Genomic DNA, 57,671 nt, shown 5'->3' on the forward strand with positions numbered 1-57,671 from the left:
AGGTTTGTCTATGATGTGGCCTTTCGCTAAACGCCCCAGGAAACGCCCATGCCCGCCCTCACCTTGCGCAACGCCATCCCCGCCGACGCCGCGCGTTGCTTTGACATCGAGATCACTGCCTACGAAGGCGACGAAGCCGCAACGCTTGAGAAGATTGCCACGCGCATTGCACAGTACCCCCAAGGCTTCTTGATCCTGGAAGCCGAAGGCGAAGTGGTGGGTTTTATCAACTGCGGTTGCGCCCATGAGGTGGTGATGTCGGACGAGGCGTTCAAGGAGTTGGTGGGTCACTCGGCCGAGGCGCCGAATGTGGTGATCATGTCGGTGGTGGTCGACCCGCTGCATCAGGGCAAGGGCTACTCCACGTTGCTGATGAACGAATTCGTGCAGCGCATACGCGCGATGGGCAAGCACACGATTCACTTGATGTGCAAACAACGGCACGTGCCATTGTACGAACGCATGGGCTATGACTATGTGCGACCTTCGCCATCGGACCACGGTGGCATGGCGTGGCATGAGATGGTGATGGCACTCTGAAGATGAACACGCCACCCATTGAAATCAGCGACCAGCCCAACGCCGAGGCCGAGCGTATTCTTGGCAGCGGGTTGGCCGCGTTCAACGAAAGCATCACCGGCTACAACGATCGCCGGCCGCTGACAGTACTGATCAAAGACCCTGATACGCATCAGATTGTCGGCGGCATCACCGGTAAAACCACGCTGGGCATGGCTTTCCTCGACCTCTTCCACCTGCCCGAACACCTGCGTGGTTCTGGCTTGGGCAGTCGCCTGTTGCAAGCGTTCGAAGACGAGGCTCGCCGCCGAGGGTGCCGCAGCGCGGTGCTGTATACCCTCAGCTTCCAGGCGCCAGGATTCTATGAAAAGCACGGCTGGATAAAATTCGGGGAATTGCCCTGTGAGCCAGAAGGCAGCAGCCGGGTGTTTCTGTCTAAACCGCTGTGAACGCCAGCGCTGTGCCGAACAAGCGGTTCTCATGGGTGTCGCCCTGGAAGCTGTACCTCGGCGAACCGAGCAACGCGTACCCACGCCTGGGGTAACACCCCAGCGCTCGCTCATTGCCCACCCATGCCGTCGCCCACAGCAACCAAGCGCCACCGAGTACCGCAGGTTGTTCCGCCATTTGTAGCAGTTGATAGCCGATACCCTGGCCGGTGAAGCGCTCCTGGATCGACAGGCGCTGCAACTCGGCGCCCCTCCACACGGTGCCCTGCTCAGCTATCAGCCGAGATGATCTCTACGACCACCACAGCCCCGATAGCAAACCAATATCATTTGCGCGCAGCCCGACGCTTTGCTTTAATCGCGACCAATTCTTATTTACACGCTTTTTTTGGCTGGACGGGCAGTGTGTCGACCTCTTTTACTCACCTCTACGGCACTCATCACAGTTGGCTGCTCGGCCTGCTACGCCGGCGCTTGAGCGATCGTTGGGATGCCGCCGACCTGGCCCACGACACGTTTATCCGCATTCTCAGCCGCCCGCTGGCCGAGACTGACCCCGTCCGCCAGCGCTCCTACCTGGCCACCATCGCTCGCGGGCTGTGCATTGACCATTGGCGCCGGCGCCAGCTCGAACGCGCCTGGCTGCAAACCCTGGCCGAGCGGCCTCAAGCGCTGCAACCGTCGCCGGAGCAACGGGCGATCATCGTCGAGACGCTGGTGGAGGTGGATACCATGCTCGCGCGCCTGCCGAAAAAAGTCAGCGAAGCGTTCCTGCTCGCCCAGTTGCATGGCCTGCCCTACAAGCAGATCGCCGAGCAGCTTGGCGTGGGTGAGCGCATGGTCAAGAAGTACATGGCCCAGGCCCTGTTGCATTGCGCGATCCTGGAAGCCGAACTCGACGGGCTGCTGGTGCAATGAACACCCCCGGCAAGCTCAGTCACGCCAGCCTGGAGCAGGCCGCGCAATGGTATGTACGCCTGCAGGACCAGGCCAGCGCAGTGGAGCAACTGCGCTGGCAAGCCTGGGTCGCGCAAAACCCCGAACACCAGGCGGCCTGGCAGTATGTGCAGCGCGTGAGCCAGCGTTTTGCACCGCTGCAGGAACAGGCACAGTGTGCCAGCCGCGCCTTGCGCAGTTCGCGGCGCCAGACGCTCAAGACCCTGCTGGTGCTGTGCGGCGGCTCGGCGCTGGCCTGGGGCAGCTGGCGCAATACCGCCCTGCCCCGGCTGGTGGGCGGCTGGAGCGCAGACTATGCAACCACCCGCGGCGAAACCCGCGATGCGTTGCTGGCCGATGGCAGCCATGTATGGCTGAACACGTTGAGCGCGCTGGATGTCCGTTTTGATGCGACGCAACGGTTGCTGCTGCTGCGCTTTGGCGAGGTGTTGATCGACACGGCCAAGGACGCCAGCCGGCCGTTCCTGGTCGACACCGAACACGGACGCATGCAAGCGCTGGGCACCCGTTTCAGCGTGGTGCAAGACGACGATCAGACCCAGCTCAATGTCTTCGAAGGTCGGGTGCAAGTCACCCCCCAAGACCGGCAGGTGCGCATCATCGAAGCCGGCCAGCAAGTCTCCTTCACCCGCGACGGCTTCAAGCCCACTATGCCCGCCTCCCCGGCGCGCGAGGCCTGGAGCCGAGACGTGCTGCTGGCGGACAACTTGCCACTCGGTCAGTTGATCGCCGAACTCAACCGTTATCGCCTGGGCCACCTGGGGTGTGACCCGGCCGTGGCGCAGTTGCCGGTGATGGGTTCGTTCCCGCTCAAAGACAGCGATCATGCCCTGCACCTGCTGCAGGCGGCACTGCCGATTCGGGTCGACCGGCCGTTGCCGTGGTGGGTATCAGTCGGGCCGCAATAAAAACCTTCAACCGCCAGTTCCCTTTTTCAACCCTCGTTCGGTTAACCCAGCAGACGTTTTCAATTCGCCGATCGATTTGATCCAAAGGGAACCCTCCATGTCGCACCCTGCTTGCTTCGCGCTGCGCCCATTGGCGCTGGCCACTTCGCTATTCTGCCTCGGCGCGCCGATGGTGCAGGCCGCCGACTCGCCTTCGACCCAGGAAGCCGCACGCGCTTATCGCATCGCCGCCGGCTCGCTGGTCAGTGTGTTGAACAGCTTCGCCGAACAGTCGGGCATTTTCGTCGCCGGCCACAACAGCCTCGCCGCGGGCAAGACCAGCGCCGGCCTGAACGGCAGCTACACCCCAGCGGCCGGCTTGCAGCGCCTGTTGCAGGGCAGCGGCCTGCAAGCCCTGCCCCAAGGCAACAATGGCTACGTGCTGGAGCTGATCCCGGCCAACACCGGTGCGCTGGAGCTGGGCGCCACCACGATTTCCGGCCAGGACCTGGGCGCCATCACCGAAGACACCCACGCCTACACCACCGGCTCCATGGCCTCGGCCACCGGCCTGCCGCTGTCGATGCGTGAAACCCCGCAGTCGGTGACGGTGATCACCCGCCAGCAGATGGACGACCAGGGCACCAACAACATCGCCGACACCCTGCGCCGCGCCCCCGGCGTGAGCGTGCAGAACTACGACAGCGAGCGCTGGGAGTTCTCCAGCCGTGGCCTGCCGATCACCAACTTCCAGTACGACGGCGTCAATTCCACCTACGACGGTGTGTATGACTACGGCACCACCAGCACCGACATGGCCGTGTATGACCACCTGGAAATCATCAAGGGATCGGCCGGCCTGATGAGCGGCTCCGGCGACCCTTCGGCGACCGTCAACCTGATCCGCAAAAAGCCCACGGCGGCATTCAAAGCCTCGGTGACCCAGACCTTCGGTTCCTGGGACAACTACCGCACCGAAGGTGATATCTCCGGCCCGCTGACCGAGTCCGGCAATGTGCGCGGACGTTTTGTCGGCGTGTACCAGGACCGCCAGTCGTACCTGGACCACTACCAGAACACCAAGGACATTGCCTACGGCATCCTTGAAGCCGACCTCACACCCGATACCCTGCTGACCTTCGGCATCGACCAGCAGGACACCCGCTCCCGGGGCGCCAGCTGGACCGGTTTCCCGATGTACTTCAGCGATGGCTCGCGCACGAACTTCTCGCGCTCGTTCAACCCGGCCGCCGACTGGAGCCGTCGCGACTTCAACAACCAGACAATCTTCGCCTCGGTGCAGCAGACGCTGGCCAATGACTGGTCGCTCAAGGTCAGCCTCGACCGCAAGCGCAGCCAGCACGACACCCTGCTCGCCTCTGCCAGTGGCGGCAACCCGGACCCGGTCAGTGGCCAGAACATGTACATGTTCATGGGCAAGTACAAGGGCGATCAGGTGCAGAACACCCTGGACGTCAACCTCAGTGGGCCGTTCGGCCTGTTCGGCCGTGAGCACGAATTGATCATGGGCTTCATGGCCACTCGCTCGAAACAGGATGTGCCGGTGTACGGCTCGGTCTACCCGCCCGTGGGCGGCAGCATCTTCGACTGGCAAGGCGAATACGCCAAACCGGACATCCCGCGCAGTGGCCAGAACGATATCGTGCAGCGCCAGACGGGCGCCTACCTGGCCACGCGCCTGAAACCTACCGATGACCTGTCGGTGATCCTTGGCACCCGCGTGAGTAATTTCAGCGGCGCCGACACCACCAATTTCTACGACCCAGCCAAGCCCGACAACCGCACCCGCTACCACCAGGGCGGCGTCGTCACGCCGTATGCCGGGATCGTCTATGACCTCGACGACACCTGGTCGGTGTACACCAGCTACACCCAGATCTACCGCCCGCAAACCAGCAAGGATGCCGACCGCAAGCTGCTTGACCCCATCGAAGGCGACACCTACGAGGCCGGGATCAAGGCCGCGTTCTACGACGGCCGCCTGAACGCCAGCTTCGCGGCGTTCCGCATCGAGCAGGACAATGTCGCCGAGTACGTCTCGGGTTTCGAGACCGACTCGGTGTATCGCCCGATTGCCGGTGCGACCACCAAAGGGTTCGAGGCAGAACTGTCGGGTGAGGTGCTGGACGGTTGGAACATCTCCGCGGGCTACACCTACCAGCACACCCGCGATGCCAATAATGGCTACGTGTACAGCTCGGTGCTGCAAACCACTACGCCACAACAGGTGGTGCGCCTGTTCAGCACCTATCGCCTGCCCGGCGCACTGGAGAATGTCACCGTGGGCGGCGGCGTGAACTGGCAGAGCGAGTTCTTCGGCAACGTGTTCCAGCCCAACCCGGGCGACACGGTCAATTTCGGCCAGTACGCACGCATCACCCAAGACAGTTACTACCTGGTGGACCTGATGGCGCGCTACCGCTTCAACGAACACCTGAGCACCACGCTGAACGTGAAGAACCTGTTCGATAAAAAGTATTACACCGGCCTGGGCAACTTTGGCACCGGTTTCTACGGTGAACCCCGCAGCCTGCAACTGGCGACCAAATGGGACTTCTGAGCTGACGGCAGTGGCGGTCTGTGCAATGATCCCTTCACTCGCTCAAGGGAGGGACCCGCCGCCATGCCGCCGAACAGCCTTGCTCACCTCTCGCGCTTGCCGCGCTTCTGGCGCGACGAGCGCCTGCCTTTCATCGAAGCACGCACCATCGCCGATGGCCGCAAGGTGACCTATAGCCGTCATGCGCACGAGCATTTTTCCATCGGCGTGGTCACCACGGGACGCAGCTATTACCACTACGGCGCCGACACCTTTGAGATCAGCGCCGGCACGGTGGTGTTGATGAACCCCGGCGACGTACACGCCTGCAATCCCATCGCCAATGAGCCGTGGTCCTATCAGATGGTGTACGTCGACACGCCCTGGCTGACGGACTTGCAGCACCAACTGGGTTTCAGCACGGACATGGGTTACCGGCCATTCAACACGCCCTACACCCGGGACGCCGTGCTCTACGAGGGCTTGCTGGAGCTGTATCGGATACTGGTGGATGAACAGGCCGAACACTTGCAAAAGCAGAGTGCGCTGGTGAGCTACTTCACTGAGGTGCAACAGCGCCTCAACCCCTCCGACACGCCGGTCCGCGAGGTCAACCACAAGCTGGAGCGGGCCGCGGACTACATCCGCGAACACTGCACCGACGCGCTGAAACTGGAAGATATCTGCGTGGCAGCCGAGTTGTCGCCGTCTTACCTGATCCGTGCGTTCAAGCAGTATTACGGGCTGACGCCCCATGCGTTCCTGGTCAACCAGCGTATCCAGTTTGCCCGCGCGCAATTGCGCCAGGGTGAGTTGATCGCCGATGTTGCGCTGGCCGCGGGCTTTGCCGACCAGGCGCATTTCCAGCGCACGTTCAAACAGCATTTCGCCGCCACACCGGGGCAATACCGCGAGCAGCTCAAGCCATCAATAAATAACCCACACTGGCCACCAGCAACGCGGCCATTGAGCGGTTGAACACGCGAACGCCCTGAGGGTTGCCGAGGTAGCGACGCAGGAAGGTGCCGGCGTAGGCCCAGCACGCCACCGACAGGTAGCAGATCACCAGATAAAGCGCCGCAAACAGCCAGACTTGTGCGGCATCGCCATCCGCCACAAACAAGCCCATGCCGGCCACACACGCCAGCCAGGCTTTGGGGTTGAGCCATTGCATGATCGCGCCATACAACATCGACGGCGCCGTGGCGCAGCCCTCGGCGTCCAACCGGCCGTCATCCGCTGCCAGTTTCCAGGCCATGTAAAGCAAGAAGACCACCCCACCCCACTGGATCAACTGGGTCAAGATCGGCCAGCGCACCAGCACTTCGTGCAACCCCAGGCCAATCAGCACCAACAGCAACGTGAAGCCTACCGCAGCGCCGAATACGTGTTTTTGGCTGGCGACAAAGCCAAAGCGCGCCCCCGAACTCAGCGCAACCACATTGACCGGCCCCGGCGTGATGGAGGTGGCCAGGGCGAAGGCAGCCATGGAAATGATCAAGCTCATTGCAGTTCCCTTTTATTCGAACCCTTGACGGTAAGGCCACGGTAAAGGGCAAGTCGACCTGGGTATTGAACAAAATGACCCTGCCCGAACGATTGTGTATCCGACGGTAGGCTGATCCCATTTTCATCCCTCACGTCGACGCCACCTCATTCACAAGCGCTGGAGAAAAGGGCCTTGGGGAAAACGGTTCGGGTTACGATGAGGGTTGGGATGCCGCGATGGCCAGCCAGCGAGACGCTGATCGATTGTGCCAATGGCCTGGTTACCCAAAAAGTCGTTTAGACGCTTTTATTCCATTGATATAACTGCATTTTTTTCTTTCAATCAGCCGGTTTTGATAGGCAAAAATGCGTATTTCCGGTGCTGGAGCCGATGCTAGAGTTCAGCCCCTACTCATCGCAAACAAGGAACCGCTATGTCACGTCGCCTGTTGGCAGCTGCCTGCCTGATGCTGTCTTTTTCCGCCGTCCAAGCAACTGAACGCTGGGAAATCCTGCCGCCGACGCCAGCCCCCGTGGCGGGCGCAAAGACCGGCTACGCCGCCGTCAACGGCATCAAGGTCTACTACACCCGCACCGGCCATGGCTCACCAGTGGTGCTGCTGCATGGCGGCTTGTCCAACTCCGATTACTGGGGCAACCAGGTCAAGGCGCTGGCGGCCAAGCACACGGTGATCAGTATCGACAGCCGTGGCCACGGGCGCAGTTCGCGGGATGACAAACCCTACGGTTATGACCTGATGGCCGACGACGTGGTGGCGGTGCTCGACAGCCTGAACATTCCCCGCGCCGACATCGTCGGCTGGAGCGACGGCGCTATCATCGGTATCGACCTGGCGCTGCGTCACCCGGACCGTATCGGCAAAGTATTCGCCTTCGCCGCCAACACCCAGACCTCGGGTGTAAAAGACGCCGTGGAAAAGAACCCGACCTTCGCCGCCTTTATCGAACGCGCTGGCAAGGAGTACGCCAAGCTGTCGCCGACGCCTAAAGAGTACGACGCGTTCGTGGAGCAAATCAGCCATATGTGGGCCAGCCAGCCGAACTGGACCGACGCGCAACTGCAGAGCATCAAGACGCCGATCCTGATTGCCGACGGCGACCATGACGAAGCCATCAAGCGTGAGCACACCGAATACATGGCCGCGACCATTCCCGGGGCCGGCCTGTTGATTCTGCCAAACACCAGCCACTTTGCGTTCCTGCAGGACCCGGCGTTGTTCAATGCCGCAGTGCTGAGCTTCCTCGACAGCAAATAGACCCTGTACCCTGTCGGCGCGCATCACCTGCGCGCCCACAGATACCAGCCCTATCAGGACACCAATGCCCAACCCGATTCCACGACGGCGCGATGCCGCCGTCACCCGCGAAGCCATCCTGTTGTCCGCGCGCAAGGCGTTTGCCCAATCGGGCTATGACGGCGCGGGGGTGCTCGAGATCGCCGCTGGCGCGGGGGTGACCGCGATGCTGGTCAACCGCTACTTCGGATCCAAGGAAGCGCTGTTTGCCGAAGTGATCGCCGACACCATGGCCAGCCCGATCATCCTGACGCCAGATAACCTCAGCGCGCAAAACCTCGGCCGTACCATCGCCACCGCACTGGTCAGCATCACCGAAGCCGGCAACAAGCCATTGGAAGGTTTCCTGATCATGTTGCATTCGGCGACCAGCAAACGCGCAGCCATCATCGGTCGCGAGCAAGTGGAAAAAGGTCATCAGGCAACCATGGCCGCTGCACTCAAGGGCGCCCACCACGAAGAGCGCGCCGCATTGGTGATAGCCCTGGTGTCGGGTTTCCAGGTCATGCGCCAGATGCTGGAGTTGTCGGCGCTGGCCAAGGCCGATCCACAGGTGCTGATCGACCTGCTGACGCCGCTGTTCCAGCAGTTGGTGGACGGCTGAAGCGCGTCAAGCCCCGGTCGTTTGGATGGCGATATCGTCGATACCCAGCACTCGACCATCCTCTGCAACGATCTCGACCTTGCGCAGCGGCTTGAGCGAGCGTGCGTCCAGCAGTTGCCCCCCCACACCCTCAGGCTCGGTGAAGGTTTGGCCCCATTGCGCCAGGGTCACCAACACCGGCATCAGCGCGCGGCCCTTGTCCGTGAGCTGGTATTCGCTGCGCGCGCCGACTTCACTGGTTTGCAACAGGCCTTGCTCGACCATGTCCTTCAGTCGCGTGGCGAGGATGTTTTTTGCCACGCCCAGGTGCTTCTGAAAGTCACCAAAGCGCGTCACCCCGGCGAACGCATCGCGGATGATCAACAGCGTCCACCAGTCACCCACTACGTCCAGGGCACGGGCCACCGGGCAGCCATTGCCCTCCAGGCATTTGCGTTTCATCGTCGGCCCTCCAGGCAGTCGCAGAATTAGGTTGCATTATAGGACCAAAAGGCACAGGATAAAAACGGTTTCATTATTAAACCTAATGTGTCGCCTGGAGCTGATCATGGATATTCGTGGAAAAGTAGTATTGGTGACCGGTGCCAATCGCGGCCTCGGCAAAGCGTTCGTCACCGCCTTGCTGGACGGCGGTGCAGCCAAGGTCTATGCCGGCGCGCGGGACCCGGGCAGCGTGAGCATCCCCGGCAGCACGCCGGTGGCCCTGGACATCACCGACCAAGCCAGCGTGCAGCGCGCTGCCGAGCAGTGCACCGACGTCGACGTGGTGATCAACAACGCGGGGTTCCTGAAGTACGGCTCGTTGCTGGCTGAAGACAGCGTCGAGAACCTGCAGCACCACTTTGATGTGAACACCTTCGGCACCCTGCGCGTCAGCCGTGCCTTTGCGCCGATCCTGGCCAAACAAGGCGGCGGTGCGCTGATCAATGTGCTGTCGGTACTGAGCTGGCTGAGCCCTCCGGGTGCCGGTGGCTACAGCACGTCCAAGTCTGCCCAGTGGGGCCTCACCAATGGCTTGCGCGGCGAATTGCGCGAGCAGAACACCCTGGTGATCGGCGTGCACCCCGCCTACATCGACACCGACATGGTGGCTGAGGTACAAGCGCCCAAAAGTACGCCTCAGGACGTGGTCGCCCTCACGCTGCAAGCCCTGAGCGAAGACCGCGAAGAAGTGCTGATCACCGAGATGACACTGGCGGTAAAGGCCTCGCTGTCCAGCGACAGCCCGGTGTACCTCAACCGTTGATCAAGGAAAAATGCGCGCCCACACCGGCGCGCACACCCTCCGCCACGGCCAGCGCGACCGAACCAGCGGCGAGTGACGTATCGCCGCAGGCGAACACGCCAGGCCGGGACGTCTGGCGCATGTCATTGGTGTGCAGGTAGGGACCGGTGGGGCCGTCGGCCAGTTCACAGCCCAGTTGCGCGGCCAAAGGGCTGATTCGGGTGCGGGACATCGTGAAGATGCCATCGAGGCTGAACAGCCGGCCATCGTGCAGCTCCAGGTCGGCGCGCTCGCCACAGATGCGCCGTACCGCGCCACATTCCACGTTGACCCCGCGTCGATCCAATTGTGCCTGTTGCTCGGCATCCGGGCTGAACACGCCGTTGGTGAATAAGGTGGTAGTGCCCCAATCCGGCAACATCAGTGCGTGGTGCATGGCCAGGGGTGAGGTGGCCAAGACACCGATGTGGCCTTCGTCCAGCTCATAGCCGTGGCAGTAAGGGCAATGGAATACGTGCTTGCCCCACCGTGATTCAAGGCCGTCGATGGCGGGCAACTCGTCCACTACCCCAGTGGCGAGGATCAGGCGCTTGGCCTGAAACGTGCCGTTGCATTCGGTGCGAACGGCGAAGCCTTGTGATTCTCCACTCGCCTGAATCACGCGGTCCTCGGCCCAAGTGACCGTCGAATACGCCATCAATTGGCTGCGCCCCTGCGAAGCGATGGCCGCCGGGGCCTGACCGTCCTGGCCGAGAAAACCGTGGGAGGTTGCCGCAAAACGGTTGCGCCGTTGCCCCGCATCGATCACCAGTACCTGGCGCCGCGCCCTGGCCAATTGCAGGCCCGCTGAAAGGCCGGCATAACTGCCGCCCACGATTATGACGTCGTACAGCATGAAGGTGACCCCCAGTCCTGTGCATCCAGTTATCCGAATGCTTTCACGACACACCATAAGTTACGTAAAAATACCGCGTCAATAGTCTCGCAACTTTTTAGGTTACGAACGATACTTTCGTGCGAATCGACCTGAGGCCTATTGATGAGAAACGACACCCGACTTTCGCGCATGCTCCACGTGCTGATCCATATGGGCCGGCATGAGGAGCGCGCCACCTCAGAGACCATCGCGCAGATGCTCGGCACCAACCCGGTAGTGGTGCGGCGCACGCTTGGGTTGCTCAAGGAAAAAGGCTATGTACGCTCGGAAAAGGGTCACCAGGGTGGCTGGAGCCTGGGTAGACCCTTGAATGAAATCACCTTGCTGGACGTCCATAACGCCCTGGGCACGCCGTCGATATTCGCCATCGGCCTGTCCACCGACCACCCGGAGTGCCTGGTGGAACAAGCGGTGAACGCAGCGCTGACGGATGCCTTCGATGAGGCACAGGCGCTGTTGCTGGCACGGCTGGGCGACGTGACGCTGGCGCAGTTGGCAGACGATTTTGACCAACGTTACCGCATTGCCATGGCGCCTTGATCGGCTACAACCCGCGATTGCGCAACCATTGCAGGAACCCCTTCTTGACCGGCACCACCGGCGCCTCCTGGGTCAAGGCCTGCGCGGCATGCAGGCGGAAATCCAGCAACGCCTTCATGGATTCACTGATGTCGTGGCGCGCATCCAGGCAGGGTTTCAAGTATTCCTTCTCGATGCGATACAAGGTGCAGGACGTCTTGGCCGAGAAGTCCGCCAGCGCCGCCTGGTCCGACAGGATCCCCGCCTCGCCAATCACCTCCCCAGGTCCCATGCGCCCGGCCTCGAACGAGTGCCCGCCCTTGGTCAGCATCACCGACACGACCCCGGACTCAACGATAAAAAGGTGATCGCTCACCTCCCCCGCAGGCAGGATCATCTCGCCTGCACGGTAGGTATGCAACGTCATGTTCTGGCTGAAGGTGTCTTTCTCTTCCTGGCGCAGGGTAGAGAAAATCGACGACCGCTCGAGCAAGGCGCGCGCAGCCGACATGCTCGGTGGCGCCGTGCTTTCGCTGGCCGACAGCAGCCCTACCCCGGCCGCTTGCAGGTGCCTGAACGCCAAGTCGTAAAGCTGGTTGCGCACCTCGCGCTTGAGGGTCATGGCCGGCACGAATCCGCTGATTTCGTATTCGACGCCGCCACTGGCCGAGGCCTTGAACGCTACACTTGGCGCCGGCTTGGCCAGTAACGGCCGGCAGCCCTGCATTGCCCGCTCCAGCGCTTCGATCACCGTTTGCGGGCGCGCATGGGGGCTGACCTGCAGGCTGACCGCCAGGCCAAACATATCCGCCGGGCGCGAGAAGTTGATGATCTTGGCCTTGGCCGCAAGGGAATTGGGGATCACCGCCATGCTGCCCTGGGAGGTTTGCAGGCGCGTGGCACGCCAGTCGATGTCCGTGACCCGGCCTTCGGTGCCGTCGATGGAGATCCAGTCATCCAGCTGATACGGCTTAGTGGTATTGAGGACAATCCCGGAAAACACGTCGCTCAAAGTGCTCTGCAATGCCAGGCCGACAATGATCGCCACCGCACCGGAAGTGGCGAGCACGCCTTTGACCGGCAAGTCGAGCACGTACGCCATGGCGGCAATGATCGCAATCAGGAAGATCACCGCCCCCATCAAATCCTGCAGCAAGCGCCCGGTATGCCCGACACGCTGCATCATCACCGCCCCGAGCAACACCGTGAGCGTACGCGCCGCGAACAGCCACCAGCCGATCTGCAACGCCGTCGCGGCCAGGTGCAAGGCGGTGTTGTCCGCATAAGGCGCGAGTTGCATGGGGTTCATGCCGTCGTTGAACAGCACGGCACTGAACACCGCAAAGATCACCAACCGCGCCGCCAACTTCCAGTTAGCGAGGTTGACGGAAATCAAGCGCCACACGGCGATGTCGATAAGGATCAGCGCCAGGGCGCACAGCATCGGGTGATCAGCGATAAGTGAGGGCATCTAGGCGACTCCAGGGCGAATGCGGAGAAGATCGCATGAAATCTTGCTTCGGGGTATAGCGGGTGTGCTTACGTCTGCCTGAATCACCCTAATACCCCTTCGCTCGCAAGAACGTAGGCCGTACTTCAGAACTGTAGGAGTTCTCCTTCAGGTAGCACTTAAGAAATTCTCACAGGCCTGAAGCTCAGCGGCCTCTCACAAATCAATATCTATATACACAAAAATATCATCAGAAACGGACTACATGTTTTTGAGACGTTATTAGTTTGAAATTATTCAGGTTCGCTACGAATCTAAAGTACCTACAGAGCCATCAATCCCTGAACCGCCTCCGATCAATCAGGAGTGATTCGCCATGGCAGAGTTAAAAAATATCGCAATTGTTGGCGCAGGTCATATGGGGATCGCAATCGCCTTGGGCTTAAGGCGTTCAAACCCCAACATCTCTATAGCTATTATCGACTCGGACCCCGAAAAATACAAAAACATAAGCGGAGCCAACATTAGCTTACTGGCCGGCTTGCCCGACGCACCCACATTTGAAGCTTTGATACTCGCAATACCCCCTCAGGCGTTCAAAGGCTTTTCACACAACAACCCACAACTCAAAAGCCTCTCTACGCTAATGATATCCGTCATGGCAGGGATAACAATATCTGAATTAGAGAAGTACTTAAAGACCTCACAAGTGTGCAGGGCAATTCCAAATCTTCCATGCGCCATCAACAAAGGCGTAACCGTATTAATGCCCCATCCAACTATCACGCAAAAAAACAAATTATTAGCCATCCAAATTCTTTCACAGCTTGGCACGTTAATCATGACGCAAGACGAGAGAGCTATTGACGACGCCACTGCTCTGGTAGGAGGGGGACCCGCGTACATTTCTTATTTTGCAGAAGCGCTGATTGCATATGCAGTGTCAGCAGGCTTTGATAAAGCAACCGCATTCAGCATCGTGACCCAGATAATACATGGAACCTCAGCACTTCTTAAAACAAATACAGACACGCCAGAAACCCTCTGCAAAAAAGTCATGACGCCGAACGGGACGACAGAACGCGCTATAGACGTCCTCAATAACAAGCAGGTGAAAAATATCATTATTGACGCCTTGAAAAGTTCAAGCATGAGATCAACAGAATTGGGAAGGAGCGTACAATCATGCAAGGATTAATCGACCACGGCATCGCTTACTATCAACACCGAACAAGCAATCCGGCAACACGCCCAGATGAGACTTATCAACTCTACTTTGGACTAGGACAACGCCTAAAATTAGCTCACGCACCCGACGTATTCAACGTCAGTCTGGCAGGCATCAGGCTCGGCCACTACCTTGTGCATTCAATGGCGCTCAATACCCCAGACAGCAGTATCTTAGACATCGGAACTGGAAGTGGCGTTCATGCTTTATTGATGCGCAAGCTGGGTAACCGGAACATCACCGCTGTCGACGTCTGCAAACAGTCAATAGCGCAAGCCAAAATCAACGAGACCTTAAACTTCAAGCAGAACGAAATATCATTTTATATCAGCGATTTGTTTAGCAGCCTGCCCAAACAGAAGTTTCAAACGGTCATCTTCAATCCCCCAGGTTGGCGGACACCTTCCCCGTCACTTATGCAACTGTTGGAGAAGGCCGATCAGGTAAGTCAATTGCCGGTTCGCAGCATGTTTTACGGTGACGACGTCATTAGCCGTTTCCTGGAGGAGCTTCCTGCCTACCTGGCACCTATGGGCACGGCCGTCGTGGGGCTAAATTCGTTAGTTGGAATACGTGACGTGCTGGAAAGATACAGTCAACGCTACGGGGGTCATCCACCTCTACATTACAAGCTTGCGGAACGTCACACGTTTCCGCTAATTCACTATTCGTCTCAGTGGCAGTCACTCAGCGAGCATCTCAAATACGAATTCGCCGACTGGGCCAAGCATGACCTGGCTGCCTACTCAATTGATGAAGACGGTCATATTTATTGGTCCTATGAAATCGTTGAATTTTTTCATCGGCGCGCTTGACCGACTATGAAACCTCAAGACGACCTTCACTCGCCTCATGCTCCGTCGATCTTATTGGCGGGAGCAGCCAACGTACTGCTGGGGCTATCATCCCTGTACTGGAGAGAGCTTGATGGCATTCAAACATTCACTATAGTCGCTTATAGAATTTTACTGTCTGCTGCGATTCTTACTCTCCTAATCCCCCTTTTAAAACTCCATCACCGACTGAGCACGGTGACGTTGAAAATTATCGGCCTGCACTGCGCCGCATCATTGCTCATTGCGCTGAACTGGGGGACCTTCATCTGGTCATCTGTGAATGGTTCTATTCTCGAAAGCGGAATCGGCTACCTATTAGCACCTTTTATCGCCATCATCCTTGGAGCATTGATTTACCGCGAAGGCATCAACACAAGAAAAATCATTTCAATCAACATTGCATTGGGACTCGTGGCACTTCTGATACTCTCTACACACCACCTCAATCACTGGACTTATTTACTGATCTCCGCTAGCTGGGGTCTTTACACACTGATTAAAAAAATCACCCCCTTGGACGTTGTCAGCGGACTATTTATAGAAATGTTTTTTTTGGCAACGCTTTTTTCATTGCTGTTTTTACTGTATGACACACCTGTCATCCCCGTTGAAGAAGCTGCCCCTCACTCTAACGCTCTTATTTGGTTAGCCGGCGGCGTATCTACAGCGCCCTTGCTCATGTTTTCTTACGCCACAAAAAAGCTTTCACTTTCTCAGACCGGTTTCTTGCAATTCATCTTGCCTCTCACACTCACAACTATCGCCCTCCTTCGGCAACACGGTGGTTCACCTCAAGCCTCTTTCAGCCTTCCCCTGATAACCATAGGAATTCTAATCACACTGACCGCTTACGACATTATCTTTCCGCTGCCGTCTAAAAAGGGAAAAAACAGATGAACACTACTTATGACCTTATCGTAGTCGGCCTTGGAATAATGGGGGCGGCCACCTTATGGAGAGCAGCATCGAGATATTCTCGAGTATTAGGAATTGACGCATACGGCCCCACCCACAGCCACGGATCATCACAAGGAAGCTCAAGAATATTTCGTCGTGCTTACTGGGAGGGAGATAACTATCTACCCCTGCTTAATCACGCGGACCTGCTTTGGAACGAGCTTGAAAAAACCAGCCAGAAGCAACTGCTGTTCCGCACAGGGGGTATCTTTATCGGCCCTCCATCGAGTCGTGTCGTGGCAGGGAGCGTCCGAACCGCGGGTCAGGGAGCCATTGAGCATGAGCTGTGGGATTGGTCGAAAATCACTACTCGATCACCGGCTTTCAACATCACGCGCGAAACGCAGGCTCTGTATGAGCCTGGCGCCTATGCTATTGCTGCTTGCGATGCCAGGTTGGAAATGCTGAACGAAGCAGTGAAACATGGAGCGAGCACCGATTTTGGACATCGCGTCGTACACCTCGAAAATGAGGGGTCGGATGTGCGCGTGACAACCAATGGCGGACGCTCATATTTAGCGAGGTCCGTGATTGTAACAACCGGACCTTGGATCGCTGACAATCTCCTACCTGAACTCAAACAGTTAATTGAACCACGCAGAGTGCCTATATATTGGTTCACACCTAAAAGTGGCTTTGAAAAATTATTCGCCCCTGAGCACTTCCCCATTTTTCTCTACGAACGAGAAGATGGTGCTCTGCTTTACGGCGTTCCTTCAATTGCCGGAAATGAAACAGGGGTAAAAATCGGCTTTCACAACCGGCAACACACCCCTGCCGCTCCTGACTGTAAGGCTATCCCAGTTCAACAACAGTATGTGACGGAGATAACGTCGATCGTTGAATCTCTGTTCCCAACACTTGAGCGCTCGCCTACAAAAGCATCGAACTGCTTCTATACAATGAGTCCGGACGAATCCTTCCTGATCGGACAATCCAAGGTATTGAAATCAACTTATTTCGCGTCAGCTTGTTCTGGACATGGTTTTAAATTTGCCCCAGCTATTGGTGACGCCCTGGCTGATTTGGCTACAGGCCAACCCGCCAGAGTGTCCCTCTCGGAATTTTCAGCCAATCGCTTCGAATGATTTCCTAAACGCTTCAGGGTTTGGCTGAGGGCGCCCACCCGCTATCGGTACGCGGCCTATCAGCCCTGCATTTGCCCAAACTTGCCCGATTGAAAATCAGCAAACGCTTGATGAATCTCCTGCTCGGTATTCATCACAAACGGTCCATGCCCGACGATGGGTTCGTCGATGGGCTCGCCGCTTAGCAGCAACACCTTGGCGTCGTCATTGAACTCCAGTGTGAGTTGACTGCCATCGCGCTCGAACAACGCCAATTGCCCTTGGCGAGCAACTTCCTCGCCATTGACCAGCACCGTTCCGCGCAGGATGACCAGGGCGGTGTTGCGCCCTGTGTGCAGGTCCAGCGTAACCGCTTTGCCGGCGTTGAGGCGCAGGTCCCACACGTCGATGGGCGTAAACGTGCGGGCGGGGCCCTGGGTGCCAGCAAACTCACCGGCAATCAGGCGTAGTTGTCCGGCGTCGTTGGCCAGCGGCAGTACCGGAATGTCGCCGTCGACAAGGGTCTGGTAACCCGCGTCGGCCATTTTGTGCTTGGCCGGCAGGTTGACCCACAGCTGCACCATCTCTAGCGCCCCGCCGCTGCGGGCGAAGGCGGCGGAGTGGAACTCCTCGTGGAGGATGCCCTTGGCGGCGGTCATCCATTGCACGTCGCCAGGGCCGATTTTGCCGCCAGCACCGGTGGAATCACGGTGTTCGACCTCACCGTCGTAGACGATGGTCACGGTTTCAAAGCCGCGATGAGGGTGCTGGCCGACGCCGCGTCGTTGCTCGGTGGGAGTAAAGTCGGCCGGGCCGGCGTGGTCCAGCAGCAGGAATGGGCTGATGTGCTTGCCCATGGTGTCGTAGGAAAATAGTGTGCGCACCGGGAATCCGTCGCCCACCCAGTGGGCGCGGGGACTGGTGTAGATGCCGATGAGTTTTTTCATGGTGACCCTCCAAAGTGAGTCCACCATAAGACCTCGGGCCGATGAGCACTAGCCGGCAAATACGGCTGTAACTGTCCTATGTATAGGACAATCCGTTGACCTGACGCTGACGCAACAGGTGAAACGCCACAAAGGCCGTCGCCGCAAAGCACGCCTGGATGACGATCATCGGCGTGGCACTGCCATCGCGTAGCAGGCTCAACAGCAAACCGCTGCAGGTGGCGCCGAACATTTGCGCAAACCCCATCAGCCCGGCTGCCAGGCCTGCGCGGTGGGCGTTGGGCATTACCCCGCCCGTCACCGAACCCGGCAAGACCAGGCCGCCGCCGAGGGTCACCAGCGCAATCGGAATGTCCAGACCCAGCACTGACAGGCCGAACAGCGCATAAATGACCACGGCCGAGACCCCGCCAGCGGCTACCATCGCCACGCCCATTGTCACAATCCGCTGGGGGCCCAGGCGCATGATGTTGCGCCGGGTGTAGGTGGAACCGACGATCAACATCGACACGATCAGGCCGAAATTGATGCCGTACTCAAGGCTGCTGAAGCCCAGCAGGTTGATAAACACCGCCGACGAGCCCGCGATCACCGCAAACATGGCGCCATAGGTACACGCCAACGCCACGGCGAACGCACGGTACTGGCGCCCCCTGAGCAGATCCAGGTATTGCCCGCCCAGTGAGCGCCAGTGGCCGGCCTTGGGGTCCAGGTAGTGATTGGTCTCGCGAAAGAACAGCAGGACCACTAGCAGCACCACGCTACCAATCGCCAGTGCCAGCACGATCGGCGCACGCCAGCCGAGCCATTTGATCAGCAGGCCGCCGACCATCGGCGCCACCACGATGGCATAGAGCATGCCGATCATGGTCAATGCCAGCGCCGGCCCTGCTTCTGCCTTCCATACATCACGCACCACCGTGCGCGCCAGTACCAACGCGGCGCAGGCGCCCAGGCCTTGCAGTACGCGGGCGGCGATGAAGTGCTCGATGTCGTCGACCAACAACATCGATAAGGTCGCCAGCGCATACAGCACCAGACCGCCGATCAGTACCGGCCGACGGCCGATGCGGTCCGACAGCGGGCCGAACAGCAATTGCCCGAGGCCGAATGCGGCGACAAACGCCGACAGCGCCATCAATGACGAGCCCGCTGGAGCGGCCAGTGCCTGCTCGATGGCGCCAAGGCCGGGAATGATCAATTGGGTCGACACTTCACCCAGCGCCGTCAGGGCCACCAATAGAAACAGCAAGCTTCGCGATGGCGCCGGGGCGTTTGTCATGAGGAGCATCCGGGGGCTGGATTAATTTATATTTCGACCATAATATGCATAAAAAATTATGTCCATAATTTTTTGCCCAAAGGTAACCCCGGAGCCCGCCATGCACCCTCTTCCCTTGCGTCTTCTCATGCCCCTGGCCCTGTTGATCATGCTCAATGGCTGCAACGGCAAGGCCGATACGGCCGCAGAAACCCCGCTGCCGCGCCCAGTCCTTGCGGCCAAGGTCGAAGCTGCCGGCACCCAACAAAGCGCCTATACCGGCGTGGTTGCCGCGCGGACCGAAAGCGACCTGGGCTTCCGGGTCAGCGGCAAAGTCATCGAGCGTAAGGTCGATCCCGGCCAGCACGTGTCCCGGGGGGATACCCTGCTGATGCTGGACATCGGCGACTTCGAACTGGCCCTGCGCTCGGCCAGGAACCGCGTCAGCGCCGCCCAGGCGCAACTGCGCCAGCGCCGTGACGACGAAAACCGCTACCAACGCCTGGCCAACACCGGCGCCGTATCGCGGCAGATCTTCGACCAGTCGGCAACCAACCTGCGCGTCGCCGAAGCCGAGCTGGCTTCGGCACAATCCGACGCCAGCCAGATTGAAAACCGCCGCACCTACTCCGTGCTCAAGGCTGATGGCGACGGCATCATTACCGATGTGCGAGTGGACCGCGGCCAGGTGGTCGCCGAGGGGCAAATCGTCGCGCGCCTGGCCCATGACGGCGCGCGCGAAGCCATCGTCAACCTGCCGGAAAACCAGCGCGACCAGGCCTCGCAGAAAGCCCTGGCCTTCCCCTTCGGGGCCCCGGACCAGGCGGTGACCGCCACCCTGCGCGAACTGTCCGCCAGCGCCGACCCGACCACCCGCACCTACCGCGCCCGCTACGTCCTGCACGGGGCAGTCGACCGCTTTGCCCTCGGTTCCACCATCACCGTACGCCTGCAAGGCAACGGCCAGGCGCAGCAAACCCGGGTGCCCATCGGCGCCCTGCTGGATTCAGGCCAAGGTACCGGCGTCTGGCTGATCGGCGCAGATGACAAGGTCAGTTTCGCGCCAGTGAAAGTCGCCAGTCTTGGCCAGGAAGACGCCTTGCTCGACAGCGGCGTAAGCCCCGGCCAAGTCATCGTTGCCCTCGGCGCACACCTGCTGCACAGCGGTGATGGCGTGCGCCTGCTGCCCTCCCAGGTGCTGGCCCTCAACCGCAAACAGGACAACTGAGCATGCGCGGTATCAACCTTTCCGAACTGGCGGTCAAGCATCGCGCGGTCACGTTGTTCCTGATCATTGCGATCCTCGCCGCCGGGATTTTCTCGTTCGGCAAACTGGGGCGCGCCGAAGACCCGTCGTTCACCGTCAAGGTGATGACCATCACCGCCGCCTGGCCCGGCGCAACAGCCCAGGAAATGCAGGAACAGGTGGCCGATCGCCTGGAAAAGCGCCTGCAGGAACTGGACTACTACGACCGTGTCGAGACCATCGCCCAACCGGGCTTCGTATCGATGCGCATGACCTACAAGGAGTCCACGCGCCCCAGTGAAATCCAGGACCTGTTCTACCAGACCCGCAAAAAACTCAGCGATGAGGCCGCGAAACTGCCCAAGGGCGTGATCGGTCCCTTCTTCAACGATGAGTATTCCGATGTGTATTTCGCGCTGTACGCCCTGGAAGCCGAACACTTGCCCCATCGGCAACAGGTACAGATGGCCGAAGAACTGCGCCAGGGTCTCCTCAACCTGCCGGGCGTGAAGAAGGTCAACATCCTCGGCGAACAGGCACAACGCGTGTTTGTCGAGTTCTCCTATGAGCGCCTGGCGACCCTGGGCATCAAGCCGGACCAGATCTTTGCCGCCCTCGCCGCACAGAATGCCGTGGCGCCCTCGGGCTTCGTCGAGACGGCCGGGGCTCGCGCCTATATCCGCATCGACGGCGCGTTCGACAGCCTGTCACTGATTGAAAACGTACCGCTGGAAGTCAACGGCCGCGTGCTGCGCATCGCCGATGTGGCGACCGTCAGCCGTGGCTATGAAGACCCGCCCAGCTACCGCATCCGCCACCAGGGCGACCCGGCGTTGATGCTTGGCGTGATCATGGAGAAACACTGGAACGGCCTGGAACTGGACAAGAGCCTCAAGGCCCAGGAAGCGAAGATTCAGGCCGACCTGCCCCTGGGCGTGAACTTCGCCAAGGTCTCCGACCAGGCGAAAAACATCAGCCTGGCGGTGAACGAATTCATGCTGAAATTCTTCGTCGCCCTGGCTGTGGTCATGGTGATCAGCCTGTTGGCCCTGGGCTTTCGCGTCGGTTTGGTGGTGGCGGCGGCTGTGCCGCTGACCTTGTCAGTGGTGTTTGTGATCATGCTGCTCACCGGGCGCGAATTCGACCGCATTACCCTGGGCGCGCTGATCATTTCCCTGGGCTTGCTGGTGGATGACGCCATCATCGCCATCGAGATGATGGTGGTGAAGCTTGAGGAAGGCTTCGACCGGATCCACGCCGCCACCTTTGCCTGGAGCTCCACGGCGGCGCCGATGCTGACCGGTACGCTGGTGACCATCATAGGTTTCCTGCCGGTAGGGTTTGCGCGTTCCGGGGCCGGGGAATATGCCGGCAATATTTTCTGGATCGTCGGCTTTGCGCTGATTTCGTCGTGGTTGGTGGCGGTGGTCTTCACGCCGTACCTGGGTGTAAAGCTGTTGCCGCAGATCAAACCGGTGCCCGGCGGCCACGATGCGATTTACGCCGGGCGTTACTACCAGAAACTGCGCAGCCTGGTGCAAGCCTGCGTGCGGCGGCGCTGGCTGGTGACCGGGCTGGTCGTCGGCGCGTTCGTGCTGTGTGTGGCGGGCATGGGCGTGGTGAAGCAGCAGTTCTTCCCCAACTCCGACCGCTCCGAGCTGATTCTGGAGGTGTATATGCCGCCCGGCAGCGCCTTCAAAAGCACCGAGGCTGTGGCCGCGCAGCTGGAAAAAGCCCTGCTGCAAGAGCCGCAAACCACCCTGGTCGACACCTATGTGGGGGGCGGCGCACCCCGCTTTTTCCTGTCGTTGAACCCGGAACTGCCGGACCCGGCATTTGCCAAGCTGATCGTGCAGACCCCGGACTCTCATGCCCGCGACGCCTTGAAACTGCGCATGCGGGAACGGATTGCCGCGGGTGAGTTTGCCTCGGCGCGGGTGCGCGTAACCCAACTGCTGTTTGGCCCGCCCGTACCGTTCCCGGTGGTGTTCCGGGTCTCTGGACCGAACCTGGATGTGCTGCGTGGTGTGTCCGAAGACGTGCGCAAAGTCGTCGCCGCCAACAAACTGACCAAGGACGCCTTCCTCGATTGGGGCGAGCGCTCCAGCGGTTATCGGCTGGTGCTCGACCAAGACCGCCTGCGCCTGCTGGGCTTCACCCCCAACGAGGTGAAATCCCAGCTCAATGCCCTGCTCAGCGGCAACCCGATCACCGAAGTGCGTGAAGGCAACCGCACCGTCTCCGTAGTCGCCCGCGCCCAGGGGAGCCAGCGCGAGGACCTCGGCAACCTCGACAACATGACCCTCACCAACAGCGCCGGCACCTCTGTGCCGCTGGCCCAGGTCGGGCATTTCCAGGCGGTAATGGAAGAACCGATCCTCAAGCGCCGCAATCGCGCGACCACCGTGGAAGTGCGCGCCGATATCGTCGACGGCGTGCAACCGCCCGACGTGGAAATGGCCGTGTACAAAGACCTGCAGCCGCTGATCGCCAAACTGCCCGCCGGCTACCAGATCGATATTGGCGGCCCGGTCGAGGAAAGCGCCAAGGCTAACGTTGCCCTGGCCGCGCTGTTCCCGATCATGATCCTGCTGACCCTCACGGTGATCATGTTCCAAGTGCGCTCGTTCGGGGTGATGTTCATGGTCTTCGCCACTGCGCCATTGGGCTTGATCGGTGCCGTGCCGACCTTGCTGCTGTTCAACCAGCCATTTGGCTTCAACGCCATCCTGGGCCTGATCGGGATTGGTGGGATCCTGATGCGCAACACGCTGATCTTTACCGACCAGATCCGCCAGAACCAGAACCACGGCATGCCGATTCACGAGGCAATCATCGAGGCCACCGTACGGCGTGCGCGGCCGGTGATCCTGACCGCGCTGGCGGCGGCGCTGGCGTTTATTCCGCTGACGTTGTCGGTGTTCTGGTCATCCCTGGCCTACGTGCTGATCGGCGGGGTGCTGGTGGGCACGGTGCTGACGCTGTTGTTCCTGCCGGCACTGTGCAGCCTGGTGCTGGGTCGGGAGAAGACGAAAGTTGTCGAAACGTCCCACATAACGACCGGATAAGCTCTACTCCCCACCCCTGAAAAGATCTGCAAAGTCCCTCGCCTGATTACACAGTGCGAGGGATTGCAGATGGATTTTCTTGTTGTTGGAGCTGTTTCTTGAACCCGGCCATTGGCAGGCTGGCCCTGACCCCAATGGATGTGAAGACGGTCGATGTCGAGAGCGTCTTTCGCGATTTCCGGGAATGCCTGAACACGTTCGATGACTGGGCGGAAAGCTTCTGGAGCTTTTCAGCGCTGGACGTCGAGCAGGTCTTCAAGGTGGGGGACGAAGTGGCGCTGGTAGCGCCGATCAACCGCTCCCTTTTTCCGAGCAGCACCGTTGCTTCTTGCCAGGCCAATGGCACGTTGACCCTGGTGCACATGTTTCAAAGCACGCGCTTCGTACCCATCGGCAACACGCCGTTGGTGCTGCAGCGCGTCGACCCCAACGGCGGCCCACTGGGCGAGCCGATTTACAAGACCATCGGCCCGAGCGGCATTCTCGAAATCAACGAGTGTGAGCGCGACCAGCAGTACCGCGTCAGCTTCTATCCCAACGTTTCAACCGATCACGTCAAGGCGCTGTATGCGTCTTATCAAACGGTGATTGACGCGCTGGAGTTTCGCCTGCGCGAAGCGTGGGAAAGCACCTTCCAAGCGCAGTGGAAGGACTACACAGACGCCAACCCGCTTGATCAACGCAGGATGCTGGAGAAGGCGTTTCTTCTAGGGATGGGTAAGGCGCTTTACAGCCTTTGGGACAATTTCACGCAACTGTACGGCCTGCTGGCGGATATACAGACGAACAGTGAGAAGTGGCTGCAATACGTTACCCAGACCGAACTTGATGAACTGCTGACACTGGGCAAGGACGCCATTGCTCGCGGCCTGCTGGTGCTCAGCGATGAGCCGCTGGTGTTCATCTATGTGTCGGCGATATCCAGTTGGATACGGATGTTGCCGCCGCAAGAAATGAACGAGGTGATGGGGGAAATCACCGGCGATGTATTGATCGGTCTGCTGCTATTGAGGGTTGCAGGCGCCATGGGTGTGACCCTGCGCCTGGGCACTCAGGTGGTGGGGCATATCAAATCCAGCCGCGTGCGTGGATGGCTGGAGATGCTGGCCAATCAGCTCGTCGGGCCCCGGTTGGAAGCGCATGTCGAAGCGGCCAAGCCGGTGTTGCTGGGTAGCGCGGCGACGCCGATCCGGGTGATTCCAGAGGTGCCATTGAAGGTTGGGGATCAGGTGGTTTCCAACCCGGTGCCGCTGGTTCGGGACAAGGCCACGCAACGGACGGTGTTGGTGCGCCAGGAGCCTGTGGATGACGTGCCGTCTACTGCTCGCAATCCCAATGGGGATGCCGCTGCGTCGTCGGACAAAACCGCCACGAACGGTTGCCCGGTGTCGATGGTCACGGGCGAGGAACTGCTGACCCTGACCGATGGGACGCTGGACGGGATTTTGCCGTTTGAGTGGACACGCTTGTACCGCACCAGTGCAGTGGAAGTGGACTGCGGGTTGGGGTTTGGCTGGAGTCACTCGCTGGCGCATCGGCTTATGGTTGAGGGGGATTCGGTTGTATGGACCGATCATGAAAACCGCTCGACCACCCTGCCCTTGCCCACCGTTTCTCGGCCTGCAATCACCAATAGCCTGGCCGAAGCGGCGGTCTACCTGGGGACTGTGCCTGATGAACTGGTGCTGGCTCAGTCGTCACGTTTCTACCACTTTCGCGACGGTGTGCTGACAGCGATCAGCGATGCGTATGACAACCGGTTGCGCATTTGCCGGGATGTTCTGGGGCGCATTGAGCGCCTGGATAACGGTATCGGGCGCTCACTGTTTTTGCGCTATGCCTCGGGCCGGATCGTGGCGGTGGACTACCAGGTTCAACGCGTCGTGGATGAGGGTCCGTATGTGTGGGTGACGGAGCAGACCGTCGTTTCCTACGCCTATGACGACGCTGGACGACTGATTTCGGCGACCAATGCGGTCGGTGAAAGTGAGGTTTATCGGTACGACGCTCAGCACGTGATTCTTGAGCGTGGATTGGCCGGTGGGGCGAGTTTCTATTGGGAGTGGGAACGGGCTGGCAAGGCCGCGCGGTGTGTCCGGCATTGGGCGAGTTTCTCGCAGATGGACACGCGGTATGCCTGGGATGACAACGGGCAGGTCACGGTGTTTAACGCCGACGGTAGCCAGGAAGTCTACGTGCATGACCAGCGGGCGCGGCTGGTGCAGCGGGTGGATCCGGAGGGGGCCGAGCACTTCAAGTCCTACGATGACAAAGGCCGGCTGACGGTTGAGCAGGATCCTCTCGGTGCGATCACGGCGTATCAATACGACGAAGCGGGACGCCTGGTGGCGTTGTTTCCGGGAGATGACGAGCCGACGACCTACGAGCATGACAACGGATTCGTACGGGTTGTGCGGCGTGGTGAAGCAGTCTGGAAATACGAGCGGAATGACCAGGGCGATGTTACGCGTAGGACCGATCCTGACGGCAACGCTACTGACTACAGCTACAACCAATATGGGCAGCTGGTTGGCGTTTGGTACCCGGATCACAGTTGTCAGCGCCTGGTGTGGAATGAACGCGGGCAGTTGCTTGAGGAGCAGTTGCCCAATGGTGGAATCAAGCGCTATCGCTATGACGATCTCGGCCGACAAGTTGCGCGTGAGGATGAGCATGGTGCGCTGACCCAACATCAGTGGGACAGCGTGGGTCGGTTGATCCGCGTGGTGCTACCGGGCGGTGCGTGCAGGGAATACAGCTACAACGCTTACGGAAAAATCACTTCCGAACGCGATGAACTGGGGAACGTCACCCGCTACGAATACGCCGACGGCCTGCACCTGATCAGCCGCCGCATCGACGCCGATGGCAGCCAGGTCAAGTACCGCTACGACAACGTTCGGCTGCTACTGACCGAGATCGAGAATGAAGTCGGCGAGACCTACAAACTCGCTTACCACCCTAATGGCCTGATCCAGCAGGAAACCGGGTTTGACGGCCAGCGCACCGCTTACGTCTACGACCTCAACGGCAATCTGCAGGAAAAGACTGAACACGGTGATGACGGCAGTCGGCTGGTTACTCGCTATGAGCGCGACCCTGCCGGTCGACTCGTAAGAAAAACCCTGCCCGATGGTGGTGCCGTCGACTATGCCTACGATCGCCAGGGCAACCTCCTAAGCGTCGACGACGGCCACTGGGCTTTGGTCTATGAATACGACGTCCAAAATCGCCTCACCGCCGAACACCAAGGCTGGGGCACCCTGCGCTACGGCTACGACGCCTGCGGCCACCTTCATAACCTGCGCCTGCCGGACAACAACCGCCTCACCTTCAACCACGCCAAAGGCGGTCACCTCGCCACCGTCGAACTGAACGGCGAAACCCTGACCTCTCATCTCTACAAAGCCGGCCAGGAGCACCAACGCCAACAAGGCCAATTGATCAGCCACTACCACTATGACGACCAGCAGCGCCTGCACGCTCACGCCGTCACCCAGCAGGCATACACCCTTTATCAACGCCAGTACGACTACGACAAATCCAGCAACCTCACCCGCCTGCTCGACACCCGCAAAGGTGAACACCGCTACCACTACGACCCACTAAGCCGCCTCACCCGCGCCGACCACACCCAAGACGAGCAAGAACGCTTCGGCCATGACCCGGCCGGCAACCTGCTCATGCAAGACCGCCCCGGCCCCGATATCGTCGCCGGCAATCGCCTGATGATCCAGGGTGACCACCATTACGACTACGACGCCTACGGCAACCTGATCCGTGAGCGACGCGGCAAAGGCCACACCCTCGTCACCGAATACCGCTACGACTGCCAGCATCGCCTGATTGGTATTAAGACGCCCAATGGCCAAACCGCCAGCTACCGCTACGACCCCTTTGGCCGCCGCATCAGCAAAACCGTCGATGGGATTACGACCGAGTTCTTCTGGCAAGGCGACACACTCATCGCCGAACACCACGCGAACCGCCACCGCAGCTACCTCTACGAACCCAACACCTTCCGCCCGCTGGCGCTGCTGGAAGGCTTCGGCCCAAAGGAAACCAAGGCCTACCACTACCAACTCGACCACCTTGGCACCCCGCAGGAACTCACCGCTCCGGATGGCGAGATCGTCTGGTCCGCGCATTACCGTGCTTACGGCGAAATCACCCGACTCGACATAGGAAAAGTCGACAACCCCCTGCGCTTCCAGGGCCAATATTTCGATCAAGAAAGCGGGCTGCACTACAACCGCCATCGCTACTACAATCCGGATGTTGGTCGCTACCTGACGCCGGACCCGGTGAAGTTGGCGGGTGGGATCAATGCGTACCTGTACGTGCCTAATCCGACAGGATGGATAGATCCGTTAGGACTGAGCTGCAAGATTGGAAATTGCCCTGGCAGCGTATTAGACACACATGAAAAAGCAGGTGGACACCTAATTAAAAAGCATGTTGCCCAGACGCGACCACAACTGACTGCAAGGCTCAATTTGGAACCACATATTCCTGCAGCGTCCACATTCAAAAATCAAGAGGAAGCGGAAGCCCTAGTATCTAAGAGCCTAAACACTCACCGGCATGAAATTTTAAAATTCTTAGAGGGCAAAAAGGACAAATACACAATCTACGATAGCTCTAGCCAAGCCGTTGGCGTGAGTATTATTAGAGGTACTGAAACCCCCATACCCGTCTACAATTTCATTCTTGTTCTGAAAAGAAAACCTAAGATGCCGGATGGCTATCTATTACTCACGGGATACCCAGAAAAATGAACATTCCATTGACAGAGCTGCAACAATTTCTCGGCGCTTACTTTAACCAGGACTGGTCAGCGGAATACTCATCCGCTGACGAGGCGATTGATTCGTTCCTACTTGACTCACCAAGAGACATAATAATTACTGTAAGAAAAGAAATTTTAGATTTAATTAAAACCTACACAGATGAGCCTACCTTTCAAAGTAATTTACTTCACGAGCAGCATTGTTATTACTACTACCCAAATCAATGGGATTCAGGACAATCATGGCTGAATCACATTATTGTGAAATTCGATGAGTACTTGGTCAAACCAGAAAACCCTGTTTAAGAACAACCCTGTGGCGAGCAGGTTTGCCCTGCACTGGAGCGCGCAGCGACCCCACTGCAGGCAGTGAGTTTTTTCAGGTAAAGCCGCATTTATCTGTTTTGGGGCTGCTGTGCAGCCCAAAGCAGGGCAACCCTGCTCACCACAAAAGGGTGTCCATCAGCGAAAAATCACCACTTCGAAAGCTCCATAATCATCCGGCTAAGCAGATAAACCCGCGGCGCCACACTTCACGCGAAGCGCTTGGACTAGCTCCATTCAACGGGATGGACCATAGTAAAAATCCGATATTCAAACTGGAATTACCCGGAGCAGGACGAAGCTACAGACCAAACAAAAACGACCCAAACAATCCAACTTTCAACCCTTCAATGAATGGTGCAGAAATGAAGTTTCGTGAAGACGGCACGCCTTTTACTCTATTCCCCATTAAGGAGTGAAAAAATGCTATTTCACCCTTCTTCCGAGCACATACCTTTCGACGCCAGCTTGAGTTATTTCGTGGGCATTTTTGACATTTATGATAGGGAGGAAACCAAGGGAAAAGCGCTTGCCCGTTTCAACCCTAACGAAAATAGAGACAGAGAAGCTCTCATACTTGAATACTGCCTAGACCCCTTCAACAAGCTTTCCTATCGCCACAGATATAAACTAATAGAGAATTTACTTAACGCGCTAAACACTGAGGCGTTTAACTTCCACTCTTACCTTGAAGACGATCCAGAGTCGTATTCAAAAATGGCCTGGGACGAAACAGAAATAACCGACCCCCGAGGCTTCTTCGCCGAGATCTATCGGCTAGCCAACGAGGTCTGGAAAGAAGACCTCCAAAAAGCCAGCCTCGAAGACCAGTCAACTTGGTAACACAAACGCTGCCCTCCCAAGCAACCCGCCCCTGTGGATAGCGAGCTTGCTCGCGTTGGGCGGCGCAGCGGCCCCATTCGGGGCAGTGGGTATTTTCAGGTAAATCAGGACTGTCTGTTTTAGGGCTGCTGCGCAGCCCAACGCAGGGCAAGCCTAGTCGCCATAAAAACCTGCCCACCACGACAAAACGCTCACTCGACAGAATGAGGGGCTCCCCCAAACGCACTGGATGAGCCCCCCACGCCCATCACCGCTTCGAAAGCTCCATAATCATCCGGCTAAGCAGATAAACCCGCGGCGCCACACTCTCCACCTCCGCATACTCCTCCGGGGTGTGAATATTCCCGCCGACAATCCCAAAACCATCCAACGTCGGCGTCCCTACCCCAGCCGACAAACTTGCGTCCGCCGCGCCACCGCTGCCCTCGATCGTCAGCGTCTTGCCCAACTCCCCATAGATGCCCTGGGCGATCGCAACCAACTTGTCCGACTCTGGCGTCTGCGGCATCGGTGGCAACCCACGCTGCAAGCTGGTCTTCACTTCGGTTTCAGGGATCAGCTTGTTCGCTGACACGCGGGCCAGGTCTTTCTCGATGCGATCAAACTCCTCTGGCAACGCCGCGCGCACGTCCGCCTTGGCCGTGGCCTGGTCGGGGATGACGTTGGTGCGGTCGCCGGCCTTGATGACGGTGAAGTTGATGGTGGTTTTCTTTTCCTCGTCGCCCAGTTTGCCCAATTGCAGGATCTGGTGCGCCGCTTCCATGGCGGCGTTGCGGCCGAGCTCCGGGGCGACGCCGGCGTGGGCCGCCTTGCCTTTGACTTCAACCACGGCGGTGGCGCTGCCTTTGCGCCAGACCACCAGGCCATCGGCTGGGCGGCCGGGTTCGAGGTTGAGGGTGACGTCGTGGGCCTTGGCGGTTTGGCGGATCAGCTCGGAGGCAGCGTCGGAGCCGGTTTCTTCGCTCGCGTCGAGCAGGAAGGTGATCTGCGCGTAGTCCTTGAAACCCTGGTCCTTGAGGACTTTGAGCGCGTAGATGCCGGCGACGATGCCACCCTTGTCATCCATCACGCCAGGACCATAGGCGCGGCCGTCCTTGATATGGAACGGACGCTCGGCGGCCGAGCCTTCCTTGAAGACGGTGTCCATGTGGGCCATCAGCAGGATCTTGGCCTTGCCGGTGCCTTTGAGGGTGGCAACCACGTGACTGTTGTTGGCCGCTTTATCCGGCACCAGCTCAATAGAGAAACCCAGCTGTTTCAGCTCATCCACAGCAATGTCGCGCACTTGCGTCAGGCCCGGCTCATAGCCTGAACCCGAGTCGATGTTCACCAGGCGCTCCAGCAATTTCAGGGCGTCGGCCTTGTACTGCTCGGCGTGTGCCTGGATCTGTTTATGGGGTTCGGCGCTGTAGGCCGGCACGCTGACGGACAAGGCCAGGGTGGCAGCCAGGAGGGTACGGGAGAAGTTGAAGAGCATGAACCGATCCTTGATTGTTGTTGGAGGGTGCCGCCACACCCTACCCCACTAGACCGATCGCAACCAACTCCCCTGTACGGAACTGACGCGGTTTCGCCCGCTGCTCTTGGCTTCGTACAACGCTTGGTCAGCGTCATTCAACCAGCTAGTCGAATCTGCATGGTTCGGCTGATACGGCGCCAGGCCGATACTCAAGCTGACGCGCAGGGTCGGGTCCTGGGCGTAGGCCAGGGCGTTGAAGCGGTTGCGCAACGCATCCATGACTTCGGTGGCACGGTTAAGGTCCATGTCCGGCAGGATCACGCAGAACTCGTCGCCACCGTAACGCCCGGCCAGGTCGGTGGCGCGCAGGTTCTGGCGAAGTACTTTGCCCAGTTGGCGCAGGACAATATCGCCGGTGACATGCCCGTAGGTGTCGTTGATGACCTTGAAGTGATCGATGTCGATCAGCGCGATGGCGGCGCCTGCCGAACCGCGGCGGCAGCGTTGGAATTCGAGCTCCAGGTGGTCTTTCCAGGCACCGTGGTTGAGCAGCCCGGACAGGCTGTCGGTGCGGCTCAGGGCCAATAGCTCGCGTTTGTGGCGTGCCAGGGTTACCGCCTGGCGGTAGCAGATCCAGCCCAAGGCCAACGGATACAGCATCAGGATAGGCAGGCAGGCGTAGAGCTGCACCTGGGTAGTCACCGCAATAAAGGCCGGGGCAAACATCCACAACGACGTGCCGATACCCAGTGCCTGCGCCACCCATCCCGCCAGCATGAAACGGGGACCGCCAATGGCGACGTTGTTCATGGTCATCATCGACAAGGTGGTCACGCTGGGCAGCGGGTTGAGGTGCATGGCGCCAACCCAGAACCCACCGCAGAACGAGTCGAACAACAGGTTGCGCCGTTCGCTGCGCAGGGCGTTGGCGCTGCGCAAGGACAGTTGAAACGCCACGTGCGGCCACACAAACGCGTTGATCAGCATCCACGCCCACACCCACCAGGCGGGGTCCAGAGGGTACATCCCGAACACCACGCAAACAAATCCGAGCGTCAACCCGAGCGTACGGGATTTGTACAGCCGTGAAGCGAGCGGAAGTCCGTTTCCTTCTGCAGCTGACATGGTGGGGTGAGATCCTGAGTGAATGCCTGGAGTCTATCAGGGGACCGGCAATTCGCCACTACCACTCATAAGCTTGAGGCCCTCAGTGAGCAAAGCCTCGCGCCAGCATCAGCGCCACGCCCAGTAGCATCACGGCGGTGATGCGCTGCAGCAATACGCGGCGCTGAGGGTTTTGCAACACCTGCTTGATACGCTGGCCAAAGTAGCAATACAGGCAGCCGCTGACGAATTGCAGCAACAAAAACGTCAGCCCGAGGATCGCAATATCCACTGTCGAACGGTGCTCCCCGGTCCCGGCAAACTGAGGGAATACCGCGCTGAACATGATGATGGTCTTGGGGTTGGAAAACCCGGTCAGCAGCCCCTTGCGAAACAGGCTGCGCGCGGCTTCCACATGACCAATCCGCTCGATCACCACACCGTTGCTGGTCCACTGCTTATAGGCGAGGTGAAGGATGTAGGCCACGCCGATCACCTGGATTGCCTGGGTGATGGACGGGTTGCCCTTGATCAATTCAGAAAAGCCCACCGCAAAAACCAGGATCGAAATCAGGTACGACACACTGGCCCCGATCTGCGCCGGGATCGAACTGCGCAAGCCGTCGCGCAGGCCCAGGCTCAAGAGCAGCAGGGTCATGGGGCCGGGACTGAAGGTCATGGTGGCGCAAAACAGCAGGAAGTAGAAAAACGAAGAGAGGGTTAACGCGCTTGTCATAGCCGGGGACCTGGAAAAGAGAGCGGGCAGTCTAGGCAGCTGGCATTGCACTGGGCAGGTGAAGTGAGGCTTAATCCGCCCAAACTTCACCGGTAAAATCACCGGCAAAGACAAGGAAGCCGCATGTTCGTCAAGGCCATAGTCTTCGTGGTAGGCACCTCCAAGGTGCAGCAGATCGTCGAGGCTTTCAGCCAGGCGATCGAAAGCGGTGAATGGGCACCCGGCAGCAAGCTACCCTCGGTGCGCGAACTGACCCAGGTGCTGGGCGTAAGCAAGTTCACGCTAAACGAAGCCCTTGACCGCTTGCGCGGGCGCAATCTGCTCACCTCCAGCCAAGGTCGTGGCTATTTCGTGGCCGCGACCAACACCCATGCGGCCTCGACGAACTGGGTTGAGTTGCTGCCTCAAGACCTGCTCAGCGTATTACGGCGCCCCCTCGCGACGGTCTACGGTGACCTGCGCCCCGGCAGCGGCCACTTGCCCGAGGCGTGGCTGGACAGCGACGCCATTCGCCAAACCCTGCGCAGCGTGGTGCGGGCGCCGTCGCTGCGCATCGCCGAGCTGGGCACACCGGCCGGGCTATTGCCGTTGCGCCAGGCCCTGCAACAGAAACTCCACGGCGAAGGCATGTCGGTGTCGGTCGAACAGATCATTACCACGCCCAACACTGTACAAGGCCTGGACATGCTGATGCGCCTGCTGGCGCGTCCCGGCGACACCGTGCTGCTCGACGCACCGTGCTACTTCAACTTCCACGCCAACCTCGCGCTGCACGGGGTCAAGGTGGTGACGATCCAGCGCCGGCCCGACGGTTTCGACTTCAGCGCCCTCGAACAACTATTGGCTGAACACCGCCCCAGCCTGTACCTCACCACCAGCGTGCTGCAGAACCCGACCGGACACTCCTTCAGCCCCAGCCAGGCGTTTCGCCTGCTACAACTGACGCAGCAATACGCTTGCCATATCGTCGAGGATGACCTCTACGGCGACCTGCACCCCAGCCCACCACCGCGCCTGGCCGCCCTCGCCGGCCTGGACAAGGTCACCTACCTGTCGGGTTTCTCCAAGACGCTCAGTGCCAACACCCGCGTCAGCTTCGTGGTTGCGGCGCCGCAACTGGCGGCCAACCTAACCAATATGAAGCTGATGAGCGGCGGCGTGACCTCCGAGCTGTTCGAGCAGATCGTTTACCGCATGCTCAGCGAAGGCAACTACGCCAAGCACCGCAAGCGCATGGTGCAGCGCTTGATGGAGGCCGGTGGACGGGTCGAGCAATGGCTCAAGCGTTGCGGCTGCGAATTGCCGATGGGCTACGAAGGCGGGATGTTCATCTGGGCGCACCTGCCACCCGGCATCAACGGCGAGCTGCTGGCCCAGGAAGCGTTGAAAAAGGGCATGGTGCTGGCGCCGGGAGTGCTGTTTGGCTATGACCCGGCACACCGCGACTCGATGCGTTTCAATGTGGCCCACAGTGATGAGCCACAGGTACAACAGCTATTCGAGGCGCTGTTGCCCAAGGCGTCACACGCCCCGTGAGCAGGCGGTGATTGATCAGCGACGTACGCATCGCGTTGCGGGTGATCCCCCGGCATTTTTGCGTCGTCGTGTATCTCCCTATCGCCAGATACACTGCAATACAAAGGGCACAAGGCAAGGCCCTCGCCAATGGCTAGACTGCGCCCCTATGAGTATTTACGAGGAAGGCAGCATGGATCATGTCGATCACATCCTGATCGTCGATGACGACCGGGAGATCCGCGAACTGGTAGGTAACTACCTGAAGAAAAACGGTATGCGCACCACCGTGGTTGCCGATGGCCGCCAGATGCGCAGCTTCCTCGACACCACTCCGGTGGACCTGATCGTGCTGGATATCATGATGCCCGGCGACGACGGCTTGCAGCTGTGCCGCGAACTGCGGGTAGGCAAGCACAAGGCCACGCCACTGCTGATGCTCACCGCGCGCAATGATGAGACCGACCGAATCATCGGCCTGGAAATGGGCGCCGACGATTACCTGGTGAAACCCTTCGTCGCCCGTGAATTGCTCGCACGTATCAACGCGGTGCTGCGCCGCACGCGGATGTTGCCGCCAAACCTGGTGGTCAGCGAGACCGGACGCCTGATCCGTTTCGGCCGCTGGCGCCTGGACACCACTGCCCGCCACCTGCTCGACGAGGACGATACCCTGGTGGCCCTGAGCGGCGCCGAATACCGCCTGTTGCGGGTATTCCTCGATCACCCCCAGCGCGTGCTCAACCGCGACCAGTTGCTCAACCTGACCCAAGGCCGCGATGCCGACCTGTTCGACCGCTCCATCGACCTGCTGGTGAGCCGCCTGCGCCAACGCCTGCTGGATGACGCCCGCGAGCCGGCCTATATCAAGACCGTGCGCAGTGAGGGCTATGTGTTTTCCTTGCCGGTGGAAATCCTCGGGGCCGATCAATGAAGCTACGGTTTGGCTGGCCACGGACCCTGGCGTCGCAGTTGTCGCTGATCTTCCTGATCAGCCTGGTGTGCGCCCATGGCCTGTCCTTCAGCGCGCAGTTCTACGAGCGCTATATCAGCGCGCGTACCGCCATGCTGGGCAATCTGGAAAACGATGTGTCCACCTCGGTCGCCATTCTCGACCGCTTGCCCGCTAACGAGCGCCCCCTCTGGCTGCCACGCCTCGACCGGCAGAATTACCGTTACCTGCTCAATGCCGGCGAAACCGGCGAGCCGATGAGCAGAGACGATATGCCCATGGCCGCGACCTCTATTGCGGACGCGCTGGGCGAACACTACACGCTGACCTTCCGTGACATCCCCGGTATGCAGAAGCACTTCCAGGCGCACCTGACCCTGGCCGATGGCAGCCCGATCACCATCGACGTACGCCCCGCCGCCCTGCCCGTCGCCTACTGGCTACCGGTGGTGCTGGTGCTGCAACTGGCGTTGCTGCTCGGTTGCACCTGGTTCGCCGTACGCCTGGCCATCCGCCCGTTGACCCGCCTGGCGCGCGCTGTAGAAACCCTCGACCCCAATGCCCACCCTACCCCACTGGACGAAAAGGGCCCGACCGAAGTCGCGCATGCCGCCGCCGCGTTCAATGAAATGCAAAAACGCATCGCCGAATACCTCAAGGAACGCATGCAAATACTCGCGGCGATTTCCCATGACCTGCAAACCCCGATCACCCGCATGAAACTGCGCGCCGAATTCATGGAGGACTGCACCGACCGCGACAAACTCTGGAGCGACCTCGGCGAGATGGAACACCTGGTGCGCGAAGGCGTCGCCTATGCGCGCAGCGTTCATGGCGCCACCGAAGCCAGCCACCGGATCAACCTGGATGCCTTCCTCGACAGCCTGGTGTTCGACTATCAGGACATGCACAAGCAGGTCAGCCTCAGTGGCAAAAGCGCGGTGGTACTCGACACCCGCCCGCACGCCCTGCGCCGGGTGCTGGTTAACCTGGTGGACAACGCATTGAAGTTCGCAGGCAGCGCCGAGCTGGAAGTGGGCTCGACGGCGAACGGGGAACTGTCGATCAAGGTACTGGATCGTGGGCCCGGGATCGCCGAAGACGAACTGGTGCAGGTGATGCAACCGTTCTACCGCGTGGAGAGCTCGCGCAATCGCGGCACCGGTGGCACCGGGCTTGGATTGGCCATTGCGCAGCAACTGGCGGTGGCAATAGGCGGCTCATTGACCTTGAGCAATCGGCCGGAAGGTGGCTTGTGTGCCGAGATTCGCCTCGGGCTCTAATTTGAAACTGGGTTAACAGGCGCCCCGCAGGCTCCCTTCTTACTGATAACATCTAACCGCTGACAGCGCCGCTAACCCATAGACCTAAGATAGTTATCGCACACTAAAAAATTGCACTAGCATATGTGCAACATCGTTCAAACATCTCCAAAACACTCCCTCCCCCCTCGCTTCGCCCCCTGGAAATAAAGTGGCAAATGTTAAAATTTGTCACGTTTTGGCGGAATCAATTCGATTAGTATCTAAACGCTAGCAGCGATTGATCTGACCGCCTTGCATGCCGGAAAAGGGAGTAGGTGATGCATTTTTCCAACGTCCTCGCTATTGCACGGACTCCATCTAAATCGGAGGATTTCAGGGAGCTTATAGTTCGCACTGTAGCGAATGATTTAATAGTCGATACACGTTATTACGAACAACTAATTGACGCCCAGGAAAGCCACGAAAATTACCGCGCGATCATCATAGAAATTGACACCCCTTCGGCCAGCAATCAAACGTTGGACATTATAAGAAAAACTCGGGACAAACATCCCGGCTGCCCCATATTCGTGGTGGTCACCTTTGCCTCCACGCTGAGCAAAACAAAATACTACCTGGCGGGTGCGGACTACTGCATCAAGGTCGTAGAAACCTCCCCTGAAAAAGAGTTGAGCCTGTTTGACGCCTTCCTCAGCGACAGTGCACACCTGGATCGTTGTGGCCTGATACTCGATCAGGACCGCATGTGTATTTATGGCGAAGGCAAAAAACTGGAAATTTCTTTCGTCGAAATGAAAGTACTGGACGCCCTTATCCAACGTCGACTACTCAGTCATAATGAGATCGCTGCCGTGATGGGGCTTAATACCAAGCATTACGACTCCAGAGCCTTGGAAAAGTCTATAAGCCGACTGCGCAGTAAAATAAAGGCGCACTACGGCGACAACATCATTCAGAATATTCGCGGTTATGGGTACAAACTAAGCCGGGGTCTTATTTGCGCCAGCCATTTCCAACCCTCCAAGGAGAGGTCGAGTCGTGAATAGCGAAAAGATATCCTCTACCGACACTGTAAACTTCAACACTGTCAGGCAGGCCATCGTTGATCGCCGCCATATACTTTGGGGCAGTGAAATCAGTCTAGAGTGCCAGCACCCTGAAGAAGTACCAGTAAGTGCCTATGAACAGGCGCTGCAGCGCATCAACACACGACCTACAGCCGCTGCTCCGGTGTTGAGCCACAGGTTTCTGCGTATCAGTCAAGCCGCGTTGATGAACGAGGACCTTCATCATCGGTTCATTCAGACTGCCCGGTCACTGGAACAAAACCGGCACCCCTTGACCCTCAGTATCGATAATCCTTTGGATGCCCTGCCCGGTCCGGTTGAACGCCGGTTAATGGTGCGCCAGTTATATAAGTTGAAGGACCAATGTGACATCACGCTGGCCTACAACAATTACAGGCTCGATACAAAACAGGCCGACCTGTTGATCGATCTCGCGCTCTACGACTATATAAAAATGCCCTTCCCGGATTCTGCCCTGCGGCTGAGTCTGAATACCCGCTCGGGTCTGTTCGATCGGCTCTACGACCGCATGCTCGCGCTGATCAGTGCGAACCGGGTGTGTTTCATCGCCGACACTGTCGAGTTCGCTGACAGTGCATTACTGGCGCAGAACCTGCCGTTCGAATATTTTCAGGGTGGTTACTATTCCCCTGCTGATTACCTATAACAACTCCGCGTTCCCGACCTTGGTGGATACTATGAGCTCACTCAAGAAATACGCCTTCACCCCCACACTTCCCGCTATCGCATTGCAGGACTTCTCGCCCAATGCAGAGTTATTCTATTACGATTTAAACGCCGCCCGAGCCACAGACACAGGCGATAACACCCTGCTGTTCAATCACCGAACAACCTCTCCTCACGACCACTTGGGTCTAACTACCTATGTCATTACCCATACAATCACCTTTCCGTCATACCCTTTTGGCGCTGTGCGACAAGAATCCAGAATGCCCATGCCAGAGGATTATGACCGCACGCCGAACAACCCTACTCTCCCTCCGGATGTCTGGCTACTTACCCAACATGACCGCACGTTGGTAAAAGGTGGCCTGCGTATTGCTTTGACCACTATTGAGTCGGCGCTGATTAAAAAGATGTTGCACCATGAAGAACGTGTGGTCAGCAAAGAGGAGTTGATTCGTAATATTGGACGCGAACCTGATTTATATCGCGGGCTGGAAATGTGCCTGAGCCGGCTACAGCAAAAGTTTAAGCAGGCCAATGACGGTGAGCGCCTTTTTCGCGCGGTCAGAAACCGGGGCTATTGCCTGACGCAAAAGATCAAAAAGCCACTCGAGCAGAGCCAGACGCGTCGTTAAAATAAAAACAATACTTACCTTATCATTCACCCAGACTATTACCACACGTTTATACCTGCCCTTTTATAACACTCTCTTCTCATGACAGTACGCCGACCTTGTTATAAGACGTCAGCCAATGCCCCGTGCCGTTCATTACTATCCATGGGTACGCGACTGCGCGTGCCTGTCGTTTTAGTGCGGTATTGCGCCGCGTGATCAATTCCTGCCAGCACGTGTGTGGTCACCACCGGGAGCAGAACTATGCTGAATAACACTAGGATACATCGCAACCTGACCCCCAAGGGCTTAACGTTCTGGGGACAGTGGATGCTGGCATCAAGCTTGGTCGTTACTGTGTTGTTTATGTTGGTCTTGTTGAAGACCGGCCAACTTGAGTCGCCCTACCGAATACTCGCGGCCTTTACAATATTGGCCTCGCTTCCAGCCTATAGCGTGTGCGACGTTTATAGTAAAAAAGATGACTACGGCGTTGGTCTCGGACGGCTGTTCATGGGGTGGCTACTGACCGTGGGCATCCTGTTTGCGGTGGGCGTAGCCTGCAATGCCAGTTCATTGTTTCCCCTGGAGATCTTACTGTTGTGGGCCGCTGTCAGCTACCCACTGTTAGCACTGTGCTATATCCCCTTGCACAGCCTGTCCCGGCATTACCACCGGCAACTTCATGAACGCCAAAAGTCATTGATTGTGGGCACTGGCAAACTCGCCGTCGACCTGGCCAAGCACCTGTCACGCCAGAAGCGATCGCCTCTGGTCGGGCTGGTCGGCAGCCACGCGGGTGCCGCCGAGGATGCGCAGCCGCAGATACTCGGCGAGTTGCCACAATTGCCGCAGTTGATACGACAGCATGGCATTCGCCGACTGTACATCACCCACTCACTGCAGGATGCCACCCACATCGAGGCGTTGTACCTCAACCTGCTGGAGATCAGCGTGGATGTGATCTGGGTACCCGATCTCAACAACATGCTGCTGCTCAATCATTGTGTGGCCGAAGTGGATGGGCTGCCGGCGATCTTCCTTAATGAAAGCCCGCTGACCAGCCGCCCCACCGCAGCCCTGAGCAAGTCATTGCTGGACAAGAGCCTGGCCTTGCTGGCGATCCTGGTGTTGAGCCCGCTATTGTTGCTGTTCGCCCTGCTGATCAAACTCACCTCCCCCGGCCCGGTGATTTTCAAGCAGGATCGCCACGGCTGGAACGGCCAGGTGATCAAGGTGTGGAAATTCCGCTCGATGCGCGTGCATGACGATCGTGAGGTGCGCCAGGCCAGCCGTAACGACTCACGTATCACCCCAGTGGGTCGGTTTATCCGCCGTACCTCCATCGATGAATTGCCGCAGCTGTTCAATGTGCTGCAGGGGCATATGGCCCTGGTTGGCCCGCGTCCCCATGCGGTTGCGCACAACGATTTTTACTCGGGGAAGATTCACGCATACATGGCGCGCCATCGCATCAAGCCGGGCATCACCGGCCTGGCGCAGATCAATGGTTGCCGGGGCGAGACCGAGACGCTGGAAAAGATGCAAAAACGCGTGGATATCGACCTGCGCTATATCAACACCTGGTCGCTGTGGCTCGATATCAAGATCCTGTTCAAGACACCCTTCACGCTGCTCTCGAAGGACATCTACTGACCCTGCAGGAGCGACGGGGACTACCAGTCCTCGCTCGCCCTTACTCAGTCATCTTGTCGATATTCTTGTAGAACAGCGCACTGTCCCGCCCATCCGTCATCGAATGCAGTGAGTACGCGCGGTTCAAGCGCGCCCCGCCATCGCGGGTCAGCGGTGCCCACACCAGGTTGGCGCGACGCATGGTCGACAGGCTCATCAACTCATCGAAGGGAATGGACAGGTAGAGGCCTTTGTCGAAGCTGCCTTCACCATAGGCCTCTTTGGACACGTTGGTCCGCGTGACCCACGCGCCGATACGCACGCCATTCTTGAATTCGCGTGACAGGTCGAGCGTTGCGCCCCAGTCCCTGGCCAGGTAGCGGCCGACGCTCAAGGCGCCCTGCAGGTTGAATGGCAACTCGGTGTAGCCGGTGATATGCCCGGTCACGGTGCGGTAATCACGCAGGCTGAAATCCTGCTCGAAGCCGCGCTGGCGTACGTAGTTCAGATCTGCGCCCAGCGACCAACCCTTGCCCATCGGCCGGTACAGCACTTCGCTGCCGACACCGGCGTACATCGACTCCAGCAAACCGCCGTAGACCATGCCATACAGGTCCTGGTCCAGGCGCTGTGCATGGTTGAACTGGAAGGTCGGCAGGGTCACGTCGGCGCGGGTCATGTACTTGCGCAGGTCGGTGCGTACCCGTGGCAAACCACTGGGGGCGTCGTAGGTAAAACCGTCGTAGTTGTTCAGCAGGTTGACGCTCAGCAAGCCACTCCACCAAATGTTGCGGGTGAAGCGATATTCGGCGTCAAGGTCGGCGGAGATCTGGTAGAGCAAGCCATCCGGCCCACCGACGTTCTGCTTGTAGCCAAGGCCTGCGCCATAGCTGAAAGGCTTGGGACGCTGGGTATAGAGCACCGTCTGCGTGCGCTCGCTGGCGCGATTGACTTCGACTTGGCGGTGCAGGTCTCGCAGGTCATCGCGATTGTTGGCTACCTCGCGAAAGGTCTCGCGCGGTACGCTGGTTTCCTCGATGGGCATGGCGTAACGCTCGCTGACCAGCGTGAACCAGTCGATCTGGTCGCTCACGCTGTTGTCCAGGATGCGACTGGCGCGCCCAACGGCCTTGGCACTGTAGAAATAGCGCTGCTGTTCGCCATACACCAACAGTTCCGGACCACGCTGGGTGATGCGTTGCACGTTGTAGCCGGCATTATCATGCAGCCGCTGGGAAACGGCGGCCCAGTCCACTTGGTCCATCGGTGTAGTGGGTGCCTGCGACGGCAGCTTGGGCGCCGGTGGGTCGTAGGTTTTCGCAGGCGCCCTGCGGCTGACGAAATTGGTGTGCAGAGTGATGCCGAACATCGCGGTGTTGCCGCGCTCCCAGGCGGCACTCACGTCGATGGAGTCGGCGACTTTGTAGACCAGACCGAAGTTGACCGGGGAGTCCTGCCGAAAGCGGTTGTCCCGTGGCTCGTTCTTGTAGTCGTTGCCTTCCAGTTCCAGCTTGAGGCTCAGCGGTGCCCAGGGCGTCTGATAGGCGACACCGCCAAACAGCGCGGGTCGCCCGCGAAAGTAGCCGTTGGAGAAACTGCCGGAGCCTTCGGCGGTGGGACGCTCATTGAAGCGGTCATCCAGCGCGCCGAGCGGATTGCCGATATCGCCGCGACTGCCCAGGTAACCCCAGGCAATGCCGGCGCTGAAATCCAGGTCACCATAGCGTTTGTTGGCCACCAGGTACTCGCTGGAGAACAACCCGGTGCCGCCCAGGTCCATCAGCCCCAGCGCCACTTCCGGCAGCCAGTGGCTTTCCTGAAACAGACGCACTTTGGCATCGACGGCCTTGTCCTTGTAACTCTGGCCGCCGCTGAACGACTCAGGGCCATAGGCGCGGTTGGTGATCGCGGTGTAGCGAAAGGTGCCTTCCAGCCAGTCCAGGGGTTGTGCCGAGAAGCTGTAGCGGCTGTACGGTTCGGTGCGGTTGGCGTTCACGCTGAGTTCGCCGGCGGGCGCCATGCGGGCGGTGGGAGTTTGCAGCAAACCCACGCCGCCGAAATCGCTCTGGGTGTAACGGGGATCGCCATGCACGACGCCACAAGGCACCAGCAGCACGGCCGCAATACATAATTTCAAGGCGTGACCTCGGCCAGGGGTTGGGTGGCGAGAAACTCGGCCAATTGCTGATTCAGTTCAGGCGTGGGCGGGTCCAGATCGTCGCTGCGGATCGGCACCAGTAGCGTGCTGCCAGGCGCCGGCGGCAGGCCGTCTTCGCGATTCCAGGGGGCTATGCCCAAGCGCGTGACGCGGCCATCGGGCTGGATCAGCCATAGATAATCGGTGTCCGCGTCCACCAGTGGCGGGCACGCGGAAAGATAATCCCGTGCGCGCCGCAGCGACTCAAACTTCAAGCTGCACGCCGCAGCAACAGCCCCCACCACCTGCACGCGTTCCAATCGCGGTGGGTACATCAGGCGGTCGCCATCGCTCACAGGCAGGTTGGGTGCAAAGCCGACTTCCACCGCCACCGGGTCGAGCACGGCCAGCTGGCGGCCGGTCACCGGCAAGGCCAGCACCTGTTGGTGGAGCTGCGCCGCAACATGGGCGCGGTTCTCGCGCCCGGCCGCCAAAGCCGCCTGGCGCAAGGTGTCCAGGTCGAACAGCACGCCAGCCTTGAGCCGCGCCTGGCGTTCGAGCAAAGGCCGGTGCAGCCAGGCCGCCCCCAGCCAATAGCCTTGGGCATCCGGCTGTGACGCGGTGATCACGTCCAACAAGCGGGCGTCAGGTTGCAGTGGGATTGCCCCCGGATTGCGTACTTCGCCACTGACCGTGAGGGTCGCGGCCAGGCACAGATGGCCGCAGCTGCTTAACAGGAGCAACGCCCCGAGTCGTCGAACAGTCATCGGGCGTCCTTGCGTGTCGGTTGCAGCTGGGTGATGGTCAGGGTCAGGCTGGGCGCCAGGTGCTGTTCGCTGTGCACGATAAATCCGTCGCCGGGGTCGACCCAGTAGCGATTGCGCGCATGAAACCCAGGGGCCTCTATGTCTTCGTCAATGCGCAGCAAGGCGTAGGGTTTGTCGAGGATTTCAAGGGTTTCAACACCTTTGCGGGTGATGCGGCTGGAAACCGTGATGCCCATGCGATAACCGTCCACCACGTCGACCTGCCGCGTACTGCGATAGCCGTCCGGAACACGGTGCAGGCCCTGCTGAAACGGCGACTGCCCCAACCAGCGCGTGCCATCCAGGTCGGCGCCCAGGCCAACCGTGCGCACCACCAGCCCATCGCGCACCAGCAACACTTGCTTGCCGGAAGCGACCCAGAATTGCAGGTCGCCACGCTGGCGAATCAGCGCCATCACGCCTTCGCTGGACACCGTGGTGACCTTGATCTGGGGAAATGGCACGGCATCCACCTGGGCCTGGGTCAGCACCAGCGGCGCAGGCCGGGCCACGGCAGCCTTGAAAGTATCGAGGGAAGCCGTCATCAGCGGGTTGCAGCCACACAACAGCCACGCCCACCCCGCGTAAGTCGCGAATCTCAGACTGTTCACGCAGACACCACCCTATCGGCTATTGGCTTCGCTCAGGTTGTTCTGGGTCGACGCGCCGATACCGATGATCGAGGCGGAAGGCACCAACTGGCTGATAAAGCGGTTCCACCGGGTGATATTGGCGGGGCCGACAAACACCACATCCTGGGGCTGGACATCAAAGTGCGTGGCCAGGGCCATGGCCGAGGGGGAAGTGGCTTCCAACTGGAACACTTTGGCCGGTTCCACATCGATGTTCTGCGCCCCGCGGATCACGTAGATGGCGTCGGCGTTGGACGTGTTCTGGTTGAGTCCGCCCACCGAACCGAGCACGTCGGAGAGGCTCATGCTGCGGGTCTTGAAGCTCAGCGCGCGGGGCTGCATGACCTCGCCCATTACATAGATGCGCTTGCGATCGTTGTAGGCCAGGTACAGTTGGTCGCCGTCCTTGAGGTAGATATCGTCCAAGCGCGACGGCTCAAGGGTGAGCGTGTCGAGGTCCAGGCTGTAACGCTTGCCGCCACGGCTGAGGATCAGGTTCGACAGATCGGCATTGATCGGGTCGACACCGGCAGCGCCGAGGGCTTCCGTCACGTTCATCGCCACCGTGCTGATCGGCACCGGCCCGGCCTTGATCACTGCACCGGTGATCACGACCTTCTGGCTGGCAAAGCGCAGCACACTTACATCCACCTGGGGACTGTCGATGTACTGGCGCAGTTTGTCGGTGATTTCATTGCGCAGCGCTTCAAGGGTGCGGCCCTTGGCAATCACCTCGCCCACATAAGGGTAGAACAGCTTGCCTTCAGGGCTGACCAACCGGCCATTGGCGTCGATCTGTTGTTGCGGACCCGAGGGGGCGGTCAGTTCCGGGTGATCCCATACGGTGATATACAGCACATCATTTGCGCCGATCAGATACGGGCCCGGTTTATAACTCAGCAGTTCTGCCGGGATGGTATACGGCACGTGGGTTGCCGCGTCCATGGCAAGTAACTTTGGTGTGATTGGAATTAAATCCACTCGGCGACTTTCAGCGCCACCTTCCTGGGTCATCGCCGCCGTGTCCATGTATTGACCCGGGGCCCACATGCAGCCCTGCAACAATGCAGCGGCCACGGCCGCAACAGCAAAAATACGCATCATAGTGCTAGGACACTCGCGATAATCGACAAGAGAAAAAGACCACTTGGGCGGGGATTCCAAGCGGTCTGAAAAGCGGAAGGTTTACAACTTAGTTGCTGGTGCCTGTGGTACCTGTAGTGCCGGTCGTGCCCGTGGTCGTGCCGCCATTGGAACTGCCGCCGCTGTTGGATGCGGCAGCGATGCCGGCAACGATGGCGCTGCCGACCAGCAGGGTTTCCCCGACCGTCACGGACCCCGCGACGGTGGTGTCGAGCCCCAACGGGGGCTCAGCCGCCAGCGCGGACATACTCAAGGTACTGAGCACAATAATAGCCAGTGGTTTTCTCATAACAGACTCCTTATCGTCAGTGAGTAGTCAGGTCGATAGTGCCACCCAACTAAACAGCACACCAGACAGAGCACCCTCATGTTAATAAGTTGAAAATAACGTTTTACCGGCAAAGCGCCCGGCCCTGCGTGCATTGCTCACTGTCGAAGTTATCTAAAACGTTATTAATTGTCGGAAACTTCAGGCGCGGCCGTACTTGTCTTCAAAGCGCACAATGTCGTCTTCCCCCAAATAAGAACCGGACTGCACTTCAATCAACTCCAATGGAATCACCCCAGGGTTCTCCAGCGCATGTACCTGGCCGATGGGGATATACGTCGATTGGTTTTCCGAGACCAGGTAAGTCTGCTCGCCATTGGTGACCCGGGCGGTGCCGCTGACCACGATCCAGTGCTCGGCGCGGTGGTGATGCATTTGCACCGACAACTTGGCCCCCGGATTCACGGTGATGCGTTTGACCTGGTAACGCTGGCCGTTATCCACCGAGTCATACATGCCCCAGGGCCGATACACCTCACGGTGGCTGAGGTGCTCATGTCGTCCCGCCTGCTTGAGTTGGTCGACGATGCCCTTGACCTGCTGCACCTGGTCCTTGTGGGCCACCAGCACCGCGTCCTTGGTCTCGACAATGATCAGGTCCTGCACCCCGACAGTCGCGACCAATCGGCTATCGGCGTGCACATAAGTATCGCGGGTATCCAGCAACAACCCATCGCCACGCAAAACGTTACCGTTGGCGTCTTTTGCGCTGGCCTCCCACAGCGCCGACCACGAGCCGATATCGCTCCAGCCGGCGTGCAGCGGCACCATCACCGCGTCGTCGGTCTTTTCCATCACGGCGTAGTCGATGGAGTCGTCCGGGCATGCGGCAAAGGTCGCCACATGCACGCGAGTGAACGGCAGATCCTGGCTGCCACCTTCCAGCGCCACGCGACAGGCTTCGAGAATGGCCGGCTGGAAGCGCTCCAGTTCTTCCAGGTAGCGACTGGCACGGAACATGAACATGCCACTGTTCCAGTAATAGTCGCCGCTGGCGACGTATTGCGCCGCCGTGGCAGCGTCCGGCTTCTCGACGAAGCGCTTGACCCGGTAACCGCCCTCGCCCTCCGTCGCGCCCTGCTCGATGTAGCCGTAGCCGGTGTGCGCGCAGGCAGGGGTGATACCGAAGGTCACCAGCTTGCCGGCCCTAGCCAGGGGCAACGCCACTTCCAGGCTGGCATGAAACGCCGAAATGTCTTCGATCAGGTGGTCCGCCGCCAGCACCAGCAGGATCGGGTCCTCGGACTCGGCAAGCGCCTTGCACGCCGCCAGCGCGATGGCCGGTGCCGTGTTGCGCCCCACCGGCTCCAGCAGGATGCTCGCCTGTTCCATGCCCAGCTGGCGCAATTGCTCAGCCACCAGGAAGCGGTGCTGTTCGTTGCAGATCAACTGCGGCACGGCCACGTTGGCGCCGGTAAGTCGCGTGATGGTTTGCTGCAGCATCGACAGGTGCGCGTCGGTCAGGCACAGGAACTGCTTGGGGTTCAGTTGCCGCGAGAGCGGCCACAGGCGCGACCCCGAACCGCCAGCCATGATCACGGGTATTAACATGAGGGCATCCTTGGGCGAGAAAGTCAGAAATAGGCACGGGTATTGGCATGCACCCGCTGGCAGAAACGCAGTTCATCCTGTGGCCACCATCGGTATTGCTGGTGTTGCTCCGTAGGGGGCAGCAGGGTTTCTGCGGGCGCCAGCTCCAGGCAATAACCGAGCACCACGTAATGGGTGTCTGGCCCGGCCCCGGCGTTGGCAAACACGCTGTCATCGTAAAAATGTTCGAACACCCCCAGCAGCCGCGCGCTGGCGCGCTCGAAGGTGCGCCCCAATTCGTCGTGGGTGATGCGCCGGAACGCGCTGTCAAGGCTTTCGTTTTTGTGGATACGCCCACCGGGCACGAACCAGAAACCATAGGCCGGCCGATTCACGCGCAGGCCGAGAAAAACATCGCCACGGCCGTTGCGTACGACCAGATCGATCGCCACCAGGGGCGCCGATGCCACGACCGTTTTGAAGGTCGGTAAATCAAGCCACATACGCGTCAAACCTGTACCAGAAAGCGTTGCAGAATGCGTTCCTTGTCGAGGAACTCCTTGGCGTAGTTCAACGCCACCTCATTGCGCGCTGGCAATGCCAGGACTTGCTCGATCCCGGCGTTCAGCGCCGCGACCGATTCCGGCTCGATCAACACCGCAATGCCTGGGTGTTCCGCGCACAGGCGGCCGAGACTGGTGTCGGGGTCGGCGGTGATAATCGCGTTGCCGCCCACCGCCAGGATGTTGGTGAGCTTGGAGGGCAACACCACATCCGCCACGCCGCGCTTCTGGATCACCAGGTGCGCATCGGCCGAGGCCAGCAGTGCCGGCAGATCCTCGTAGGCCTGTAAAGGCGCGAACAGCACATTGCGCAGACCGTCGCGCTGCACCCGCTCGACCAGGCGCGCCTTGCCGGCGCCCTGGCCGACGATCAGGAAGACCAGCGCCTCACGGTGCGCATGGGCTTGGGCGGCATCGAGGATCAACTCCAGGCCCTGCTTCTCGCCGATGTTGCCGGCGTACAACAACACCCTTGCCCCCCTCGGAACGCCAAGGCGCTCAAGCAACGCGCGGTTGCGCCGCACCTGGCGAAAACGCGCGGTTTCCGACCAGTTGGGAAAGAACAGCAGGCGCTGGCTGTCCACGCCTTTGCTACGGGCCTTGTCGAGCATGCCGCTGGAAATCGTCGAGACCCGATCAAAACGCCGCAGCAGCCAGCGCTCGACTCCAAACGCCACGCGCCGCAGCAACGAGCCGCCACCGATACCCAGGCCGAACATCGCATCCACTTCATAATCCTGGATGTGCAGCACCGACCGCGCACCGCTGAGCCTGGCCAGGAGCAACGCCTGGGGCGCGCAGAACAGCGTGGGCACCACCAGGATCACCAGGTCCGGTTTCCAGCGCAGTTGCCCCAGCACCGCCAGCAACGAGCTGGCGGAAAAGCTCATCAAGTGCAGCAGGCGCGTCAACGCCGTGGGCTGGCGCGGCACATAAAGCGGGCAGCGGATCACCGTGACGCCGGCGTCCTGCTCGGTACGAAAACGCCACGGCGAATAACCCTCACCCACCTGCCACTGTGGGTAATACGGTGGTGCCGTTACCACCCGCACCTCGTGTCCCTGCGCCGCCAGCCAGCGCGCCTGCTCACCGCTGTACTTGCCGATGCCGGTCAGTTCCGGGCTGTAATTGATCCCGTACAAAACGATCTTCATCACTGGCCCCGCGGCTGTTCGAGGGCGGCGAGGTAAGCGTTGTAGGCATCACGCAAGCCCTCCTCCAACGGCACGTAGGCTTCCCAGCCGAGGGCATTGATACGGCTCACATCCAGCAACTTGCGTGGCGCGCCGTCGGGCTTGCTGGCGTCAAAGCGCAAGCGGCCCTGGAAGCCGGTGACCCGCACCAGCGCCTGGGCCAGCTCGGCGATGGTGCAATCCACCCCGGTGCCGACGTTCAGGTGCGAACACATCGACTGGGTCTGCTCGCGATAGCGCACGGCGTCGAGTTCCATCACATGCACGCTGGCCGCCGCCATGTCATCCACGTGCAAAAACTCGCGCCGCGGCCGGCCGCTGCCCCAGATCACCACCTCGTCATCACCGCGCCGGGTTGCCTCGTGGAAGCGTCGCAACAGTGCGGCGATTACATGGCTGTTTTCCGGATGATAGTTATCGCCAGGCCCGTACAAGTTGGTCGGCATCACGCTGCGGTAATCGCGGCCGTGCTGGCGGTTGTAGCTCTCGCACAGCTTGATCCCGGCGATCTTGGCCACGGCGTAGGGCTCGTTGGTGGGCTCTAGCGCACCGTCGAGCAGCACCGCTTCGATCATCGGTTGTGGCGCATGCACCGGGTAGATGCAAGACGAGCCGAGGAACAACAGTTGCTGCACACCGTGGCTATGGGCGGCATGGATCACATTGGCTTGGATCATCAGGTTCTGGTAGATGAAATCCGCCGGGTACGTGGCGTTGGCGTGGATCCCGCCAACCTTGGCAGCCGCGAGGTACACCTGGTCCACTCGGTGCCAGGCGAAATACGCCTGCACCGCTGCCGGGTCGAGCAGGTCCAGCTCATCGCGGCCGGCGGTGAGGATCTGCGTATACCCCAGCGCCCACAACCGCCGCACAATGGCCGAACCAACCATGCCGCGATGGCCGGCGACATAGATCCGCGCATCAAGATCACGTGCCATGCTCAGTTCTCCACGGCAATCGGTGCGTAATGCCCGTGCAGGCGCAACAGGGCATGGCGCTGGGCAATCTTGAGGTCTTCGCGGACCATCTCGGCGCACATTGCCTGCGCGCTGATCTCCGGCACCCAGCCCAGTTTCTGCTTGGCCTTGGACGGGTCACCGAGCAGCGTCTCCACCTCTGCCGGGCGGAAGTAACGCGGGTCGACCCGCACAATCACATCCCCCACCAGGATGCCCGGCGCCAGGTCGCCATCGATCTGCTCGACCACCGCCAACTCATCCACGCCCTCACCCACAAAGCCCAGGCGCACCCCCAGCTCAGCGGCTGACCAGCGGATAAAGTCGCGCACCGAATACTGCACGCCCGTGGCAATCACAAAATCCTCGGGGCTTTCCTGTTGCAGCATCATCCACTGCATGCGGACGTAGTCCTTGGCATGCCCCCAGTCACGCAGGGCGTCCATGTTGCCCATGTACAGGCACTGCTCAAGGCCCAGGGCGATGTTGGTCAGCGCACGGGTGATCTTGCGCGTCACGAAGGTTTCACCACGCCGCGGCGACTCGTGGTTGAACAGGATGCCGTTGCACGCATACAGGCCGTAGGCCTCGCGGAAGTTCACGGTGATCCAGTAGGCGTACAGCTTGGCCACGGCATAGGGCGAGCGCGGGTAGAACGGTGTGGTTTCCTTTTGCGGGGTTTCCTGCACCAGCCCATATAACTCGGAGGTCGACGCCTGGTAGAAACGGGTCTTCTTTTCCAGGCCCAGCAGGCGGATAGCTTCGAGAATGCGCAAGGTGCCCAGGGCGTCCACATCCGCAGTGTATTCGGGTGAATCGAAACTCACTGCCACGTGGGACTGGGCGCCAAGGTTGTAGATTTCGTCGGGCTGGATCTGCTGGATGATGCGCGTCAGGTTCGACGAGTCCGCCAGGTCGCCATAATGCAGGATCAGGTTTTTATGCAGGGCCTGTGGGTCCTGGTAAATGTGGTCGATGCGCTGGGTATTGAACGACGATGAACGTCGCTTGAGGCCGTGCACGGTATAGCCTTTTTCCAGCAGCAGTTCCGCCAGGTACGAACCATCCTGACCGGTAATCCCGGTAATAAGCGCGACTTTGTTCATGTCTGTCTCCCGATTGATAGGCGAGCGAAGGCCGTCACCCAAACTTGGGTGTTTGTTAAAAACGGTCAGTTACTTCGGTGTGGGCAGGTTCAAGTTATGGCCGGTCAACTTTGAAAGTTCCCGGACAATGGCTTCCTTATCGTTTAAATGAGCAATCGCGGTTTCCAACTCCAGCACTTTGGCGCCCACCAAGAAGCGGTACCAATAGCCCTGAAGCAGGTGGTAGACCAGGCCGCTGCGGCCATCGAGAAACCCCAGCTGAATGATGTAGCGCCACAAGAAATAGGCGGTCGAACTCAGGGTGAACGGCACGCGGTTATACACGCGGTTCTTGACCAGGCGTTTGGCCCTGGCCTGGAACGAACTCTGTCCCGTATGCACTTCATCGCGGATCGCAAACAACCCAAGACGCGCGTTGAGCACTTCGATGGCTTCGCGGGTGGCGTATTGGTTGTGCTTGTGGGTGAAGAACGTCAGGTCATGCAGGTTATGGTCGGCAAACCCGCCTTCCAGCGTGATGGTGCGGCCCTCGGCCACCGAGATGTGCTCGTCCATCCAGCGGTCTTCCATGCGCCCAAGGCCGGTGCGCCACAGCCGCAGCATCCTCAGCGGGTAGCGCCCTCCATGGCGTACCCAGCGGCCCATGAAAATATGTTTGCGCTTGAAATTGATGCCAGTGATGTCGCTGGCCAACGTCGGCAGGCGGGTATTGATCTGGGCGGCGAGGTCGGCCTCGATGATTTCGTCGGCGTCCAGGCGCATCGTCCAATTGCCGGTGATCGGCAAGTTATCCATCGCCCACTGGAACTGTTTGGCCTGGTTGATGAACGCGTGCTGCACCACCAACGCGCCGTGACGGCGGGCGATGTCGCACGTGTCGTCGCTGGAGAATGAATCCACCACCAGCACTTCGTCGCTGAAGGCCTTCACCGAGTCGATGGCCCTGGCGATGTGCAGGCTTTCGTTGTGGGTAAGGATGATGACGGAGATGGTTTCGCGCTTCATCTCAGGCTCCATGCAGTTGCAGCACTTCACTGCACAACCGGCGTGGCGAACGCGCGGCACGGAAGTGGCTTTCAAGGGGCAGGCCCACGGCGATCATCATGATCAATCGTTCACTGGCCGGGATGGCGCCGATGCTGCGGATCTTCTTTTCCACCGAATTGAGGATCGCCAGGTTCAGCGGGCAGGCCCCCAAACCGTTGGCGTGGCAGGCCAGCAACAGGCCCATGGAAAACAATGCACCGTCCACGTACAGCTGGTTGCGTTGGCCTGCGCCGCCCCACGCGGTAACTTCCGACGTGACCACGAACAGGTTGTCTACCGACTGCGCGAAACCGCGCGAGCCACCTTGCAGCTCAAGCAACTGCGCGATCACTGCGCGGTCCTGGTACACATGCACGCGCGACGATTGGCGGTTGCATTGCGAAGGTGACGACTGCGCCAGTTCCACCAGCGACGTGAGCAAACCCCTGTCGATCTTTCCGGCCTGGAACATGCGGCAACTTGAACGCGATTGCAGGAATGCCTTGGCGTCCGCCCCACCGCTGCCCGGCCACGGCGCGGCGTGCTTGATACCGCCCGTGCCGGGGGTGCCGTCACGTTTCAGGTGCTCCACATAGGCTTCCAGGTAAAACACGAAGTCGTCGCTGATGCCCAGGGTCCGGTGCAGGTCGAGGTAACCCTGGAATGCGCCGAGGGCCATCTCCAGGGGCAGCGCCGAATAGGTGCGGTCGTAGTCGTTGAGCATCCGGATGATGCCGTTGATCTTGTCCTTGCCGAACAGCGGCTTGGGCTCCTTGAGGGACAGGCCCTTCTCCACCGTGTGGGTTTCGATGAGGATCTTGTAGAACAGCTTCTTGTTGCGGCTTTCCAGTGGCGAGTAGCCGTTGTGGCGAATAAACGTGAGCATGTCGCGAAAAAATTCGCTGACGAACAACATCAACTTCCATGCCTTATCCATCATGCGTTTCACCTGCTTCATAGTGCGATGTCTCTCGGTTTGAGGGGGCGGCACGGCGCACCGACGCAAATCATCCAGGCCGGCAGGTCGGTAGTGACCACCGACCTGGCGCCGACCACACAGCCCTCTTCCAGCACACAACCGGGATGAATGAAGCACTCGGCGGCAACCCACACGTGGTCCTTGATCACGATGTCGCGGGTCACCAGCGGGCGCAGCAGGCTGCGGGTGTCATGGGTGCCGGTGCACAAAAAGCTGCGCTGGCTGATGGCGACCTTGGAGCCCAGTGTGATCCTCGCCATGGCGTACACATCCACGCCGTCAGCGATGGCGGTGTAGTCACCGATCTCGAGGTTCCACGGTGCCCAGATGCTGCACGTAGGGGCGATCCGGCAGCCCACGCCGACCTTGGCGCCAAAGCGGCGCAACAACCAACTGCGCCAACCGTGCAGCATCCAGCGGGGCGTGGGACGAAACAGCAGTTGGTAGACGATGCTCCACCACAGGCGACGGGCCTTGTTGCTGCGGGGCAAGGTGTCGACGTACTTGAGTTGGGCAAAGTCGCTCATGGCTTGAGCGCCGCCAGTTGTTCCAGCAGGTAGCGTTCGCCCACCTGCTGCAGGGCCTGGCGTCGTGCCCGCACGGCCACCCAGTCGATGGGCGCCGCGATCAACGCGTGCACCTGCTCGGCATCGTCCGCCGGCAGGAAACGCTGGGACAATTCCAGCTTCTGCAACAGGTTGCGCACTCGCGCATTCAGCGAGGCCTTGTTGCCCGGCAAGCCCACCGCGATAAAGGGCTTTTCGAAAATGATCGCGAACACCGTCGCATGGAACGAGTTGGTCACCACATAGGCCGACTCCTTGAGCAGCTTGAGCCAGTCCTGCGGGCCGACCTGCACGGTCTCGCCAATCTGCCGCCAACGCCGGTGCGCGTTGTACGGCGAGACTATCGGCCCGGCCACATGCCGCGACAGCGCTTGCGCCACCTCGCGTACCCCCACGCCGGTGCGCAACGCGTAGCAGAACACGTGGCCGGTGCGGGTCTGGGTGGCCGTGGCGAGCAGCGCCGAATAATCACGGTGCAACAGCGTCGGGTCGGGCACGCATTGGGCCGCCAGCCCCGCGACCTGTTGCACAATGCCGACCCCACTCTCTTCGCGCACGCTGATGGCCGACAGTTGCTTGAGCAGGCCTTCGGCTTCGGCGTGGTACTCGGGCTCCAGGTACTCCTTGCCGAAACTGGCGGCATAGGAAATGCGTCGGGTCGCTGTATCGCACTCGAACGCCAGGAAGTAAGCCGGGTCCAGGCCAGTATGGCCCGAGGGATTCCAGATCTGGTCACTCCCCGCCACCAGCAATTGCTGGCCGGCCACCGCCTGCTTGAGCTGGTCGGCTTGGGCGTAGCGCGGCTCCTGGATATTCAGGAACCGCGCCTTGAACGCCTGGAATTGCCGGGACTGGGCATTCGGCCCCAGCACTTGGGTTTTCAACGTCAGCGCCTTGAGGTACAGCGCCTTGAGATTGTTCTTGAGCTGGCGTGGGTTGAACAGTTGGCGAATCTCGCTGCCGTCTTCCACGTAGGCCGGGTGGTAGTTGATCAGGCTGACTTGCAAGCCCTGTTGTTGCAACCAGCGCTGCAAGGCATAGGCTTGCAGCACAGCACCAAAGTTCTCACTGAAGTGGTACGTCAATATCCCGGCCCTGACGGGGCGTGCAAATGCGCTCATGATCCAGCCTGTTTTAATAAGTAATGTGAAGGAACTGCCGGGCGTGCGGGTGCCGCTTTGTTGAGCAAGCCGATGAACATCGACCACACCAGCAAATAGCTGCCATCAAAGGTGGTGAAGAATTGGTAGCTGGTCTTGAACGAGAAAATCAGCAGGATCGCCACCACTGCCAGCGACTCGGGGTGGCGCGGCAAGCCGCTGAACAGCAGGCATAACAGCGCCACGCCGACCACGCCCAGCTTGGCAGTCACTCCCCAGTAGCCGTTCTCGATATCGAACTTGGAATTCTCGAACCAGCGCTCGTCATTGGTGGGTACACCAGGGGTCAGCTGCTTGGCCAGTCCGTTGCCGAGGAACACCGTGGCGGGGTTGGCCAGGAACGATTCCTTGGCATGGGCGATCTCGAACGCCCGGGTCACGTCCTCACCCTTCTCTTCGAACAGGTACGTGGCAAAGCGCGACACCGCCAGCGGGCTGGCATAGAACGTCAACGTCCCGAGGGCGCCGATGGCCACCACCAGCACCGCGAGGGACTTGAGCTTGCGCTGGGTAATCGCCGACAACAGGATCATCACCGCCATCGCCGCCAGGATGGTCTTGGAACCGGCCGCCAGCAGCGTGACAGCCAGGATCAGCATCAGGCCGACCATGCGCTGGCAACAGGCGTAGAAAAACAGCAGCACCGCCGAGCTGGTGGGGAACAGCATGATCCGCCCGACTTCGTCGCTGGACTTGGACGCGGCGTTGGTCAGGTCGATGCCAACCCCATACAAGCTGACCTGCAGTAACTGGCCGAGGGCGAAAATGTAGATGATTCGCTCAAGGATGCGGCGATAGTTGAAGCTATGGGCACGGGCGATTTTTTCCACGTTGGCCGCCACATAACCGTACCCGGCCAACAACAGCACGAAATAAAAAAACGGAATGCCCGAGCGCAGGAACTGGTACAGGGAAATTTTCGCGCTGCTGCTGACCAATACCTGCAACACGCTGGAAGCCACCACCAGCGCCAGCAAGGGTAAAGCCCGGGTAAATCCTCGCGCCGCGTAGACCACGAAAGGTAGCAACAGCAGCAGCGCCAGGGGCTGCGACAGGTTGTTGCTCAACGCCAGGGGCAAGGCGAAAAACGTCAGCGGCAAGTAGAGGGTCAACCGTGCCTGGGACAACATCATGGGCTCACCTCCCCGACACGGATCACTCGCAGGTACACCAGCACCACCAACTCCGGCAGCGATAGCAACAGGGAGGCGCCCAACAGCGGATCAATGCGCTCCTTGCACGCCAGCCACAACATCAAGGCCGCCGCGCTGCTCAAGGCGTAGATCAACGAGGTGCGGGTGTGGCGGTTGGTGGAAATCAGCAGCGCCGCGAGGATGAACCAGGCCACGTTCAAGATCGTGTGCGAGCCGATCAGCGCCAGGGACAACCGGTCGACCTGCACCAGGCCATGACTCCACAGCAGGATGATCTGCGGCCCGGCCCAGATGCCGGCGGCGTACACCAGCACGCACAGGCCCAGCACCAGGGAGCTGGCGCGTTGGGTAAAACGCCGCGCTTCTTCGATTTGCCCACGCCCGGCCAGGCGCGAGATTTCCGGTGTAAGGGCATTGCTGCAGGTGATGCCCAACTGGATGATCAGCCGCATCAGGGTGCGCGCCATGGTGTACCCCACTACTACCGCCGGACCGGCGATCTGGTTGAGCACTTGCAGCCCGCCTTGCAGGGTGATCGCCTGGGCCAGCGGGATTGCCGCACTGCCCAGCGCCGGCTTCCAGATGCCGCGAAATTCTGCCCAGGAGGCCGATGCCAGGCCCAGCAGCGGCCACGGCGAAATGCGCCGCACAAACAGGGTCACCAGCAGCAGGAACAGCACCTGGCTGAAGAACATGCCTTGGGCCAATTGCAGCTCCGAGCCACCAAGCAGCAACACGGCGATGGACAACAGGATATCCAGGGTCCTGCGGTTGGCCATGATGAAGACCCCGCCAACGGTCCTGTCGATGGTGCGAAACCATGCGTCGATCGGCCCGCCCAACAATCGTGTGCACAGGTAACCGGACATGAACAACACCACCAGGCTGGCCTGCTCGGGCGCCAGGGTCTTGAGCTTGAGCAGCGCAACCCAATCGAGCCACTGGCCGAGGGTCAAGGCAAACAGCAGCACCAATGCGACCACCGCCAGGGTAAACGCCAACGCGGTCTGCACGCTGCGCCGCGCCCCAGGCACATCACCCTGGCTGACGCGCAGAGTGGCGCTGGTGGCCGACGCCTGGGCCACGCCCAGGTCGAGCAGGCTGAGCATCGACGGGATACCCGTGAGCACCAGCCAATCGGCATAGCGCCCGGTACCCCAGGCATATAGGAAGAACGGCACCAGCACCAATTGCGCCGCCAGCGTCACCAATTGCGTGTAGCCGTAGCTCAGCACGTTGAGGCGAAAACGACGCGACAACGAACGAGGCATTTCTAGCACCTTGTTCATGTTCGTCAGGCCTTGTCGGACTGATAGGCGTAGCTGTAGTAGCCATAGTCGCCATAGCCGTAACTGGCGGAACGACGTTTTTCCACGCCATTGAAGATCGCGCCCTTGAGCTCGATACCGTTCTGATGAAAGCGCCGCAGGGTCAGCTCGATTTCCTTCGCCGAGTTCACGCCGAATCGCGTCACCAACAGGCTGGTACCGGCCTGGCGCCCGACAATCGCAGCGTCGGTGACAGCCAGCAGTGGCGGCGTGTCGATGATCACCAGGTCATAGCGTTCACTGACTTCGGCCAGCAACGCAGCAAAATTGGGGTGCATCAACAGTTCCGACGGGTTGGGCGGGATCTGCCCGCGGCCGATGAAATCGAAACGCTCCACCGCCGTCGGGTGAATGGCCTCGTGCAGATCACAGCGTTTGACCAACAGGTCGGACAGCCCCGCTTCCACCGCCTTGCCGAGCATCTTGTGCAGGTAGCCCTTGCGCATGTCGGCATCGATCAGCAGCACGCGCTGGCCCGATTGCGCGACGATGGCCGCCAGGTTGGCCGAAACGAACGTCTTGCCCACCTCGGGACTGGGACCGGTGATCATCA

The 57,671-nt window shown here is 59.8% G+C and carries 52 protein-coding genes and 1 pseudogene (1 of these 53 cut by a window edge); 26 read left to right on the forward strand and 27 right to left on the reverse strand.

Annotation, left to right across the window (positions count from 1 at the left end; translation table 11 throughout):
- Window positions 1-48 precede the first annotated feature (48 nt).
- Window positions 49-540: a GNAT family N-acetyltransferase gene (locus tag ATH90_RS15855; protein ID WP_098466729.1), complete on the forward strand. Its 492-nt coding sequence runs from the start codon at window positions 49-51 to the stop codon at window positions 538-540.
- Window positions 541-542: 2 nt separating this feature from the next.
- A complete protein-coding gene (locus tag ATH90_RS15860) occupies window positions 543-968 on the forward strand; it encodes a GNAT family N-acetyltransferase (RefSeq protein ID WP_098466730.1) in 426 nt (141 codons plus the stop codon).
- On the opposite strand, the pseudogene ATH90_RS15865 reads toward ATH90_RS15860, so the two are convergent.
- Window positions 955-1,215: pseudogene (locus ATH90_RS15865) on the reverse strand (GNAT family N-acetyltransferase); the annotation flags it as partial. The gene ATH90_RS15860 and the pseudogene ATH90_RS15865 sit on opposite strands and share 14 nt — an antisense overlap.
- Window positions 1,216-1,373: 158 nt before the next feature.
- On the opposite strand from ATH90_RS15865, the gene ATH90_RS15870 reads away from it, so the two are divergent.
- The 4 genes from ATH90_RS15870 to ATH90_RS15885 all read left to right on the forward strand — a co-directional run bounded on the left by ATH90_RS15870 (window position 1,374) and on the right by ATH90_RS15885 (window position 6,350).
- Window positions 1,374-1,886: a sigma-70 family RNA polymerase sigma factor gene (locus tag ATH90_RS15870; RefSeq protein WP_069077540.1), complete on the forward strand. Its 513-nt coding sequence runs from the start codon at window positions 1,374-1,376 to the stop codon at window positions 1,884-1,886.
- Window positions 1,883-2,833, forward strand: a complete 951-nt coding sequence (locus ATH90_RS15875; RefSeq protein ID WP_098466731.1) for a FecR domain-containing protein — start codon at window positions 1,883-1,885, stop codon at window positions 2,831-2,833. Before ATH90_RS15870 ends, ATH90_RS15875 begins: the two co-directional genes overlap by 4 nt.
- A gap of 97 nt (window positions 2,834-2,930) precedes the next feature.
- Window positions 2,931-5,393 carry a TonB-dependent siderophore receptor gene (locus ATH90_RS15880; RefSeq protein ID WP_098466732.1) on the forward strand — a complete coding sequence of 821 codons (2,463 nt, stop codon included), beginning with the start codon at window positions 2,931-2,933 and terminating at the stop codon, window positions 5,391-5,393.
- Window positions 5,394-5,456: 63 nt separating this feature from the next.
- The gene (locus ATH90_RS15885) at window positions 5,457-6,350 is read left to right on the forward strand and encodes an AraC family transcriptional regulator (protein ID WP_098466733.1); all 894 of its coding nucleotides are present in this window, start codon (window positions 5,457-5,459) and stop codon (window positions 6,348-6,350) included.
- Here the strand turns inward: ATH90_RS15885 and ATH90_RS15890 are convergent.
- A complete protein-coding gene (locus ATH90_RS15890; RefSeq protein ID WP_098466734.1) occupies window positions 6,292-6,879 on the reverse strand; it encodes a LysE family translocator in 588 nt (195 codons plus the stop codon). The genes ATH90_RS15885 and ATH90_RS15890 overlap by 59 nt on opposite strands.
- Before the next feature lie 415 nt (window positions 6,880-7,294).
- On the opposite strand from ATH90_RS15890, the gene ATH90_RS15895 reads away from it, so the two are divergent.
- A complete protein-coding gene (locus tag ATH90_RS15895) occupies window positions 7,295-8,137 on the forward strand; it encodes an alpha/beta fold hydrolase (protein WP_098466735.1) in 843 nt (280 codons plus the stop codon).
- Window positions 8,138-8,201: 64 nt separating this feature from the next.
- Entirely contained in the window at window positions 8,202-8,780 is a 579-nt protein-coding gene (locus tag ATH90_RS15900) for a TetR/AcrR family transcriptional regulator (RefSeq protein ID WP_164403591.1), read from the forward strand.
- A gap of 6 nt (window positions 8,781-8,786) precedes the next feature.
- Here the strand turns inward: ATH90_RS15900 and ATH90_RS15905 are convergent, their stop codons facing one another.
- On the reverse strand, window positions 8,787-9,221 hold the full coding sequence (locus ATH90_RS15905; RefSeq protein ID WP_034106392.1) for a winged helix-turn-helix transcriptional regulator: 435 nt from the start codon (window positions 9,219-9,221) through the stop codon (window positions 8,787-8,789).
- A gap of 106 nt (window positions 9,222-9,327) precedes the next feature.
- Between ATH90_RS15905 and ATH90_RS15910 the strand changes: the two genes are divergently transcribed.
- A complete protein-coding gene (locus ATH90_RS15910) occupies window positions 9,328-10,026 on the forward strand; it encodes an SDR family oxidoreductase (protein ID WP_098467686.1) in 699 nt (232 codons plus the stop codon).
- Here ATH90_RS15910 and ATH90_RS15915 read toward each other — a convergent pair.
- Window positions 10,016-10,900 carry an NAD(P)/FAD-dependent oxidoreductase gene (locus ATH90_RS15915; RefSeq protein WP_098466737.1) on the reverse strand — a complete coding sequence of 295 codons (885 nt, stop codon included), beginning with the start codon at window positions 10,898-10,900 and terminating at the stop codon, window positions 10,016-10,018. The two genes, ATH90_RS15910 and ATH90_RS15915, sit on opposite strands and share 11 nt — an antisense overlap.
- Window positions 10,901-11,044: 144 nt before the next feature.
- Here ATH90_RS15915 and ATH90_RS15920 point away from each other — a divergent pair, with 144 nt between their 5' ends.
- The gene (locus ATH90_RS15920) at window positions 11,045-11,482 is read left to right on the forward strand and encodes an Rrf2 family transcriptional regulator (RefSeq protein WP_034106396.1); all 438 of its coding nucleotides are present in this window, start codon (window positions 11,045-11,047) and stop codon (window positions 11,480-11,482) included.
- Between the two features lie 4 nt (window positions 11,483-11,486).
- On the opposite strand, the gene ATH90_RS15925 is transcribed toward ATH90_RS15920, so the two are convergent.
- Window positions 11,487-12,932, reverse strand: a complete 1,446-nt coding sequence (locus ATH90_RS15925; RefSeq protein ID WP_069077532.1) for a mechanosensitive ion channel domain-containing protein — start codon at window positions 12,930-12,932, stop codon at window positions 11,487-11,489.
- A gap of 355 nt (window positions 12,933-13,287) precedes the next feature.
- On the opposite strand from ATH90_RS15925, the gene proC reads away from it, so the two are divergent.
- The 4 genes from proC to solA are packed head-to-tail and all read left to right on the forward strand — an operon-like array spanning window position 13,288 to window position 17,020.
- Window positions 13,288-14,109, forward strand: coding sequence for a pyrroline-5-carboxylate reductase (proC, locus tag ATH90_RS15930; protein WP_098466738.1), 822 nt, complete (start codon window positions 13,288-13,290; stop codon window positions 14,107-14,109).
- A complete protein-coding gene (locus ATH90_RS15935; protein WP_098466739.1) occupies window positions 14,097-14,954 on the forward strand; it encodes a methyltransferase in 858 nt (285 codons plus the stop codon). Before proC ends, ATH90_RS15935 begins: the two co-directional genes overlap by 13 nt.
- A 6-nt stretch (window positions 14,955-14,960) precedes the next feature.
- Complete coding sequence (locus tag ATH90_RS15940; RefSeq protein WP_098466740.1) at window positions 14,961-15,872, forward strand: EamA family transporter; 912 nt, start codon at window positions 14,961-14,963, stop codon at window positions 15,870-15,872.
- Window positions 15,869-17,020, forward strand: a complete 1,152-nt coding sequence (gene solA, locus ATH90_RS15945; RefSeq protein ID WP_098466741.1) for an N-methyl-L-tryptophan oxidase — start codon at window positions 15,869-15,871, stop codon at window positions 17,018-17,020. Before ATH90_RS15940 ends, solA begins: the two co-directional genes overlap by 4 nt.
- Window positions 17,021-17,079: 59 nt before the next feature.
- On the opposite strand, the gene ATH90_RS15950 is transcribed toward solA, so the two are convergent.
- Window positions 17,080-17,946 carry a pirin family protein gene (locus ATH90_RS15950; RefSeq protein ID WP_098466742.1) on the reverse strand — a complete coding sequence of 289 codons (867 nt, stop codon included), beginning with the start codon at window positions 17,944-17,946 and terminating at the stop codon, window positions 17,080-17,082.
- Between the two features lie 76 nt (window positions 17,947-18,022).
- Window positions 18,023-19,228 (reverse strand): multidrug effflux MFS transporter, encoded by a 1,206-nt coding sequence (locus ATH90_RS15955; protein WP_098466743.1) that lies wholly within the window; start codon window positions 19,226-19,228, stop codon window positions 18,023-18,025.
- A 100-nt stretch (window positions 19,229-19,328) separates the two neighbouring features.
- Here ATH90_RS15955 and ATH90_RS15960 point away from each other — a divergent pair, with 100 nt between their 5' ends.
- From ATH90_RS15960 to ATH90_RS15980, 5 genes are all read left to right on the forward strand, one after another.
- Complete coding sequence (locus ATH90_RS15960) at window positions 19,329-20,435, forward strand: efflux RND transporter periplasmic adaptor subunit (RefSeq protein WP_098466744.1); 1,107 nt, start codon at window positions 19,329-19,331, stop codon at window positions 20,433-20,435.
- Window positions 20,436-20,437: 2 nt separating this feature from the next.
- Entirely contained in the window at window positions 20,438-23,521 is a 3,084-nt protein-coding gene (locus ATH90_RS15965; RefSeq protein WP_098466745.1) for an efflux RND transporter permease subunit, read from the forward strand.
- Between the two features lie 134 nt (window positions 23,522-23,655).
- Window positions 23,656-28,299 carry an RHS repeat-associated core domain-containing protein gene (locus tag ATH90_RS15970; RefSeq protein WP_098467687.1) on the forward strand — a complete coding sequence of 1,548 codons (4,644 nt, stop codon included), beginning with the start codon at window positions 23,656-23,658 and terminating at the stop codon, window positions 28,297-28,299.
- A complete protein-coding gene (locus ATH90_RS15975; protein ID WP_081327125.1) occupies window positions 28,296-28,616 on the forward strand; it encodes a contact-dependent growth inhibition system immunity protein in 321 nt (106 codons plus the stop codon). Before ATH90_RS15970 ends, ATH90_RS15975 begins: the two co-directional genes overlap by 4 nt.
- A 441-nt stretch (window positions 28,617-29,057) precedes the next feature.
- The gene (locus tag ATH90_RS15980; protein ID WP_098466746.1) at window positions 29,058-29,477 is read left to right on the forward strand and encodes a hypothetical protein; all 420 of its coding nucleotides are present in this window, start codon (window positions 29,058-29,060) and stop codon (window positions 29,475-29,477) included.
- Between the two features lie 247 nt (window positions 29,478-29,724).
- On the opposite strand, the gene ATH90_RS15985 is transcribed toward ATH90_RS15980, so the two are convergent.
- The 3 genes from ATH90_RS15985 to ATH90_RS15995 all read right to left on the reverse strand — a co-directional run bounded on the left by ATH90_RS15985 (window position 29,725) and on the right by ATH90_RS15995 (window position 32,776).
- Window positions 29,725-30,954 carry a M20/M25/M40 family metallo-hydrolase gene (locus tag ATH90_RS15985; protein WP_034106428.1) on the reverse strand — a complete coding sequence of 410 codons (1,230 nt, stop codon included), beginning with the start codon at window positions 30,952-30,954 and terminating at the stop codon, window positions 29,725-29,727.
- Window positions 30,955-31,002: 48 nt separating this feature from the next.
- Complete coding sequence (locus tag ATH90_RS15990) at window positions 31,003-32,061, reverse strand: diguanylate cyclase (protein WP_034106430.1); 1,059 nt, start codon at window positions 32,059-32,061, stop codon at window positions 31,003-31,005.
- A gap of 82 nt (window positions 32,062-32,143) precedes the next feature.
- Window positions 32,144-32,776, reverse strand: a complete 633-nt coding sequence (locus ATH90_RS15995; RefSeq protein ID WP_069077586.1) for a LysE family translocator — start codon at window positions 32,774-32,776, stop codon at window positions 32,144-32,146.
- 123 nt (window positions 32,777-32,899) lie between these two features.
- Here ATH90_RS15995 and ATH90_RS16000 point away from each other — a divergent pair, with 123 nt between their 5' ends.
- The 7 genes from ATH90_RS16000 (at window position 32,900) to ATH90_RS16030 (ending at window position 40,532) form a co-directional block, all read left to right on the forward strand.
- A complete protein-coding gene (locus tag ATH90_RS16000) occupies window positions 32,900-34,312 on the forward strand; it encodes an aminotransferase-like domain-containing protein (protein ID WP_098466747.1) in 1,413 nt (470 codons plus the stop codon).
- Window positions 34,313-34,484: 172 nt separating this feature from the next.
- Complete coding sequence (locus ATH90_RS16005; RefSeq protein ID WP_069078725.1) at window positions 34,485-35,225, forward strand: response regulator; 741 nt, start codon at window positions 34,485-34,487, stop codon at window positions 35,223-35,225.
- Window positions 35,222-36,526 (forward strand): ATP-binding protein, encoded by a 1,305-nt coding sequence (locus ATH90_RS16010; protein ID WP_098466748.1) that lies wholly within the window; start codon window positions 35,222-35,224, stop codon window positions 36,524-36,526. Before ATH90_RS16005 ends, ATH90_RS16010 begins: the two co-directional genes overlap by 4 nt.
- A 299-nt stretch (window positions 36,527-36,825) precedes the next feature.
- Window positions 36,826-37,554 (forward strand): winged helix-turn-helix domain-containing protein, encoded by a 729-nt coding sequence (locus ATH90_RS16015; protein ID WP_098466749.1) that lies wholly within the window; start codon window positions 36,826-36,828, stop codon window positions 37,552-37,554.
- Window positions 37,547-38,242 carry a YuxH family protein gene (locus tag ATH90_RS16020; protein ID WP_098466750.1) on the forward strand — a complete coding sequence of 232 codons (696 nt, stop codon included), beginning with the start codon at window positions 37,547-37,549 and terminating at the stop codon, window positions 38,240-38,242. Before ATH90_RS16015 ends, ATH90_RS16020 begins: the two co-directional genes overlap by 8 nt.
- 31 nt (window positions 38,243-38,273) lie before the next feature.
- Window positions 38,274-38,897, forward strand: a complete 624-nt coding sequence (locus ATH90_RS16025) for a winged helix-turn-helix domain-containing protein (protein ID WP_098466751.1) — start codon at window positions 38,274-38,276, stop codon at window positions 38,895-38,897.
- A 243-nt stretch (window positions 38,898-39,140) separates the two neighbouring features.
- Complete coding sequence (locus tag ATH90_RS16030) at window positions 39,141-40,532, forward strand: undecaprenyl-phosphate glucose phosphotransferase (protein WP_098466752.1); 1,392 nt, start codon at window positions 39,141-39,143, stop codon at window positions 40,530-40,532.
- Between the two features lie 40 nt (window positions 40,533-40,572).
- Here ATH90_RS16030 and ATH90_RS16035 read toward each other — a convergent pair whose 3' ends face one another.
- The 17 genes from ATH90_RS16035 to ATH90_RS16115 all read right to left on the reverse strand — a co-directional run.
- The gene (locus ATH90_RS16035; protein ID WP_098466753.1) at window positions 40,573-42,648 is read right to left on the reverse strand and encodes a YjbH domain-containing protein; all 2,076 of its coding nucleotides are present in this window, start codon (window positions 42,646-42,648) and stop codon (window positions 40,573-40,575) included.
- Window positions 42,645-43,415 (reverse strand): capsule biosynthesis GfcC family protein, encoded by a 771-nt coding sequence (locus ATH90_RS16040; RefSeq protein ID WP_098466754.1) that lies wholly within the window; start codon window positions 43,413-43,415, stop codon window positions 42,645-42,647. The genes ATH90_RS16035 and ATH90_RS16040 overlap by 4 nt, the downstream gene beginning before the upstream one ends.
- Window positions 43,412-44,065, reverse strand: coding sequence for a YjbF family lipoprotein (locus tag ATH90_RS16045; RefSeq protein ID WP_098466755.1), 654 nt, complete (start codon window positions 44,063-44,065; stop codon window positions 43,412-43,414). Before ATH90_RS16045 ends, ATH90_RS16040 begins: the two co-directional genes overlap by 4 nt.
- A 12-nt stretch (window positions 44,066-44,077) precedes the next feature.
- A complete protein-coding gene (locus tag ATH90_RS16050) occupies window positions 44,078-45,190 on the reverse strand; it encodes a polysaccharide biosynthesis/export family protein (RefSeq protein WP_098466756.1) in 1,113 nt (370 codons plus the stop codon).
- Window positions 45,191-45,278: 88 nt separating this feature from the next.
- Window positions 45,279-45,518 (reverse strand): hypothetical protein, encoded by a 240-nt coding sequence (locus tag ATH90_RS16055; protein WP_098466757.1) that lies wholly within the window; start codon window positions 45,516-45,518, stop codon window positions 45,279-45,281.
- Window positions 45,519-45,698: 180 nt separating this feature from the next.
- Entirely contained in the window at window positions 45,699-47,108 is a 1,410-nt protein-coding gene (locus tag ATH90_RS16060; protein WP_098466758.1) for a mannose-1-phosphate guanylyltransferase/mannose-6-phosphate isomerase, read from the reverse strand.
- Window positions 47,109-47,131: 23 nt separating this feature from the next.
- Window positions 47,132-47,590 (reverse strand): GDP-mannose mannosyl hydrolase, encoded by a 459-nt coding sequence (locus ATH90_RS16065; RefSeq protein ID WP_098466759.1) that lies wholly within the window; start codon window positions 47,588-47,590, stop codon window positions 47,132-47,134.
- Between the two features lie 5 nt (window positions 47,591-47,595).
- On the reverse strand, window positions 47,596-48,804 hold the full coding sequence (locus tag ATH90_RS16070; RefSeq protein WP_098466760.1) for a glycosyltransferase WbuB: 1,209 nt from the start codon (window positions 48,802-48,804) through the stop codon (window positions 47,596-47,598).
- Entirely contained in the window at window positions 48,804-49,781 is a 978-nt protein-coding gene (gene fcl / locus ATH90_RS16075; RefSeq protein WP_098466761.1) for a GDP-L-fucose synthase, read from the reverse strand. The genes ATH90_RS16070 and fcl overlap by 1 nt, the downstream gene beginning before the upstream one ends.
- Before the next feature lie 2 nt (window positions 49,782-49,783).
- Complete coding sequence (gene gmd / locus ATH90_RS16080) at window positions 49,784-50,905, reverse strand: GDP-mannose 4,6-dehydratase (RefSeq protein WP_098466762.1); 1,122 nt, start codon at window positions 50,903-50,905, stop codon at window positions 49,784-49,786.
- Window positions 50,906-50,974: 69 nt separating this feature from the next.
- Entirely contained in the window at window positions 50,975-51,910 is a 936-nt protein-coding gene (locus ATH90_RS16085) for a glycosyltransferase family 2 protein (protein ID WP_098466763.1), read from the reverse strand.
- Window position 51,911: 1 nt separating this feature from the next.
- Window positions 51,912-52,871: a nitroreductase family protein gene (locus ATH90_RS16090; RefSeq protein WP_164403552.1), complete on the reverse strand. Its 960-nt coding sequence runs from the start codon at window positions 52,869-52,871 to the stop codon at window positions 51,912-51,914.
- Between the two features lie 14 nt (window positions 52,872-52,885).
- Window positions 52,886-53,437, reverse strand: coding sequence for an LbetaH domain-containing protein (locus ATH90_RS16095; protein ID WP_098466765.1), 552 nt, complete (start codon window positions 53,435-53,437; stop codon window positions 52,886-52,888).
- Entirely contained in the window at window positions 53,434-54,597 is a 1,164-nt protein-coding gene (locus ATH90_RS16100) for a polysaccharide pyruvyl transferase family protein (protein WP_098466766.1), read from the reverse strand. The genes ATH90_RS16095 and ATH90_RS16100 overlap by 4 nt, the downstream gene beginning before the upstream one ends.
- Entirely contained in the window at window positions 54,594-55,769 is a 1,176-nt protein-coding gene (locus ATH90_RS16105; RefSeq protein WP_098466767.1) for an O-antigen ligase family protein, read from the reverse strand. Before ATH90_RS16105 ends, ATH90_RS16100 begins: the two co-directional genes overlap by 4 nt.
- Entirely contained in the window at window positions 55,766-57,061 is a 1,296-nt protein-coding gene (locus tag ATH90_RS16110; protein ID WP_098466768.1) for a lipopolysaccharide biosynthesis protein, read from the reverse strand. Before ATH90_RS16110 ends, ATH90_RS16105 begins: the two co-directional genes overlap by 4 nt.
- A 23-nt stretch (window positions 57,062-57,084) precedes the next feature.
- Window positions 57,085-57,671, reverse strand: partial view of a polysaccharide biosynthesis tyrosine autokinase gene (locus ATH90_RS16115; RefSeq protein WP_098466769.1) — the 3' end only. The gene runs 1,633 nt beyond the window's last position; only the last 587 of its 2,220 coding nucleotides appear in the window; the start codon falls outside the window, past its right edge — the gene reads right to left on this strand; the stop codon is at window positions 57,085-57,087.

This window comes from Pseudomonas lurida (assembly GCF_002563895.1).
GTDB classification, from domain to species: Bacteria; Pseudomonadota; Gammaproteobacteria; order Pseudomonadales; family Pseudomonadaceae; genus Aquipseudomonas; species Aquipseudomonas lurida.

Excerpts from the sequence above, each read along its gene's own strand:
- ATH90_RS15855 (WP_098466729.1), top strand. The coding sequence starts at position 49 with ATGCCCGCCCTCACCTTGCGCAACGCCATCCCCGCCGACGCCGCGCGT.
- ATH90_RS15860 (WP_098466730.1), top strand. The coding sequence starts at position 543 with ATGAACACGCCACCCATTGAAATCAGCGACCAGCCCAACGCCGAGGCC.
- ATH90_RS15875 (WP_098466731.1), top strand. The coding sequence starts at position 1,883 with ATGAACACCCCCGGCAAGCTCAGTCACGCCAGCCTGGAGCAGGCCGCG.
- ATH90_RS15880 (WP_098466732.1), top strand. The coding sequence starts at position 2,931 with ATGTCGCACCCTGCTTGCTTCGCGCTGCGCCCATTGGCGCTGGCCACT.
- ATH90_RS15885 (WP_098466733.1), top strand. The coding sequence starts at position 5,457 with ATGCCGCCGAACAGCCTTGCTCACCTCTCGCGCTTGCCGCGCTTCTGG.
- ATH90_RS15890 (WP_098466734.1), bottom strand. The coding sequence starts at position 6,879 with ATGAGCTTGATCATTTCCATGGCTGCCTTCGCCCTGGCCACCTCCATC.
- ATH90_RS15895 (WP_098466735.1), top strand. The coding sequence starts at position 7,295 with ATGTCACGTCGCCTGTTGGCAGCTGCCTGCCTGATGCTGTCTTTTTCC.
- ATH90_RS15900 (WP_164403591.1), top strand. The coding sequence starts at position 8,202 with ATGCCCAACCCGATTCCACGACGGCGCGATGCCGCCGTCACCCGCGAA.
- ATH90_RS15905 (WP_034106392.1), bottom strand. The coding sequence starts at position 9,221 with ATGAAACGCAAATGCCTGGAGGGCAATGGCTGCCCGGTGGCCCGTGCC.
- ATH90_RS15910 (WP_098467686.1), top strand. The coding sequence starts at position 9,328 with ATGGATATTCGTGGAAAAGTAGTATTGGTGACCGGTGCCAATCGCGGC.
- ATH90_RS15915 (WP_098466737.1), bottom strand. The coding sequence starts at position 10,900 with ATGCTGTACGACGTCATAATCGTGGGCGGCAGTTATGCCGGCCTTTCA.
- ATH90_RS15920 (WP_034106396.1), top strand. The coding sequence starts at position 11,045 with ATGAGAAACGACACCCGACTTTCGCGCATGCTCCACGTGCTGATCCAT.
- ATH90_RS15925 (WP_069077532.1), bottom strand. The coding sequence starts at position 12,932 with ATGCCCTCACTTATCGCTGATCACCCGATGCTGTGCGCCCTGGCGCTG.
- proC (WP_098466738.1), top strand. The coding sequence starts at position 13,288 with ATGGCAGAGTTAAAAAATATCGCAATTGTTGGCGCAGGTCATATGGGG.
- ATH90_RS15935 (WP_098466739.1), top strand. The coding sequence starts at position 14,097 with ATGCAAGGATTAATCGACCACGGCATCGCTTACTATCAACACCGAACA.
- ATH90_RS15940 (WP_098466740.1), top strand. The coding sequence starts at position 14,961 with ATGAAACCTCAAGACGACCTTCACTCGCCTCATGCTCCGTCGATCTTA.
- solA (WP_098466741.1), top strand. The coding sequence starts at position 15,869 with ATGAACACTACTTATGACCTTATCGTAGTCGGCCTTGGAATAATGGGG.
- ATH90_RS15950 (WP_098466742.1), bottom strand. The coding sequence starts at position 17,946 with ATGAAAAAACTCATCGGCATCTACACCAGTCCCCGCGCCCACTGGGTG.
- ATH90_RS15955 (WP_098466743.1), bottom strand. The coding sequence starts at position 19,228 with ATGACAAACGCCCCGGCGCCATCGCGAAGCTTGCTGTTTCTATTGGTG.
- ATH90_RS15960 (WP_098466744.1), top strand. The coding sequence starts at position 19,329 with ATGCACCCTCTTCCCTTGCGTCTTCTCATGCCCCTGGCCCTGTTGATC.
- ATH90_RS15965 (WP_098466745.1), top strand. The coding sequence starts at position 20,438 with ATGCGCGGTATCAACCTTTCCGAACTGGCGGTCAAGCATCGCGCGGTC.
- ATH90_RS15970 (WP_098467687.1), top strand. The coding sequence starts at position 23,656 with ATGGATGTGAAGACGGTCGATGTCGAGAGCGTCTTTCGCGATTTCCGG.
- ATH90_RS15975 (WP_081327125.1), top strand. The coding sequence starts at position 28,296 with ATGAACATTCCATTGACAGAGCTGCAACAATTTCTCGGCGCTTACTTT.
- ATH90_RS15980 (WP_098466746.1), top strand. The coding sequence starts at position 29,058 with ATGCTATTTCACCCTTCTTCCGAGCACATACCTTTCGACGCCAGCTTG.
- ATH90_RS15985 (WP_034106428.1), bottom strand. The coding sequence starts at position 30,954 with ATGCTCTTCAACTTCTCCCGTACCCTCCTGGCTGCCACCCTGGCCTTG.
- ATH90_RS15990 (WP_034106430.1), bottom strand. The coding sequence starts at position 32,061 with ATGTCAGCTGCAGAAGGAAACGGACTTCCGCTCGCTTCACGGCTGTAC.
- ATH90_RS15995 (WP_069077586.1), bottom strand. The coding sequence starts at position 32,776 with ATGACAAGCGCGTTAACCCTCTCTTCGTTTTTCTACTTCCTGCTGTTT.
- ATH90_RS16000 (WP_098466747.1), top strand. The coding sequence starts at position 32,900 with ATGTTCGTCAAGGCCATAGTCTTCGTGGTAGGCACCTCCAAGGTGCAG.
- ATH90_RS16005 (WP_069078725.1), top strand. The coding sequence starts at position 34,485 with ATGGATCATGTCGATCACATCCTGATCGTCGATGACGACCGGGAGATC.
- ATH90_RS16010 (WP_098466748.1), top strand. The coding sequence starts at position 35,222 with ATGAAGCTACGGTTTGGCTGGCCACGGACCCTGGCGTCGCAGTTGTCG.
- ATH90_RS16015 (WP_098466749.1), top strand. The coding sequence starts at position 36,826 with ATGCATTTTTCCAACGTCCTCGCTATTGCACGGACTCCATCTAAATCG.
- ATH90_RS16025 (WP_098466751.1), top strand. The coding sequence starts at position 38,274 with ATGAGCTCACTCAAGAAATACGCCTTCACCCCCACACTTCCCGCTATC.
- ATH90_RS16030 (WP_098466752.1), top strand. The coding sequence starts at position 39,141 with ATGCTGAATAACACTAGGATACATCGCAACCTGACCCCCAAGGGCTTA.
- ATH90_RS16040 (WP_098466754.1), bottom strand. The coding sequence starts at position 43,415 with ATGACTGTTCGACGACTCGGGGCGTTGCTCCTGTTAAGCAGCTGCGGC.
- ATH90_RS16050 (WP_098466756.1), bottom strand. The coding sequence starts at position 45,190 with ATGATGCGTATTTTTGCTGTTGCGGCCGTGGCCGCTGCATTGTTGCAG.
- ATH90_RS16055 (WP_098466757.1), bottom strand. The coding sequence starts at position 45,518 with ATGAGAAAACCACTGGCTATTATTGTGCTCAGTACCTTGAGTATGTCC.
- ATH90_RS16060 (WP_098466758.1), bottom strand. The coding sequence starts at position 47,108 with ATGTTAATACCCGTGATCATGGCTGGCGGTTCGGGGTCGCGCCTGTGG.
- ATH90_RS16065 (WP_098466759.1), bottom strand. The coding sequence starts at position 47,590 with ATGTGGCTTGATTTACCGACCTTCAAAACGGTCGTGGCATCGGCGCCC.
- ATH90_RS16070 (WP_098466760.1), bottom strand. The coding sequence starts at position 48,804 with ATGAAGATCGTTTTGTACGGGATCAATTACAGCCCGGAACTGACCGGC.
- fcl (WP_098466761.1), bottom strand. The coding sequence starts at position 49,781 with ATGGCACGTGATCTTGATGCGCGGATCTATGTCGCCGGCCATCGCGGC.
- gmd (WP_098466762.1), bottom strand. The coding sequence starts at position 50,905 with ATGAACAAAGTCGCGCTTATTACCGGGATTACCGGTCAGGATGGTTCG.
- ATH90_RS16085 (WP_098466763.1), bottom strand. The coding sequence starts at position 51,910 with ATGAAGCGCGAAACCATCTCCGTCATCATCCTTACCCACAACGAAAGC.
- ATH90_RS16090 (WP_164403552.1), bottom strand. The coding sequence starts at position 52,871 with ATGATGGATAAGGCATGGAAGTTGATGTTGTTCGTCAGCGAATTTTTT.
- ATH90_RS16095 (WP_098466765.1), bottom strand. The coding sequence starts at position 53,437 with ATGAGCGACTTTGCCCAACTCAAGTACGTCGACACCTTGCCCCGCAGC.
- ATH90_RS16100 (WP_098466766.1), bottom strand. The coding sequence starts at position 54,597 with ATGAGCGCATTTGCACGCCCCGTCAGGGCCGGGATATTGACGTACCAC.
- ATH90_RS16105 (WP_098466767.1), bottom strand. The coding sequence starts at position 55,769 with ATGATGTTGTCCCAGGCACGGTTGACCCTCTACTTGCCGCTGACGTTT.
- ATH90_RS16110 (WP_098466768.1), bottom strand. The coding sequence starts at position 57,061 with ATGCCTCGTTCGTTGTCGCGTCGTTTTCGCCTCAACGTGCTGAGCTAC.